We start from the raw sequence: 57,671 nt of genomic DNA, 5'->3' as shown, positions 1-57,671 counted from the left end.
GTTGGATTTATTCATGGCGTGATGAATACCGACAACATGGCCATTTGTGGCGAAACTATAGATTATGGGCCATGTGCATTTATGGATACCTACGACCCCGCAACTGTTTTTAGTTCGATTGATCAACATGGCAGATACGCTTTTGGTAACCAGCCACATATTGCGCAATGGAATCTTGCGAGATTTGCTGAAACGTTGCTTCCACTTTTACATCAGGACTTAAATCAGTCAATCCAGATTGCAAATGATGCTATCCAAACTTTCCCGATAAAATTTAAGCAATACTGGTTGTCTGACATGCGTAAAAAATTAGGTTTATTCACAGAACAGCCTGATGACCTTTCATTGGTAGAGGAGCTTCTATTATGCATGGAAAAATACAGCATGGACTATACCAATACTTTTCGCGACTTAGCCTCAGATTTGAATATACATGAGCACATGTTAGATGAACCCGACTTCATCACATGGCATAGTCATTGGCAAAAAAGGATATTAAATCAGAATGAAACTTTAGATAACGCCATTCAATTAATGTTAAAGAGCAACCCTGCAGTTATTCCACGTAATCATAACGTTGAAGCCGCTTTAAGCGCAGCTGAAGAAGGCAATTTCAATGAATTAGCAAAGCTACTTGAAGTATTATCGGAACCTTTTAAGGAAGGTCCTACATCTCGCTATTATCGTACGCCACCTGCTCCATCAAAAACGCCATATAAAACATACTGCGGGACTTAGAGCATATTCTTAGCGTGCGAATACATAACAATAAGTTTACTAAACCCATCTATTTACCGCCCGTTGCACTTAATTGTCAGCGGGCTTTTTACGTCTATCAAAGGAGGATTTCATGAAGATCATAATTGAATTACAAGGCAATACGCTGGAGTATCTAAACGATACTGTAACTATTACCATTCATCCACGTCTCTTATTTCATAAGCTTCACGCAATTTAGCATTGACCTCGTCAATATCATGGTCAACTGGTTGATTATGAGCAGTCAATTTTGTAGCGGCCTTCGACGTGGTTTTAGCGTCAGTTGTCGTATGTGGAACATTTGTAAACCACTTTTCAAACGGTGCTGATTCGACTCCTTGCGGCACATACCATTGTTTTATTTCTGCGTTCCATCTTGCACCTAGCGCTTTGGCTTGGTCCTTTTCATTGAAAGGTACTTTGAGATTGATGATAGGTGTAGTCATGCTTATCCTGATGTTTTTTTGCTGTATTTATGATTATAGTATTTTATGTAGTGTATTTAAATTAGAACCCGTTCTGAAAAAATTTAAATATCAATATATTTGGACATCCCACCTCATGGTGGACACCCAATTTACTCGAATTCAATGGATATTTTATGGTGCATTAAAAGTCTTTGAATCTCTAACCTTGAGCTAAGGTTTATCACCTAACGCTAGGATTAAACTATAAAAATTGATACAATCCATTTCTCAGTTTTGTTGGTATTGGCGAGCCTAATACTAAAGGCCCTGCAGAGATGTAGGGCCTTTTCGTTGGTGCTGTAATTTTCTCTGTACAGGCTATTATGTTAGCGAATTTTATCAATACTTATCAACTATACGAGCAATCAGCCCTACCCTTTAGCTTTAACATAATTAAGAGGGATAACCATTTGCTCCTTAATTTCAGGATGATGGGCTTAATAAAAGTTACACTCTGAATTAAGTAATATAAACACGCTTGTTAACAGCACTAAATTGGGTGGATAAAATTGAAAGATTACTACGCTGTTTTAGGCATTGCAGCTAACGCGAGCCTAGCCGAAATAAAAACCACTTACCGCAAGTTGGCATCTCAATTCCATCCTGACAAAAACTCGGCAACTGATGCTCCTGCAAAGTTCAGGCAAGTGCAGGAAGCCTATGAAGTACTTTCCGATGTTGATAAAAGAAAGACGTATGACGAAAACCGCAGACGTAGTTTATTGGATAGTCCGATAGACACTGCACATGAAATTTGGCAGACCTACATAGATGGAATATTAAAACGATGAGAATATCGCGCTACTTTACTGACCTGATGGCTACCTACGTGGCCGATATTGATGATTTAAAAACAGATTCTGGCGGTGATGATGTGTTGACTGAACGACTTAAAGAAAAACGCTCACAGATACCAGACTTAATGCCTATGATTAAGACCAATCCTGAGATGATGGCGGTTATTTTTCATAAAAGTGTTGTGATTAAAAAACCGGAAATTATCATGAGTTATCTTGATAAAGAACCTGCTAAGTTTCCATCGTGGGACGCGATTTCTTCCAGTGTTCAGTTTCAACATTGGGCGAATGATTTCGTTGAAAAACTAAAAGCCGAAACAGGTGGTGAGCAGTTTTTATTAACCGCCGTAATGCTGGAGCATCTGTATGCACTGTATGAGGTGAGTGAAGATGCTATTGAAGAAATGGAAGCAGAAGAGTCAGATGACCTTGCTGAATCTGGCGGAGAGTGGCTATCTGAACATGGGTTCGACAGCCATTAGCCCTAGGAAAGACTCAATACCCATTAGTAGATTTTAGAGAATGAAATAGGATAAAAATGACACATTTAGTCGTTGTAGAAGCAAGAAACCTTATTCAGTCTGGCGACATAGTCAGAGCCGAGGCTTTACTGTCCGCCCTAGTTGAAACCGAAGGTGATTATGCGCTGGTAGAGGTTCTTGATGAGATGCCATCAAAAGATTTATTAGCGGTAATCCGTGAATATGACTCATCTAAACAGTCACTATTGAATTTATTGATTACCCCTGAACAATTTGCACGCGTGGTTGTTTTAGACCGACTCTATAAAGATATGTCCCATGAACATCTGCGCGGAATGATTAATTCGGTGATTTTTAGAGAGGATGCCGATGCTAACGAATTTATTGCGGCAATCGCCGAACTGGAATTCGGTTATGAGGCATTGGCCGATTACCTATCTGATCGCGCAGAAGAAGTGGCAGGAGAGACATTTGCGGCACTAGAAACAGAAGATATAACACGCGCAGAAATTAGCGATCATGACTGGAAAGAGCTTACTTGGTTACTACGCCATGAACATGCAGATATTTACAATATAGTACATGCTCTCTTAAAAGTTAAGCTTGAGGAAAAATCAATCCCTGAAGTTGTGCATATTACTGAAGGTGATGAAGAAGTAGTAGTGAATAACGACCCTGTAGAAAAAGTAACCCGGGGCGATGATGAGGACGAAGATTCTGCGATTTAAGTAATATCCTTTATACGCAGCCTTTTCATCATTTAACAGCCACCTATGACACCTGCTAAAAATACACAATCTGTTGCATCGTATGACAATGCACCTTTCTTTGAAAAAGCATTTAGACATGCGGTTCAGCACGGCCTCATTAATCAGGCACGGGTCGATGAGATTATCAATGATGCGGCCACAGGCTCTCTTCAAATTACTGAATATTTTGCTGAATCCACTCATCTCAGAAAAAACCTGGAAGCTTCAATGAAGCGTATGGTGAGTCTGGTCAGCTTATATCTTGAAGATACAACGGATGGCGAACTGGATAGAGCAGCACAACTTTTAAAAGAAAAACCGTTCCGGGCACTATCTCGCGGTGGATCGCAAATGCTGAAAGCGCTCTACAGCATGCCAGAAGATGATCACTTCGGTTCTCCCCGGCTTGATTCTGAGCGTGAATTCTTAAAAAAATGTTTAATCAAAGGGGTGCCTGTAGCAAAATTTAGGCAAACATTTATAGATTGTGAACGGTTCAAAAGAAATATCGATTTTGCCACTTTGCTAGCAAAGAAAATTGGAGCACCTATCAATCAACTGAATGAAATGCATGCATCGGCTGAACACGTCATTCGAACAGTATTGTTATCTTTGGCATATAGCACAAAGAAAGTCGCGAGCAATAAATCCGGCTTTCCTGATGAAGCAGGTTTGTTTGACATTTTCACCTCAATTCGCAAAGAGTATGGGTTTCTGGGTGATGTAACTTGTAGAACCAAATTTATAGATGACTTGCCTGCTGAATTTCAAGGCTATGCCAAAGCAGTTCTCACAAGCGTTAAAAATGATGATGTTCCTAAAGTAACCAATCAATCCGTAGCGCTAGAATCAGTGTTAAACGACCTCAAAGACCGCAAATACTTTTACTTGCATGATCAGCTAAATGATGTGAGTCGGTTCGATAAAATGCTTGCAGTAGACTGGTTTGCGCTAACAGGTGGTACGGAGGAGGATTCATTGCTTCTTACCTTATTCCTTTGTGCGGCGGCAGGGATAGATCAAAAGACTATGTTAAGAGTGAGTGAAGCAAAAAAAGCGGTGTTAAATATTCGTGAAAATGGACTTTTACAAAATGAAGTGCTCAATCTAATCAAGAAGGCGCCCCATGAAGAGATAGAGCAACTTCGGTCATTATGGGCTGACTTTATTGAAGAAGCTACGCCGTATCTGTTAGATCGTTCAGATGAGAAGTTAAATGAAGTCTTGATGTATTTATCTGAACGCTGCAATATCCAGAAAGCAAAATAATATGACTTTGGTCAAAAAAACAATGCTTAACTTCCTAACAACAAGCATAGCATTCTCCGTTGCTGTGTAGCTCATATAAACAACGTAAAATTGATACGTATTAAGCGTTCAATCAACATGGCGTTTACAAAAAACACTTAAACTTCAGAAAAATTCAGGCACTTCGCAACTATCTGGATTGAGAAATACGCATGATTACCACCTTATACAGATCACTTGTTAAACTTTTATTACAGAGCGACAACAAATCTCACTTGTAAAAATGCACATCTATGCTGTAAAGTCCTATCCGCACCTTTTTTGTGCAAAAACTAATAATTGATACTTAATTGCACTTTTTTTGTGCGAAATTCAATTATTGATACTTACTAGCACGTTTTTGTTCGTGGTTAATTGTTATACCTAACTAAAGATTCAAACCCCTGATGGATACGCGATATTTAATCCATCTATTGATTTTGACAATTTAAATTTGAAAAAGGAGCATCATGCCTTACGTAGCGGATACTATCGCCAAATTAAAGAAATCCAGCCCAGCCGAGCTGGAGTTTTATCAAGCTGTTGAAGAAGTCTTAGTTTCTTTACGCCCATTGCTGGATAAAAACCCAAAATACAGGCAACACGGCATTATTGAACGTATTGTAGAACCAGAACGCCAAATCTCTTTCCGCGTATCTTGGATTGATGATAAAGGTCACGTACAAGTCAATAAAGGTTATCGCGTACAATTCAATTCAGCTATTGGCCCATATAAAGGCGGCATCCGTTTTCACCCAACCGTGTATTCAGGCATTATCAAGTTTTTGGGGTTTGAACAAATTTTCAAAAACGCATTAACCGGCCTTGCCATTGGTGGTGGTAAAGGCGGCAGTGACTTTGACCCTAAAGGTAAATCTGATAATGAAATCATGCGTTTCTGCCAATCTTTCATGACAGAACTGTATCGTCATATTGGCGCTACTATCGACGTGCCTGCAGGTGACATCGGTGTAGGTGGTCGTGAAATCGGTTATATGTATGGTCAGTACAAACGTATAACAGGTAGCTATGAAGGCGTATTAACGGGTAAAAAACTTAATTGGGGCGGCTCATTAGCACGCACTGAAGCGACAGGTTACGGTGCGGTTTACTTTGCACAAAACATGCTTGAAGGTCGTGGCGATACTTTGGAGGGTAAAACCTGTGTCGTTTCTGGCGCAGGAAATGTGGCGATTTATACCATACAAAAACTGCACCAATTAGGTGCTAAAGCGGTAACTTGTAGTGACTCACGCGGCATGATTTACCATGAAAAAGGCATTGACTTAGCATTACTCAAACAACTGAAAGAAGTTGAAGGAGCATCACTAGAGAAATACCTGGAAACGCATAAAGACGCAAAATACACACCAGTAAGCGAATACCCGGCAGGTAGAAATGCTGTTTGGTCTGTTCCTTGCCAAGCGGCTTTCCCAAGTGCAACACAAAACGAGTTGAACGTAGAAGACGCTAAAGCGCTATTGAAAAATGGCTGTGTATGTATCTCTGAAGGTGCGAACATGCCTTCAACACCTGAAGCGGTTGAAGCTTTCCTGAAAGCTAAAATATGCTACGGCCCTGGTAAAGCAGCCAATGCTGGCGGCGTTGCAACCAGCCAGTTAGAAATGGCACAAAACGGCAGTATGCAACAATGGACGTTTGAAGAAGTGGATGCCAAGTTAAAGGTCATCATGAAAAATATCTATATTCGCGCAAGTGAGGCGGCTGCAGAGTTTGGCGAGCCAACTAACCTGGTATTGGGTGCCAATATTGCGGGCTTCCGTAAAGTGGCCGATGCGATGATTGATCAAGGTGTAGTTTAAGTAAAAGTTATAACGCTGCTTTAATTTAAAAACCGCTGCTGTAAAGTTGCGGTTTTTTTATTCCTTTTTTTATAATATCATTCAAAACTATAATTAAACCTCTAGCTTTTGTTTAAGCTGAAAGAACTGCAGAAAATCATAATGCCTCAAACTAGCACCTCGCAAAATCAGCACAATAATCCTTTGCATGGCATAACCTTAGAAACAGTTGTTAGGGCGTTAGAGGCTAAATTTGGCTGGGCTGAATTAGCTGCACGCATACCTGTGCGCTGCTTTAGCAATGACCCCAGCATTGCATCCAGTCTAAAATTTTTACGCAAAACACCGTGGGCTCGCGATAAAGTTGAGGCGCTTTATCTACTGACGCTGCAAGACACTTAATCTAGAAAAAACTAACCAAACCAAGCCTGATTGATACAAAGTTAATGTCACCACCAGACAATTACTTATAACAACCTTCAAAACATCAACAAGTTGTTCATACCGTTTATACTGACAATACCAAGGTCATCAAACTATTAAATAGGATTTAACGTGAACGAGCGTATTCAGCAATTACTTGACCAAATGAACGTGCTTGAAGATGAACTTCGCACCGCTCTAAGCGAACAGCCATCAACGATGTTTTTTCAAATTAAGGGCAAGCGTGTTGAATTTGAACAATCCATCAAAGAAACACACCGCAGACTCAAAAGAAATTTTTTTCGCTGGCTGATAACCGACCGACCACAGAACCTGATTACCGGGCCTATCATTTACGCGATGATTATTCCCTTACTGGTGACTGATCTGTTTGTGAGTTTTTATCAACTGACTTGTTTTCCGATTTATGGCATCAAGAAGGTTCGCCGGGCTGATTACATTATTTTTGACCGGCAAAACTTGAGTTATCTGAATTTTATTGAAAAATTTCACTGTACTTATTGTGCGTATGGCACGGGCATGATTGCTTACATTAGCGAAATTGTGGCAAGAACAGAGCAATACTTTTGCCCAATTAAACATGCTAGAAAAGTACTAAGCACGCATGCGCGCTATTCGCGCTTTTTGGATTTCGGTGAGGCGGAAAACTACGAAGCCAAACTTGAAGAATACCGTCAGGCTTTATCAGCAAATAATATAGATAAAAAATAATACCGTCTGGACTTACCACACTCTATTGATCGTGTTGTCACTACAGCATGATATTCTGTCACCCTTTTTACCAAGAGCCTTCCAAATGACTGCAAATTCAACCACAAACGAAACCTTTATACCGAGTAAAGATGCCTCTCTTGAATCATCCATTAGCACGCTGCAAGGCAAGCTAGAGGCTTTAGGTATTCATGTAATCGAGCAATCATGGTTGAATGAGATTGAAGGCATTTGGTCTGTGCATGTGATAGACCGCGACTGCACTCGCCTGTTTACCAACGGTAAGGGTGCATCACAACTTGCTGCCCGTGCCAGTGCGCTGGGGGAGTATTTTGAGCGTTTAAGCACCAATTACTTTTGGACGCATTTTTACTTAGGCGAAACCATCGCTAACAAAGATTTTGTGCATTATCCGAATGAGCAATGGTTCAAAATCAAGGGCAATAAATGGCCTAAAGAGCTGCTGACACCTGAGTTGCAAAAATTTTACAACCCTGAAGGCACAGCAGTTGCCAGCCAGCTCATTGATTTGAATTCAGGCAATAAAGAACGTGGTATTTGTGCGATTCCTTACACACGTTTGCGCGATGATAAAACCGTTTTATTCCCGGTAAACCTCATCGGCAATTTGTATGTAAGTAACGGTATGAGCGCTGGCAATACGTTGATGGAAGCCCGTACACAAGCACTTGCAGAGATTTTTGAACGCGACATCAAATACAAAATCATCCGCGAAGGCATTTGCCTGCCTGATGTGCCAGAAGAAGTGATTAACCGTTATCCGCGCATCGCCGCCGGCATTAAGGGTTTGCGCGATGCTGGTTACGGCATCTTGGTGAAGGATGCTTCACTCGGTGGTCAATATCCTGTGATGAACGTCACCCTACTCCATCCAGAAGACCAAGGTTGTTTTGCCAGCTTTGGCGCGCATCCACGCTTTGAAGTGGCTTTAGAGCGTGCACTGACAGAGTTATTACAAGGCCGAGCGCTTGGTAGCTTAAAAGGCTTTGTCGCCCCAGGTTTCGATATGGAAGAAATTGCCGATTCACAAAACTTAGAAATCCACTTTGTAGATTCCAGCGGTGTTATCAGTTGGAACTTCTTACGTAGCACTCCTGATTACGAATTTGTAGATTGGAACTTTGGCACCACAACTGAAGAAGATTACAACTGGTGTGTCAACACCATTCACAATAGCGGACATGATATGTACATTGCGGACTTCATCCACTTAGGCGTTTACGCTTGCCGCATCTTTGTACCAGGCATGTCAGAAATCTACCCGGTAGAAGAGTTAGAATGGGAAAACAACACCGTAGGCAATTTGGTGCGCCCTTTTGCCCTGAGATTACAAGAACTTAGCCAAGATGAATCTACCAAACTGCTAGAAACCTTATTAGATTTAGACTTGGCCGATGAACTACCTGTCACCACTTTAATCGGCCTATGTGCTGACCCTAACACCACTTGGGTGGATTTACGCGTTGGAGAACTTAAAGCCCTAGCCGCTTTAGCTGCTGGTGACACCGATTCTATCTTAGACGGCTGCGCCTGGATTGCTCAATTTAATGAACTCAAGCCAGAGCGCGCACGCGTGTATCGTTGTGTAAGTAACTTAGTACAAATAAAAGAAGAGCTTGCTGCAAATGAATTCGAAAGTGGCGACACAGGCCTATTCGAAGCTAACCTGCAACTCATGTATGGCACTGAAACCCTGCAGCAAGCACAACGCCTAATCAATCGAGAAGAACAGTATTTTGGCTTAGGTAATTTAGGTGTAAATATGGAAGGCAGTAAAATGCACCAACAATTATTAGCCGCTTACCGTAAAGTTTGGCAATAGTCGAGGGATATTCTCATGATTTTTGATACGATTGCAAACGCTGAGCGCTACGCCCGATTACACCCCATGTTTCCTCAAGTGTTTGAATATATAAAAAATACAGACTTACATTTGCTCGCGTCTGGGCGACACTCTATTGCAGGTGATGACTTGTTCGCCATTGTAGAGCGTGTTCCGGGACGTTCTCGCGAAGTCGCGCAATTAGAATGTCATCGCAAATACATCGACATACAGTTAGTGCTAGATGGAACAGATGAAATGGGCTGGAAATCGCTTTCAGATTGCCATCAGCCGGTAGATGTTTACAATGCCGCAAGTGATATTCAATTCTTTCACGACACCCCTGCCACCTGGTTGTCTACACCGCCAAATACTTTCTGCATATTTTTTCCTGAAGATACCCATGCACCACTAGTTGCTGCAGAGAATATTCACAAAGTCGTCTTTAAAATCGCGGTAAATGCGAGTGCCGAATAAACCTAAAAATTACATTGCAAAAGTAGAATGGCGAAATGGCCAGCCCTATGCCAGCGCATTTGATGATGTTTATTTTTCTACCGACAACGGTTTACTTGAAACTGATTATGTATTTTTGCAGGGCAATCATCTACAAAGCCGCTGGCAAAACTTAACTGCAAAAAACTTTACCATTGCCGAAACTGGCTTTGGTACAGGCTTAAATTTTTTATGCGCCGTTAAACTATGGCTAGAAACCACACCCCAGGATGCAGCTTTACATTTTATTAGCGTAGAGAAATATCCGCTAAACTTACCGGATATAACGGCAGCATTGACCATGTGGCCTCAATTACAAGGGTTTAGTGAGCCACTTTTAGCGCAGTATGTACAACTCATTAGCGGCGTAGAAACCATCACGCTGTTTAACAATCGTATCCGCTTAACAATTTTAATCGGCGACGCAACAGAGCGTTTAAGCCAGATAGAAAATAAAATTGATGCATGGTTTTTAGACGGCTTTGCACCAGTCAAAAACCCTGACATGTGGCAAGCTGTATTATTTGAAGAGATGGCTAGACTTTCATACCCAACCGCCACTTTTTCTACATTCACCAGCGCTGGAGAGGTGCGGCGAGCGTTAATCAAGGCTGGATTTTCAGTCAGCAAACAAACTGGTTTTGGTAAAAAACGTGAAATGCTGATTGGGTATTTTGTTGGGAATGTTCATGACGCATAAAACAGCGATTGTGATTGGCGGCGGTATCGCGGGGTGTAGCACTGCTTATGCATTGGCGACTCGTGGCATTCAAGTCACATTATTCGAACGCAATGATAAGATAGCCTGCGAAGCCTCTGGAAATCCACAAGCGATGCTTTACCCACGTTTAAGTGGCGATGATGATGCAAGCCTATTCGCGCTTGAAAGTTATTTGTATAGTTTAAATTTCTTTAAATCGCTCAATCTCAATCCTGCTGACATCAATATTTGCGGCATGCTACAACTGGGCTTCAACCCAAGAGAGTTAGCCCGCATTCAAAAAGTCGCCGCACAAAATCATGCCGAAGAGATTTTAAAATACCTCACAGCTACCGAAGCTAGCAGCATTGCTGGCATCACATTGAACCATGATGCGCTGTATTTTCCTGGCGCCGCCTGGGTAAATCCGCAACAACTTTGCAAGCGTTTAACCGAGCATGAAAATATCTCAGTAAAAACATTAAGTTTAGTTAATAATATATTGAAAAATAATAATTTATTTGAGATTTATTCTGCTGATAAAATAATTGAAAAAGCTGATTTACTCATCATTGCAAATGCCAACGAAGCACAAAATTTAGGCTTAAGCCTCCATTTAAAAACACAGGCAGTGCGTGGGCAAGTGAGCATTCTTGCAGCTACAGATACCAGCCAAAAGCTTAAATCAATAATATGTAGTGATGGTTACCTGAGCCCAGCGGTAAATAATCAGCATTGCCTGGGGGCAACATTCTCAACAGAAAACACTGATTTAGCGCTTGACGATTACGACCACCTTGCCAATTTGGCAAGGCTTAAAAGCTTTTCAATACCTCTATATGAAAATCTTAAACACAACATCACAAATGGCCGCGTTTCACTCAGATGCTCTACCTCCGATTACTTTCCATTACTGGGTGAGTTGTTAGATAACACCGCATTGAAATCTGCCCCACCCCGCCCAAATGCAAAACCAGAGACATTGCCGTGGATAAAAGGGCTTTATATCAATGTGGCGCATGGCAGTCGTGGCTTTACCAGCGCGCCCATGTGTGCGGAGCTTTTGGCATGCTTAATCTGCGATGAAAACCATCCTATGCCAGCAGGGTTAGCAGGTCTATTGAACCCGAACCGTTTTACACTGAAAAAATTAGGTTTAAAGAAATTGGCAAAAATGGTTGCAAGTTCCAACGTATCTGCAAGTTACAACTTGACTGTAAGTTCAAATCGCATTTCAGGTTAAAATTAGCGCATGCCTCAAGCTCACTATTTAACCGCACTGCAACATTATCGCAACAATCAGCTAGAGCAAGCTGAGTCGGTACTTCAACAAGCGCTTGCCCTGCAACCCAATCATGCGGACGCGTTGCACATGCTAGGCGTAATTTGCTACCAAACCAACCGAACATCACTGGCAGTGCAGCACATTGCCAAAGCCTTAAAAATCAGCCCGCGTAATCTTGATTACTTGAATAACTACGGGCTTGCATTGAGCGCAGACAACCAACTGGATGCCGCCGTCAAAAGCTTTCAGCAAGCGATACTGCTGCAACCTAAAGACTTAGATGTTCAACTAAACTTAGGCAATACTTTATTGACGCTGAATCGCTATGAAGAAGCTGCAGGTTATTATCGCCGGGTATTACGCGCATTGCCAAAACAGGATGATATAAGGGCTGCTCTTTGCCATTGCTTAACATCACTAGGAAACGAGGCACAGTCTATCGGCAACTACACACAAGCCGAAGCATGTTTTCAAGAGGCGTTACTTTTTAATGCACAAGACTCAGTCTTATACTACAACTTAGGCAATGCACAGCGAGAGCTTGGCAAATCGGCTGAAGCGGCAAAACAATATCAAAAAGCCACTCAACTATCGCCAAATGACGCTGATGCTTATAACAATCTGGGTAATGTTCAGCGTGAATTAGGCCAACTGGATTTGGCGATTGAAAGTTACAAACAAGCGTTAAGCATCAACCCCGCGCTATACCATGCCAAAGTGCATTTAGCACACCAAAAACAACACATCTGCGACTGGCAAGGCTTGCAAGAAGATATTGCCGAAATTCGCCATTGGGTGAAAAACCTGCCTCAAGCGCAAATATCCCCTTTTGCTTTTTTAGCGATGCCAACCACCACAGCGGAAGAACAAAAAACCTGTGCAAATAACTGGGTAAAGAATCGGTATGCAGCACTGATTAAACAAGGTGAACAGCTTAATTTCACCTACCTGCCGAATAACAATAAAAAAATCAGAATTGGTTATTTATCTGCAGATTTCAGATTACATCCACTTGCGTTTTTAGTGAGTGAACTCATAGAACTGCACGACCGCACAATATTCGAAATCGTGGCATTTTCCTATGGCGTAAATGACAAATCAAGTGCGAGAACCAGACTAGAAAAGGCGTTTGATCAATTTCATGACATTCGTCATTTATCAGAAATAGATGCCGCAAAAAAAATAAATGCCTGCAACATCGATATTTTGGTCGATTTAACCGGCTTCACGCAGACCAGCCGCAGTGGCATTGTCGCATTGCGTCCCGCGCCTATCAATGTCAACTGGCTTGGCTTTCCGGGCACGATGGGCGGCATTAATGAAAAACCGCTATACGATTATATTCTGAGTGACAGCTTCATTAGCCCCCCGGATTCTGCACATAATTATGCCGAAACATTAGCCTTGTTGCCGCATAGCTATCAACCGAACGACTGTAAACGCCCAATAGGTAAGCTGCCCAGTCGCGAAGCCTGCGGTCTGCAAGACAACGCCTTTGTATTTTGCTGCTTTAACCAAACTTTCAAAATTACGCCTGATATTTTTTCTATATGGATAAGCCTGCTCAAAGCATTGCCTAACAGCGTGCTTTGGCTACTGGACTGCAATACTTGGGCAAAACAAAATTTGATTCGCGAAGCCGCACTACAAGGCATCTATGAAGATCAGTTGATATTCGCACCGAGGGTTTCCATTGCCGATCATCTGGCACGTCATGTACATGCAGACTTATTTTTAGATACGCTTCCATACAATGCTCATACGACTTGTAGCGATGCATTATGGATGGGCCTGCCAGTATTAACTTGTGCTGGCGACACCTTTGCAGCACGCGTAGCGGCTAGCTTACTGAATGCTGCAGACATGACTGATCTTATTACATACTCACTGCAAGATTATGAAAATAAAGCGCTTTATCTGGCAAATAACCCTTCGAAACTGTTGGAACTCAAACAAAAATTGCTTGCGACTAAGATGACTTCTAATTTGTTTGATACAGATAAATTTTCCAAGTCACTTGAAGAGATTTATCAAAAAATTTACTCAGCTACTCCCCTCGCTCCCTGAGCCTGTCGTAGGGTCGCATACCCTTCGACAGGCTCAGGGAGCATAGTGAATACTTTTATGATAAAGTCACACAGATAGTTTTTTACTAAGATTTTTAAAAGAAATATAGGAATAAATCATGGCAGCAATCGACATCAGCCCCATCTTGAAATTCATGCTGGATAAAGGTGGTTCGGACCTTTTCTTTAGTACTGGCGCATCTATTCACATTGAGATTGAAGGTGACACATTGCCTATCAATGCTCAAGTCATGACGCCTGGCATGATTAAGGAAATTGCTTATTCGCTCATGAGTCCAGATCAAATCATGGAGTTTGAATCTATTTTAGAGTGCAATTTCGCTATTAGTAAAAAAGATGTCGGACGCTTCCGTGTCAACGTTTTTAGACAACGCGGCGAAGTTGGCATGGTTATTCGGCATATCAAAACGGATATCCCTTCAATTGATTCACTTGGCTTACCTGCTGTGTTGAAAGATTTAATATTACGTAAACGTGGCCTGATCTTAGTGGTTGGCGCTACCGGCTCAGGAAAAACCACCACCCTTGCCTCTATGATTGATCACCGCAATACAACAAGTAACGGGCATATTCTCACGCTTGAAGACCCCATTGAATTTATCCATCCGCATAAAAAATCAATCGTTGATCAACGTGAGGTGGGAATTGACACACTATCATTTGAAAACGGTCTTAAAAACGCCATGCGCCAGGCACCTGACGTAATTTTAATCGGTGAAGTGCGTGATATGGATGGCATGAAAAACGCCATGGCTTACGCAGAAACAGGTCATTTATGCCTTGCCACCCTGCACGCCAGCAATGCTAACCAAGCGCTTGAACGCATTATTTCCTTCTTCCCAGAAGATGCCAGAGCGGGTTTACTGCTGGGTTTATCAATGAACTTAGTAGCGATTGTTTCTCAGCGACTTATTCCGGGCACGCAAAGCAAACGTGTTGCTGCAACTGAAGTCATGATTAACACACCTTACATCGCCGAACTGATTCAAAAACAAAAAATGGGCGATATGAAAGACATTATGGCTGATAGCAATGATATTGGCATGAACACATTCGACCAATCATTATTCAGATTATTCAGCAATGGTAAAATTGATGACGAAAATGCGCTTGCAAATGCTGACTCACGCAATGACTTATCACTTAAAATGCGTTTTGCTGCTGAAGGTGCACGTAACAGTAGTTTCGGCAGTTAATCTGTATGGATTTAATCACCATGGTTAAATGCCGCAAATATTGCGGCAGCTATAATCAAACTGCCGCCTATCCATTCATTAATTGCCATCGTTTCATGCGCTAAATAATAGGATGCGATTGCGGCAACCACCAACTCAAACAAAAACAGCACTGAAGCACGTGTCGCAGGCATTCTTGTGACACCGTATTGCACTAACAACGTCGCCGCCATTAACAATATGGCAATTAAAATCATGACCAGCCAGTTAGATAAACTGAATACACTTGGTGCTGAAATAGCATTATTTGAAAATATTATAAACACCAGTGATACCGCCAACACACCCAGCCAGACCGCAAAAGATTTAGCCCGAATACTTAAATGGGTGGATTGCCGTGTAATTACGTTGGTAATCGAAAAGCCCATGCCAGATGACAAAGCCAGCCACTCTGCCGTGTTTTTAGGTAATGGCAAGCTGCTCACCTGTGGATCATATAACATGATAAATGCACCAATAAGCGAAACGGCAATGGCAATATAACCGACCAGTTGCGTCTTTTCCTTAAGCCAAAAGTGCGCCAGTATCAGCGTCCAAAGTGGTGATAAATAGAATAACAGCATCACACGCATGACTTCGCCATCAATCACAGCCAGCACGTAAGCCAGATTCGTCCAGCCTGCAACAATGCCTAGCCAGATAATACTAAACGGCAGATTAAAAATACCGCGCCAATATTTAGCGAAATAAATCCCTGCAATAACTGTTGCAATGCAATATGTGTAAAAACTTGACACCGCACCGGAAACGCCAGCCTCTGCCATGATACGGTACGGATACCAAATAATGCCCCAGCATAGCGCACCAAACAGTAATCCAAACACGACAAGGTAATGGCCTGATGCATGATGTTGTGGTTGATTGGCGTTATTCATATTGTCATTTTTATTCTTTAGCTCGATAGTTGCTAGTTTAATAGTTACTTCAAAAAAATTTGGCTCTAAATTTTGGTTAGTGCGTGCGCTATATTACAATACTGGCTATGAATCCAAACCTTAACCTACTGCAACCCTATCCTTTTCAACGCCTACGCGATTTATTTAAAGGAACAACGCCGAACGTTAACTATTCTGCGATTAATCTTTCAATTGGTGAGCCTAAGCATGCCACACCACATCTCATTAAAGACGCGCTGGTGAATAACTTATCAGGCTTAGCTAGCTATCCTACGACTATAGGTTCAATTGAACTACGCACAGCGATATCCAATTGGATTTCACGCCGCTACGGTATTCCAGCACCGAATCCTGATACGTCTATTTTACCAGTCACAGGTAGCCGCGAAGCACTTTTTGCATTTGCGCAAGTCGTCATTGACAGTTCAAAGACTAAACCAATTGTCATTTCACCTAATCCCTTCTATCAAATTTACGAGGGTGCCGCATTTTTGGCAGGCGCAGAACCTTATTTTTTAAATACATTACCCGAGAATCAACATGCAATGGATTTTGAAAGTGTACCTGTTGATGTTCTTAATCGTACTCAACTTGTGTATATATGCAGTCCTGGCAACCCATCAGGCAAAGTAATGAGCCTGGATCAATGGAAAACCATTTTTGAATTATCTGACAAATACGGCTTTATCATCGCTGCAGATGAGTGCTATTCCGAGATTTATTTTGATGAAGCAACACCTCCGCTAGGCGCACTTCAAGCAGCTCACAAACTTGGTAGAGATTACAATAATCTCATTATTTTCAGCTCGCTGTCTAAACGTTCAAACGTACCAGGTATGCGCTCAGGTTTTGTGGCTGGCGATGTAAGAATTATTGAGAAGTTTGCGCTCTACCGCACTTATCATGGTTGCGCTATGAACCCTGCGGTGCAGGCCGCCAGCATGACTGCCTGGAATGACGAAGCCCACGTGATTGAAAACCGCAGACTTTATGCAGAAAAATTTAAAACAGTTACCCCGCTTTTAAAAGGCGCTTTAGCGGTTGAAATGCCAGATGCTGCGTTTTATTTGTGGGCCAAAATAAATCAAGCAAATGGCCGTAACTTATCAGACACCGAGTTTGCACTAAGATTGTATCGCGAGTTTAACGTCACGGTGTTGCCAGGCAGCTATTTGGCGCGTGAGGCGCACGGCATAAATCCAGGGCAAAATTTTGTGCGTTTAGCTTTAGTAGCAAACTTAAATGAATGTGTTGAAGCCGCTAATCGTATTCAAAAAATGTGTGATTTATAATTAATCCAATACATTAATATTAAATGTTAATGTATTGATTTATTTTATTAAATACAAATTCATTCAGGTTTACATCTAAGCAATCCAACTGCACAATATCATCCATACCGCGTAACCATGTCAGCTGACGTTTTGCCAACTGCCGCGTGGCAAAAATGCCTCTATCGCGGAATTCAGCCACATCATAATCACCTTTTAAATACTCTAAAGCCTGCCGATAGCCGACACATCGCATCGAAGTAGATTCTGGCGTTAGTGTCGGGTATTTCGCAATCAACGTCCTGACTTCATCCACAAAACCAGCAGCCAACATTTGGTTGAATCTAAGCGCGATGCGCTCATGCAGCACTTTGCGGTCGCTTGGTACTAAGGCAATTTTAAGTAAATTGTACGGTAAAACCTCAGCCGTTTGTTTGGCATAAAGGGCAGACATCGCCTCGCCCGTAATTTCAAATACTTCTAAAGCACGTTGAATACGTTGCGTATCGTTAGACTCTAGTCGCGTGGCGGTGATTGGGTCTATCAGTGCCAGTTTTTCATGCATAGCTGGCCAACCAATCAATGCAGCGCGCGCATCAAGCCTAGCTCTTATAGCTGGATTTGCCTCAGGCAAACCACTTAAACCCTCTTGCAAAGCTTTAAAGTACAGCATCGTACCGCCCACTAATAACGGAATTTTTCCGCGTGCTGTAATGTTAGCCATCAACCGCAAAGCATCACTTCTAAAGTTCGCCGCAGAATATGCGCTAGTAGGCTCAATAATATCAATCAAATGATGCGGCGCTTTAGCCAATGTTTCTGCATCAGGTTTGGCCGTGCCAATGTTCATGTCGTTAAACACCAAAGCAGAATCAACGCTGATGATTTCAACAGGCAATTTTGAAATAAGCTCAACCGCCGCGCCAGTTTTACCGCTGGCAGTTGGGCCCATTAAGAATATGGCTGGGGGTAAGGTTGTTAAATTCATCTGACTTATTTATCAATAAACCTAGTACGTATAGGTGAAGTAAAACTTAAGGCTTGTATAATACCTGTTCTTAAGCAACTATTATGTTAGGGTCTCTCTATAAATATAAGTTTCCAACCGTAAAGGTCATCACCACCAATCTAAGCCGCTAAAGCGACAAGATTGGTGCGATAAATTAGACAAGGCGCGAACAAAAAATAACGACGCGGTATACAGTTGATATATAAGAAGTTATTTTTTGTGAGCAACGCCGTATAATAACGAAAGTTGTATTTATAGAGGCATCCATTATTCATTAAACACTCTATGTAGCGGACTTAACTCATGAATTTAGAAAAAGTAGTTTTTGGATTTTTTATCGTATTGGCGATGACGCTGAATTTTGGTTTTTTTATCGGGGATATAGACAACCCCAGCCATCACCATGTTTATGAGCTTTATGCCGCCATAGTTGTCAGCCTGATTGCCACAGTACTTAAATTTGGCGACCGTACGCATGTTGGTGCAATTTTGCTATCAACTAGTCTGGCAGCTGACTTACAACTCATTACAGCCGCGATTTTATGGGCGGCGCTTGATGGAAAGATGGACGAAGCCAGCCTAACGGTCTATATCGTTTCTCTTTCTGGTGGCGCACTGATGGCAAACTTTATTTCGGTTATTCTGCTTATTGCTGAAACCATTAGTCAACGACGTTAACCGTTAAATTACTCTAACGCTACTACGGTAATCACTCCGACATGGATAGCATTCTTTTTCTGATATTACGTCGTTTACGGCGACCCCTGATTTTTATTATCGTAAGCTTTGGGATTGCAATTATTGGTCTCACGCTCATGCCAGGCACTGACGACAAAGGTCATCCATGGCACATGAGTGTATTTCAAGCGTTATACGTCATCAGCTATACTGCTACCACCATTGGTTTTGGTGAAGTACCCTACCCATTTAGCCAGGCGCAGCGAATGTGGATGACTTTTTCGATATATTTAACGGTCATTCCATGGTTTTACGCTATCGGTAAAATCATCACTTTATTACAAGATCCAAGCCTGCGCCTGGCAATGTCCACCGAGCGTTTTGCCCGCAGTGTGCGGCAACTACAAGAGCCTTTTTATATTTTATGTAGTTATGGGGAATCAGCAAGTGTATTAGCAAAAGCCCTGGATGAAAAAGGTATGCGCGTTGTGGTGATTGAACCACAACAAGAACGCTTAACTGAATTAGAGCTAAGCGACACGAGAAGCGTCATTCCCTATATTTGCGCAGATGCAAAGCTACCAGAAAATCTCATCCGAGCGGGTGTTCATCACCCTTTATGTAGTGGTGTAGTCACGCTAACCGACAACGATGAAGTTAATCTGGCCGTAGCAGTAGCCGTCAAATTGATGAATCCTGATTTACCAGTGCTGGCACGCGCTGAACGCGACGACATTGCCGCTAATATGGCCTCTTTTGGCACAGACCATATCATTAATCCTTACACTTTATTTGGCGATCAATTAGCGATACGTGTGCATGCGATTGGAACCTATATTCTGCATGAATGGCTCACAGACATTCCTGGTGATACGATTCCGCCACCTGAAACGCCACCTAGAGGGCAGTGGGTCGTGTGCGGTTATGGTCGCTTTGGAAAGTCTGTTATAAAAAACCTGGAGCGAGAGCATATCAGCGCAACGATTGTGGAAGCCATGCCGCAATTAACGGGTTGCGAACAATATATTCTTGGCAGCGGCACTGAAGCTAAAACACTGATTGAAGCTGGCATAGAAAGCGCCGTGGGCATTGTGGCTGGCACAGACAATGACATTAACAATTTATCAATTGTAATGACCGCTTATGAACTTAATCCAAAACTTTTCGTGGTGATACGTAAAAATAAACGGCACAACGATACATTATTCAAACAGTTCAATGCTGACATCACCATGCAGCCTACAGACATTATCGCGCATGAATGTTTAGCGCATATGATTTCACCTATGCTGGCGCAATTTCTTGCACTTGCGCGAAATCAAAGTAATTCATGGTCAAACCAACTCATCAGTAAACTGGTTGGCAAAGTGGGCGAACTAGTACCCGAAACTTGGGCGGTTACCATTGACCAACAAGGCGCGCCTGCAGTGGCAGCGTTTTTAAGCAAAGGGCATCCCGTATCACTCTACAATCTCACACAAGACCCGACAGACCGCGAACAACAGCTGGATTTAGTCCCACTCATGCTATTGCGTGACAACATGCCTATACTCGTACCAGACACCTTTACCACGCTTGCAATCGGCGACCGTATACTGTTCTGTGGTCGCCCTGCCGCAAAAGCCACATTACCCATATTGCTTGATCATGTAAAAACATTAGCCTACATTTTGGATGGTGTAGAGGTACCAGACAGCATTGTTTGGAGGTGGCTGAAAACTAAATTGCAAGCCAATTGCGCATCTCATACATAATAATGGAACTTTAGGTGTGTCATTCAATATGACTCTGCATCAATAAACAGCCAGAGGTAAAACTATCATTGTTACATTCCGCATACCGATATTGACTCAACTTACCATCAATCACACAAATTGAATTACTGACTTAGCACGCGAAAATAGCAATAGTTAAATTGCTGCACATTACCACCTGGCGTGTGATGCTGCACTTCTTCATGCGCAATCAGTGTAAATGATTCACCCAACGCTTCATGCAAGCTATTGGCGCTGTAGCCCACCGTATCTAAGCCGCTACACTTCATCGGACCATCCTCGGCAAATGTGGCGATAATAACATGACCATTAGGTTTAACCGCATGCAGCATATTTTGAATATAGGCTTGCCTATCGTCCGCCGAGGTTAAAAAGTGAAACACTGCGCGGTCGTGCCACACATCGACACTGTGCGCGGGTAATGTGGCTTTTGTAATATCAGCCATCAGCCAATTCACTTGATTGGCGCGTGATTCTAAGCGATTTTTAGTGGCTAATAATGCTTTTTCTGAAATATCTAATACAGATACATTGCTGTGTCCGCTTAACAATAAATCATCAACCAATGTTGAAGCGCCACCGCCCACATCAATAATTGCTGCCAATTGATTGACACCAGTTTTTTGCAGAAAACGCAACGAATCTTCTGCATGCGGCTGAAACCAACTCACTGTATCAACGGCTTTTGTTGCATACACTTGATTCCAGTGCATTTTTGGTTCTATCGCATTTTGGTCTGCCATGTTATTTGCCCCGCATAAACATTTTATCCAAGTCACTCATACTTACCTGAAACCATGTTGGGCGACCATGATTGCATTGTCCAGAACGTTCAGTGGCCTCCATATCGCGCAGTAAAGCATTCATTTCAGGAATAGTGAGACTTCGATTGGCGCGCACGGCAGCATGGCAAGCCATAGTACCAAGCAATTCATTTCTGCGTTCTGTAAGTGCTCGGCTCGCGCCAAATTCACGTAAATCACGCAGCACATCTCGTGCAAGTGTTACGGCATCTACATCTTGCAGCATGCTAGGTACTGCGCGCACTGCAAGTGTGGTAGGCGACAGAATAGCAATATCAAACCCTAGTTGTTGCAAGCTACCCTGCCCGCTACTAAGTTCCTCTTGAACCGTGGCAACTTCTAATCTGTCTGCATTGAAACTAACTGGTAATAGCAATGGCTGCATGGCTACCGTTTTTGTGTCTAGCGCATTTTTCAATTGCTCGTACATTATACGTTCATGTGCGGCGTGCATATCCACTACCACCAAACCTTGCACGTTTTGCGCCAACACATAAACACCGTGAATTTGTGCTACAGCAAACCCAAGCGGAAAGTCATTTTCAGCATGATTTTCACTAAAACTCTGTGCAAAACTGGCATCGCCAGCAGATTCGTCCCTATTGGTCTGCAAGGCAGTGTTGATTGACTGGCTGTTTGAATAGTTTTGCGCGCTATTTTTGTGACCGCCAAATAAAGTCTGATAAAAACTATTTGGCTCATTAGCACTTAAATTGATTTGTGACTGGTATGTCGGATACCCTTCGACAAGGCCTGTCCTGAGCTTGTCGATGGACTCAGGGCGAACGAGGTTTGCGCTACCAAACGGATTAAACGCAGCCTGATTCGCTGTTGCTCCGCTCGAAATACCCGTTGGCGTAGCGAGTGCTTTATGCAGAGAATGAAAAATAAAGCGATGAATGGCTTGCCCATCCCTAAACCTAACCTCGGTTTTACTTGGATGCACATTCACATCCACCAAAGTTGGATCTAGCTCTATAAAAAGTACATACGCCGGATGACGGTCATGATGCAGAACATCTTGATAGGCTTGGCGAATAGCGTGAGAAATAAGCTTATCTCGCACAAAGCGGCCGTTCACATAGACATATTGCGTGTCACTTTTATTGCGATTAAATGTCGGCTTAGCAGCCACACCCCATAACCGTAAACCAGCTGCGGATTCATCCACACTAATCGTTTCTGAGGAAAATTCTGATCCTAATACCTCGCCAAAACGTTTTTCTGGTGTGCTAATGGCGTAGCGGCTAAGTGCTCTGCCATTATGTTGCAGCATAAAGGCCACATCTGGACGCGAGAGCGCTACGCGTTCAAAAGCTGCTTCACAATGACCAAACTCGGTGCCCTCAGTCTTTAAAAACTTGCGCCGCGCTGGCGTGTTAAAATACAAATCGTTTACTTCAATGATGGTGCCAGCATCAAGTGCAGCAGGCTCAAGAGGTGTTATTTCACCGCCTTCCGAAGCTATGCTCCAAGCATGTTTGGCCTGAGCATAACGACTGCTAATCTGCGTGCGTGATACTGATGCGATACTCGCTAATGCCTCACCGCGAAAACCCAAGCTGGCGACTGCTTCTAAATCCTCTAACGAGGCAATTTTGCTGGTAGCATGTCGTGTAAGCGCCATCGCCAAATCATCTTGTGCAATGCCTGCACCGTTATCCGCCACGCGCAATTGCTTAACACCGCCTTGCACCAGTGACACCTGAATATCAGTGCTGCCAGCATCCAGGCTATTTTCCAGCAACTCCTTCAAGGCAGAAGCTGGGCGTTCCACCACCTCGCCCGCAGCGATTTGGCTAATCAGTTGGTCTGGTAATAGTTGTATGTGCATAAACTTTTCTGTTGATATATCTTTACTCAGATACATTGGTATTTTACCTGTTTTAAGATAAATTCTTGAAAGTATGAAATCAATCCCACTAAACTTAACTCAAAACAGCTTTGTTGAAAGCTTCACTCTGGCACGCTTACTTAAAAGGCACCATCACTTTTACTTAGGACCTACCAATTCAGGCAAAACGCATCATGCCTTAATCGCGCTGCAAAATGCCGAGTCTGGTGTTTATCTGGCACCGTTGCGCTTGCTTGCCATGGAGATTCGCGACAGACTGGTGGCTACGGGTGTGCCATGCAACCTCATTACAGGTGAAGAACGCGTAATGATGAATGGTGCCCAGCATACGGCTTCTACGATAGAAATGATGAACCCGGGTAAATCAGTCGAAGTCGCGATTATTGATGAAATTCAAATGTTACAAGATCCGGAACGTGGCAGCGCATGGACAGCCGCGTTGATTGGTGTCCCGGCTAAATTCATATTTGTATGCGGCTCAAACGCAGTTACAGCACCTTGCATAGCCGCAATTGAAGCGATGAATGAAACACATGAAATCACTTATTTAGCGCGCATGACGCCGTTAGTGCTGGAAAATGAAAGTATTTGTGGATCGCGCTACAGCCGCCAAAAACTAAAACCTAAACTACAAAAAGGTGATGCAGTCATCGCCTTTAGCCGCAAAGATGTCCTGACTTTTAGCGCACGCTTCCGTCAATGGGGATTTACCGTAGCAAGTATATATGGTGCGCTTTCTCCAGAAGTCCGACGCACAGAATCGACGCGCTTTTGCACTGGTGAAGCCGATATTTTAGTAGCAACGGATGCCATTGGTATGGGTTTAAATTTGCCAATACGCCGCGTAATTTTCTCTAATATTCACAAGTTTGATGGTGTAGCTTCTCGCCACTTAAACGCAACCGAAGTGCGCCAGATTGCTGGGCGTGCAGGACGTTTTGGTATTTACCCTACAGGTTATGTCAGTGTGCTTGAAAATGATGAGCTTATTCATATTGAGCACATGTTAAATACGGATGATACTTCTGAATTAACTAAACTGCCCATTAATATTAGCTTTAAACAAATTGGTGATATTTCTGAAAAACTTCACACACGAAAAATTGCAGAAGTGCTAGATTTCCATCAGATGAGAACTAAATTCAACTCCGAACTGTTCGCACAAACCTCGCTGAGTAATCAGATTTCACAGGCAGTCTTGGTAGATAATCACGCACCTGATATGTCATTGAAAGATAAATATATATTTGTTTGCGCGCCCATCTCGCTCAATGTGGCATTTGAAAAAGACTATTACTTGTTGTGTTTGCAGAGCGTTGCGCAGTCACAAAAACGTCACCTGCCAACCCCGCCAGTTTGGCTAGAATCAGTTAGCCCTAAATATTTGGAAGCCGCAGAATTGCTCAGCCATAACCTAAGCTTATATGCATGGCTGAGTTTTAAGTTTCCGGAGATTTTTGTAGATGGTGAACAGGTTAAAACCTTGCGACAACGCGTAAGTCGCTACATAGAAAACGCTCTGCTCACCCAGGCAGGCTTTGGCGACACCACCAAAGAAACTGATTACTCGCTGAGAAAAAGAAAATATTAGGTCAGCGTAACAGTTTCAAGATAATCAGGCACAATAACCTGCCAATGAAGCTGCTCCTCAATGTGTAAGCGCATTGCGTCCGCTGCAACCGGCTCACCGTGTGTAATAAAGGTCTTCTTTGGCTTTGATTCAAAACCACCCAGCCAGGCAATAATCTCAGCATAATCTGCGTGTGCAGATAAGTTAGAAACAAGCTCCACATCGGCGCGCAGAGGCACATATTCACCATGGATTTTAATGCTGTCAACCCTATCCAGCATAGCCGCACCGCGCGTTCCTGCAGCCTGAAAGCCAACAAATAGAATGGTATTTTTTGGGTCTGGTGCAAATGCTTTTAAATGATGCACTACACGTCCACCGGTAGCCATGCCGCTTGCCGATAGAATAATCATCGGCCCTGCAGTTTCATTCAGCCGCTTAGACTGTTCTACGCTGTTAACCATATGCGCTGTACGGTTTAGCGCACTACATTGTTCAGGTGTTAATCGATGTTCGCCACTATGGTGAGTGAAGATCTCCGTCGCATCTACCGCCATAGGGCTATTCAGGTATACGGGAATATCATTAGAGATAGCGCCTGACGACTTAAGCAAATGAATGTAATAAAGCAGCTCTTGCGCCCGACCAACAGCAAACACAGGAATAATCACAACGCCTTTGCGCTTTACCGTTTTGTTAATGACTGCAGCTAACTTAATTTGCGGATCTTCTCGATCATGCAAACGATTGCCATAGGTAGATTCAAGCACCAGATAATCCGCCTGTTTTATGCGTACGGGCGGCCTCATCAATATATCATTGGGTCGACCAATATCACCCGAGAAAACAATCGATGTTTTTTTATTGCTGATTTTCACAAATGCAGAGCCTAGAATATGTCCATTAGGCGAAAACCTGAGCGTCAGATCATCTCCTAAATCGACATCTTGCTCAAAATCAACTGCTGTCAGCAGTTCAAGCGCATTTTTAGCATCTTCTTTTGTATAAAGCGGCAATGCAGGATTATGCTTTGAAAATCCGCGTTTATTGGCGTACTCAGCTTCTTCTTCTTGCAGATGAGCAGAATCAGGTAACAAAATCTCGCATAAATCACGTGTTGCATCGCTACAATAAACCTTGCCGGAGAACCCATTCTTAACAAAAAGCGGAAGATAACCACTATGATCGATATGGGCGTGCGTTAACACAACAACATCAACATCGCGAGGATTGACTGGCAACGTAGCCCAGTTTTTAAGGCGTAACTGCTTAAGCCCCTGAAATAATCCGCAATCAATCAAAATACGCTTAGAAACACCTGCGTCAGTTTGGCAGCTAAGCAGATATTTTGAACCTGTTACAGTGCCTGTTGCACCGAGAAATGTTAATTCCATATCTGATTACCCCTAATGATTGGTTTTCATAATTGGAGAAATTATTATCACTCCAATGCAACCCTGGTCTTTGTCAACGCAGGATTCGTTGAAAAGTACTTTTTAACACCCGTTAAAATAGACATCACTAATTTATCCTGATAAGCATCATCATTCAGCTTTCGCTCTTCTTCAGGATTGCTGATAAACGCCGTTTCAATCAGTATTGAAGGAATATCAGGTGATTTTAGTACCGCAAATGAAGCCTGCTCCACTCGCTTTGCATGTAACGTATTAATATTGCCAATCTGTCCAAGTACCGCTTTTCCCAACTTTAAACTATCGTTGATCGTTGCGGTTTGCGATAGGTCAAGCAATGTTCTGGCCAATAGCGGATCTTTACCGTTCAAACTTACTCCACCAATCAAGTCGGATTCATTCTCCTTTTTAGCTAGATAACGCGCGCTGGCACTGGTGGCGCCACGTTCGGACAATACAAACACCGAAGAGCCACGTGCCGCCGGATTAGTAAAGGCATCGGCATGTATAGAAATAAACAAATCAGCTTGCAACTTGCGTGCCTTTAACACGCGTCCATGTAGCGGAATAAAGTAATCGCCATCACGCGTTAACACAGCACGCATACCAGGCTCATTATCAATTTTAGCTTTAAGCTTTTTAGCAATCATCAAAGTAATATTTTTTTCATAGCTACCCGTTGCCCCGACTGCACCAGGGTCTTCACCACCATGTCCGGGGTCAAGGGCTATCACTATTTGACGGCCAAACCTATTGATGCCGGGATTATTAAAACCGCTCTCCTTATCCCTATTTTGAGTAAGCACATGAACGGTATTTTGCGAAGTTTCCTGATTTTTAATTTCAGGCTTATCACCAGCTGTTTCGATGGGTTTCGTTGCTTCAATTGGCGCGGTAGTCTTTGTGGACTTAATCTCTTCATTTGGAATATTCGGTACTGGCGCCACACTTTGTGGCGACGATTCCGCAATGATTTGTGGCGGGCTGCTGGTCGTAGAATCAATTGCGACATTAGTTTGACTCTTTGACTCTTGCACTGAAACTGAAGCCGTACTACTTGCACTCACATTAGAAGTCGAATCACGTTCTGCCAACATTGCCATGAGAGGATCAATGAGCGGATAAACATCTAACACCAATCTGTGCTTGTATTCTCCCGTGGGCGTTAACGTAAATGCACTGGGCTTAACTTCAGTTTTTAAATCAACGACGATACGCACTATCCCTTGCTGAAACTGCGCAACACGAACCTGCTTAATATAAGGGTCACTTGCCAGAATTTTATCCGATAACGATTTAACCGCTTGGTTTAAATCAATATTTTCAATATCCATCACAATGCGATCAGGATTTTGAATCATCGACATCTTATATACAAACGGTTGGTTAGACTCCAGTGTAATGCGTGTGTAGTCTTGTGCAGGCCAAACACGAGTAGCGGTGACTATATTAGCCGCTTGCACCGTGGCTGTAAGTCCAATGCCTATAATAAACATCAGGCTTAAACTAGCCTTGTTTAGCGAAAATAAAACTTCCCGGAGCTTCTTAAACATAATCATCTTATTTTTGTTGATATTACCTGTAGACATTGTTGCCCCAATATTGAATATGCTGACACTTTGACGCTACGTCCTAGGCATTTTCCTATATTTTTAATATCAAAGGCAATATTAAGGTCGGGGGATGGCAATACATTCTGCGCTTTTTCAGGCCACTCGATGACACACACGCTTTCAGCATTAAAGTAATCTCTAAACCCTGCAGCCTCCCACTCTTCATCATCATTAAAACGATATAAGTCAAAATGATACAGCATTAAATTAGAAAGAATTTTAGATTGAATGGATTTAATCTCATAAGATTCCACCAAGGTATAGGTCGGGCTTTTTACCTTACCCACATAACCCAGCGCGTGCAGCAAACCTCGGACTAAGGTGGTTTTGCCTGCACCTAAATCACCATGCAAATAAATTGTTAAATTGGGTTGTATGGCCTTTGCCAAAACAGCGCCAAATTGCAAGGTAGCCGCTTCGTCAGCCAAATCAAGTGTAAAATTATTATCCATGAAAAATCCCAGCGAATTCAGCCAGACTAAATTTACAAAATTGAGCGATGATATTAAGCAATGGGGCTTGGCACTCGGTTTTAACCAAGTAGGGATTACTGATACGAATTTGCATGCTGCCGAAGCCGAACATCAAGCGTGGATTGCTAAAGGTTTTCATGGTGAGATGGATTATATGGCAAAACACGGGGTCAAGAGAACCCGTCCTGCAGAATTAGTGCCGAATACCTTACGCGTGATTTCAGCACGGTTAGATTACTTTCCTGTCAACACCGCTGATAGCGCAAGCGTATTACAAGATGGTTCAAAAGCCTTTATTTCACGTTACGCACTTGGGCGCGACTACCACAGAGTCATGCGCAACAAACTGCAAAAGCTTTGTGAAAAAATCCAATCCGAAATTACACAATATCAGGTAGATGACTTCAGCTATCGTGTGTTCACAGATAGTGCGCCGGTGCTAGAGGTAGCTTTAGCGGAAAAGGCCAGTTTAGGATGGCGCGGTAAACATACGCTACTTATCAATAAAGACCGCGGCTCATGGTTCTTTTTAGGTGAAATTTATACCAACTTACCATTGACGACAGACCAGCCCGCAAGCAACCACTGCGGCACTTGCACCAACTGCATGGATGTATGCCCAACCCAAGCAATTACAGCCCCTTACGAGGTCGATGCAAGGCGTTGCATCTCATACTTAACAATTGAGCTTAAAGGCAGCATTCCGCTTGAATTAAGACCACTCATTGGCAACCGCGTATATGGTTGTGATGATTGCCAAATTTTTTGTCCCTGGAATAAATTTGCCGAAACTACAGACGAGCCCGATTTTGCTGTCAGAAATGGTTTGGACAACATTAGCTTAGTACAATGTTTTGCCTGGACAGAATCAGACTTCAAAAAGAATATGGCAGGTAGTGCCATCTACCGCATTGGTTATGAGCAGTGGCTGCGAAATATTGCCGTAGGCTTAGGTAATGCCCAGACTACAACAGAAATTGTTTCGGCACTGCAAAGCCGCATTCACGATTCATCCATTTTATTGCGTGAGCATATTGATTGGGCGTTAGCCCGACATTTAACACAGCATCACAAATGAATCAGATACCTAGTGAGGCAGATACCTAGTGGAGTAAATATTAAGCAAAGCAGATATTTAGTTAAACAGATTTTAACTCTGCGTTGAACTGTTCAATAGGTACTGGCCGGCCAAACAAATAGCCTTGATAAGTATCGCAACCACAGCTTGTCAGCAACTCTCGTTGTACTGTTGACTCTACGCCTTCAGCAATAACCTCTAAATTCAATGTTTCTGCCATCGCAATAATGGTGCGTACAATAGCTTGGTCGCTGGCATCAGTGGCAATATCGCTGACAAATGATTGGTCAATTTTCAATTGATAAAGCGGCAATAATTTAAGATATTGCAAGGATGAATAGCCCGTACCAAAGTCATCTAATGAGAAGTGAACACCAATATTTCTTAGCTCATTCATCTTCATAATAGTGTCGTCAATATGCTCAAGCAAGATACTTTCTGTTAATTCTAATTTGAGCTGTTTTGGATTAACGTTGAAATGTTTAACAGCAGTTTTAACCTGTGATGCAAAATTACTCTGATAAAACTGCTTAGGGCTAACGTTAATCGATAAGGTGAGATTACGCGTCGCTGGCGCTTGTTGCCATGCCTGAAGCTGGGCGCAGGCACTTTCCAACACCCATTGCCCAATCGGTAAAATCAGCCCTGTTTCTTCAGCTAGCGGAATAAAATTATAGGGTGAAACTAAACCGCGTTCTGGGTGCGGCCAGCGAATTAAAGCCTCCGCACCCAAAGGCTGGCCCAATATATTGACTTGAACTTGATAATAAAGCTCAAATTGCTGATTGTCTATGGCATTGCGCAAATCTATTTCTAATGCGGCGCGAGTGTTAATCGCCACCTGCATATCGGGGTCGAAGAAACACAAGGTATTGCGGCCGGCTTTTTTAGCCTGATACATGGCGATATCGGCATGCTTTAAAAGTGTTTCCTGAGAGTGCTCGTTATCGCTAAACAGCACGACACCAATACTGGCAGTTGATTGGTATATTTTTTTAGAAAGATAAAACGGCTGGCTGATGGTAGCCAGGATTTTATTTGCGATGATTTTTGCTTGTGCTGCTGCTTCAATGGGTTGTTTGCTAAGATCTTCCAACATCACCACAAACTCGTCCCCACCCAGTCGCGCCACCGTATCGCCTTCACGGACACAAGCAGTCAGACGCTCAGCGACTTGACGCAATAGCAAGTCACCAACATCATGACCGAGCGTATCATTGAGCGTTTTAAAATGGTCGAGGTCGAGAAATAGCAGTGCTCCACCCCAGCCTAAGCGGGCGCCAGCAGATAATGCGTGATTGAGACGGTCAATTAAAAGTCGTCTGTTTGGCAAACGGGTAAGCACATCATAAAACGCTAAATGGTTAATCTCAGCTTCGGCAGCATTGCGCAATGTCACATCAGTGAATGAGGCGACGTAATTCGTCACTGCGTCCTCACTATCTTTCACTGCGGTAATGGTAAGGTGCTGCGGGTAAACCTCACCATTTTTGCGGCGGTTCCAAACTTCGCCTTCCCAGCCGCCATTTATAGCAATTTTATCCCACATTAATTCATAAAAATCCGCATGATGATGGCCAGAACTTACCAAGCGCGGTGTTTGACCAACCGCTTCTTCAGCACTGTAGCCAGAAATTTTAGTGAAAGCCTTGTTCACTTTAAGGATAGTCTTATTGGCATCAGTGACCATCATACCTTCCTGCGATTCAAATGCAGTGGCAGAGATACGCACCTCTAATTCAGCTAGCTTACGCTCAGTAATATCTCGAGTGACTCCAAGCAGCACTTTTTGGCCTTTGTCCAACATTGGTACGGCATGCGTTTCTAGCCAGCGACGCCCACCCCTGAGGCCAATCACTTCAAATTCCAATTGCTTTGTTTCACCCGCTATTACATGCTTATGCAAATCTTTAAATGCTTTATGATATTTTGGAGCGATAAAGTCAAGCAATGGCTTATTTGATATTTGATCGAGGTTATCTGCCTCAAGCATTGCCAGTCCCGCTGGATTCATTTCCTTTAGACACCCTTGCGCATCGACTATCTTGATGCATTCTGGCTCAACATCAATAATAGTTCGCAAGTGCAGTTCGCTCGACTGCAACGCCGCCTCTACCTGCTTACGCTCGGTGATATCACGTGACAAAACAATAAAATGCGGGTTATCATCATGGTTATTACCAGATTTTTTCGAAATAGAAAGTTCGAACCATCGCTTGCCTTGAGGCAGTTGCAGTTCATATTGCCTACCTTGAGATCGGCCATCTTCATCAGCCTCATTAATTGCAGACATCGCTATGGAAGCAGCCTCTGGCGGAAGCACTTCATGCACAGTTTTTCCGATTAACTCTTCTGGCGGCAAAACCAATAGCTGATTACTTGTTGAATGAACAGCATAATATCGGCCATTAAGATCTACTTCAAACATTAAATCAGGAATCGCATCAATGGTCGCCTGTAACCTCAGGTCAGTCTGCTGTCGTGCTTCTTCAGCTTGTTTAAGCTGTGTAACGTCTATCATGGCGACGCGCAATATAGGCTGCTCACCTTCATCATCCATGCGCAGACAATTGAGATTAGCCGTAAGTTTGGTCCCATTCTCATGGGTAAATTTCATGTCAAAATTCAGCTCTTCACCACCATCAAGGTCTAGCATACTTAAAAACAATTGTTGCCAGCGCTGTTTTTCTTCATTATCAACAAACTGCATAAAAGGATGGTCGTTAAGCTGGTTTCGTTTCAAACCAAACATCGAGGTCACTTTCCAATTAACCTCAGCAATTACGCCCTGTTTACTGATAGACAAATAACCCACTGGTGCAAATTCATAAAGATCCGCATAGCGGTCACGTGATTCTGCCAATGAAGCCTGTGCTAACAACAATTTATTTTGAGATGACTGACGCTGCTTTTCGCGCTCAAAATTATCCAGCGCAAAACTAATATCCATTGCCATTTCTCTAAGCAAATCAATCATTTCTTTATCAAAAGCATCTATATGATTGTCGTAGATAGAGAAGACAGCAAACGGCTTGCCATTGCGAGTTATAGGAAAAGATCCGGAAGCGCCCCATCCGTATCGTTTAGCCTGCTCATGCCAAGGGCGGGTAATTTCGTTTTCTTGAAAATTACTGATAATAATCGCACGGTTTTCACGAAAGGCAATACTAGTAGGGCCGCAGCCTTCAGGCACATCGGCGCTAGTAGAAATTTTCAAACCTTCCAGACAAGTCAGCCCGTTGCCGTAACTGGCTACTGGTAAGATAAATGCACCAGATTCGTCTGCTTGACCTATCCAGGCCATTTTCATACCACCAAACTTCACCGCACACTTGCACACTAAGGGAAATAAATCAGTCTCGTTTGCCATGCGCACAATGGCCTGGTTAATTTCACTAAGTGCCTGATAAAGGTTCTTTAATCGCTGAATGCTCTGTTCAGCTTTATTCCGCTCTGTCAGGTCGCGCAAAATGCCAAAGTAACTGTTGCTATCCAGCCTCCGAGCATGCACCTCCAACATCACCTCGGTGCCGTCTTTACGCACATGCACCCATTCTCCTGAATGCGGAGTACCTGCCATCATGCTTTCTACCACAGGACTTAATCTTTCTACCTCATTTTTCGCTAGCAGGCTTGGCAAATTCAGCTTCAGCAACTCTTCCCGCGTATAACCAAACAAGGCCAGCGCCGCTGGATTTGCCTCAATTAAACGATGGTCGCGGCTAAGCATCAATACACCCTCACCTGCTTGCTCAAAAAGCAGTTGATAGCGAATTTTGGCAATTTGACGACCTCTGGCAAGCAACCATGCAAGTAAAGCAAGTAATGATGTAAGCACCACACTCGACCAAGCGATAATTGCTGGTTGATGCGGATTAGAAACGCGAGCCTCAAAAGCTGGTGTCGTATTTACGAGCAATGTCCAGCTGCGGCCACCAAAATCAAGTTGGCGTTTTGTTTGAAGCACCCCTTCAGCCAGCCTCGATTTAGAGGATTTATTGTCTGAGTGATACATGATTGATAGTTCTGAAGGTGAATTTCCGTTAAGGATTGCAAGTCCATCATGAATTTCTATATCAATATCTTTTGCAAATTCACCATATAACCCAGCCATGAGATCATTCATGCGAAAAGGTACATCTACCCAACCTTTGATGGCTGAGCGTCGGGCAACTATCGTGTCGTGCTGCATACCTTGCTGAAAAATAGGCAGGTACATGACAAAAGAAAACGTGTTGGGCTTACCGATATCCTGCACTAATGTAAAATGTGATGTGATTGAAACTTCATCTAAATCACGAGACCGCTCCATCGCCGCACGCGCAGCAGGTATCGTTAGCACATCTAAACCCAGCGCTTTTAAATTGTCGCTATTCATAGGCTCCATGCGAATAATAGGTGCGTAAATATCGCGCTCGCCTTCAGGCTTGATTCTGTAATTTTGCAACCCTAGTTGACGAATATCCTTAAGATGCTTGTCTTTATCAGTATTCTGCACAAGTATCACCAAGCCTACTCCCTGCACCCCAGACTTTTTCTCCTGTATCTGCAGCGCTTGAATATAATTACGAAACTCTTCGATAGTAACCTCTATAGAAGCATCCATATGGCCCTTGACGCCACGCATCACCGTTTCGTATGAGTCTAATCTACGAAGGATATTGTTTGCCGCCTGGTCTGCAGAAAACTCAAGCTCTGTGCGGATTTTTTCAGCCTGATGTTGTTGCGCATTACGCCATAGAGTAGTACTGACGATAAATCCAAACAGCAAGACCAAAGCAGAAATTAGCCATGGCACAAGCTGTGGTTTTACCAAACCCATTAATCGTTTTTTGAGACCTGAAATCATACTTTTTATTCTTAATTTATCCCTAATTCCAAAATTTCCCAAAAACTAATTTAATGATAGCTTTTGCTGTGTCATATTTTTTGCCAGGCTAACATGGCAGCGCCAATCATGCCAGCCTGATCGCCCATATCAGAAATGCTCACGTTAACTTTGCCCCGTAAAGCTGGAATCAAGTCTTCATTTAATTGCTGTGTAAAAGACGGTTCCATTAACGACCAGCCTGCGCTCATGCCACCACCAATGACTACATTTGCGACATCAATCACTTTTAAAATATGTGCTAATGCTTGGGCAAGCGTTATACCCGCTAAGCTATACGCAGCAATAGCATTTGCATCACCTTTATAGGCGCGGTTGGCAATTTCATGCGCATTGCAATGCTCACCACTTGCCTCAAAATAGCTGATTACAACGCCGCTGGCTGATGCGTATTGTTCCATGCAGCCACGATTACCACATCCACACAATCTGCCATTCGGCTTAACCGCAATATGCCCGACTTCCATCGCCACACCATGCTGGCCTTGAAACGGCTGACCATTTATAATCAAACCGCCGCCCACACCTGTGCCTAGCCCCAGATAAATCAAGCTGTTTGCCTGACTACTGGTTTGACCATTTGTTTGGCTGAGGTGCATGACATATTCACCATACGCCGCTGCCAACGCGTCATTCTCAGTAATGACAGGCAACTCAATCATTCGGCTTAAATCAACACTTAAATCAACATTGCTTAAACCTGGCAAATTTGGGGATTGTGAGATTTTTTGACTCTTTGGGTCTATAAACCCAGGGAAACCGATGCCCACTGCCGATACTTTAGGATACTTAACTTGTACACTTTCAATCGCTGCGGCGGTTGTATTTAATATTGTTTGCCAGGCTTGCTCTGGATTACCTTGATGAGATTTGCAAAGATTTGAAAAATCAGCATGAAAACGTTTTTCTTCTATCAATCGTGGCTGGGCGTTATAAATAGCTTCATCATACTCAACCACACCTAGACGTAGGTTAGTGCCGCCGACATCAATGCCAATCAACATCGCCATAATGACACCACCATAATATTTAGTGCCGCCCTGTCCGCGCAATCACTTTTGCAATACACTTAGCTTGAGATGCAGATAACTGAAGCCAGTTAAAACGCCAATGCCAATTACCCGTGCAAGTACCTGGTGTATTCATGCGGTGAGTAGAATCCAGCGCCAATAGATCCTGCATAGGGATAATGGCTAACTGTGCGTTAGATTCAAAAACCATATCAATCAAATCTGCTGGCATACTGGGTTCATGCTGTTCTGAATGAGAGGAGCGTATATACGCATCCACCAATTCACGTTGTTGCTCATCTAAAGCGTTATACCAGCCCAGCGTCGTGTCATTATCATGGGTACCTGTGTACGCCACACTATTCACTTCAATATTGTGCGGTAAATACGGGTTATCTTCTTGACCACTAAATGCAAATTGCAAAATCTTCATGCCAGGCAAATTGTATTGATGCCTTAATGCATCGACTTCTGCCGTAATAATGCCTAAGTCCTCTGCAACCAGGCATATTTTCGGCAAGGCATTTTTAATAGCTGCAAGCAATGCATCACCTGGAGCCAACACCCACTGACCATTAATTGCAGTATCTTCACTTGCGGGAATTTCCCATGCGGCCTCCAAACCTCTGAAATGGTCGATGCGAACAATATCAAACAGCGCATTTTGCGTTGCCATGCGAGATACCCACCAGCTAAAACCATCAGCAGCCATCGAATCCCAGTTATAGTGCGGGTTGCCCCAACGCTGCCCTGTTTCCGAAAAATAATCTGGTGGCACACCTGCTACTACTTCCATGTTTTTATGGGCATCCAGCTTAAATAAATGAGGTTGCGCCCATACATCAGCGCTGTCATAGGCCACAAAAATAGGAATGTCGCCAAAGAAATAAACATTTTTTGAAGCGGCATAAGCTTTAAGCGCCAGCCACTGTGTAAAAAATATAAACTGCGTAAATTGAATCACGGCAATTTCATGCGCCAGTTCTTTACGTGCTTGCTTAAGGGTTTTTACATCACGATTTTTGTATGCTTCTGGCCAATAACTCCATCCAGAATGATTAAACTTGTTTCGTAGCGCTAAAAAAAGTGCAAAATCATCTAGCCAGTGTGCCTGTTTTTTACAAAACTTTTTAAAGGTTAGTTGCTCTTGCTTTTCTACTCTTATTTTAAATGCCTCATAGACGTTTGCTAATAACTGCGTTTTGCTGGTAATGAAGCCATCGGTATCTGCTTTTCTTAGCAAGAGACCCTGTGCCTGCAAAGCATCTAAGCTAATAAAGTCAGGATTGCCGGCAAAAGCCGATAAGCATTGATACGGTGAGTTGTCTGCATGTGGCATATTGATTGGCAATGTTTGCCAAATGCTGACGCCTATCGAATTTAAGAAATCGACAAAACGATAAGCTTCTGCACCCAAATCACCGACGTAATTTGCGCTCGGTAGAGAGCTGATATGCAACAACACGCCTGCACGGCGCTGGGCCAAAAGTGATAAATTAGTGCGTTTCATTATTACCTATATATTAAAAGTATGCTTCCTAGAAGCCAGTAAACACTAATTCGATCTTTAAGTGAGTTTAAGCTTGCCCTCTTCGCATTGTTCCTGCATTGTCTGCATTACCGCCGCCAGCGCTAATGGTTTTATGCAATACCGCAGGCACTGGCTGCTGTAACAAAGCGTATAAGTTAATCAGGTTGCGACGGTAAAGTTGGTCAAAACTCGCCACACTGTCCGACGAATTATAATCGCCGAACCACCAAAACCAATCAGAACCTTCACAAATTGCTAATTGACGTTCGCAAGCCTTCAGTTGATTGGCATTTAAACCATTTTTCAATAAAACACTGTCGTAAGTTTTTTTAGCTGCGCAGAGTAAATCCCATGCTAAATTTTTGTCTTTACTGCCTATCCAGGTACTGAAAGTACCATACACCCAACTGCCAGCAGCTATTTGCGGCAACACGGGGGCGGATATTCCCTTAGTTTTGTAATCGGTTGATTGATATAAATCAACCATATCGCTAAAAGTGGTCATTTCAATATCAGGGTGATTTGCCAAGGCCGCATACAACTCACTTAAAAAGTAGTAACCATTGTAGGGGTAATATTCCCAGGCATTTTCGCCATCTAAAATAACACTGACCACCTTGTGTTTGCCGCTAGTAGCAGTTTCATGTGAAGTGGCATGATGAATATGTTCAAGTGATTGAATGAAGTCTCTGACGGCATCGGGTGAGTGCATTTTTGCATACTCAAAACCGATTTTATCAGACAGCTGATCATCTCTAAAAAAGCATAAAATATCTTGTTTGCCATTGGTTACCCGATATGGCTGATAAAGATATTCAAATTTATCTGATGCACTCAATTGCGATTTCACCAGACTATTTGCCAACACGCCCTGCCCCGTAGCCGCCCACTCCACGCCTTGTTCAGCCATCAGTGACAGCGCTGCGCTTGATACACCACCTTCTGCAGGCCACATACCGCGAGGCTCTGCACCGAAATATTCAGCATGGGACTTTTTGGCAGAAACAACATGCGCAACAGCACGGGCTTGGCCGCCACTATATTTAGGATTGACTGGCAAAGGTGCAAACGGCATTGCGTCCAGAGCCGATTTAAAGTCGAGTAGCAACGGTAAAATCGGGTGATAGTAAGGCGTTGTAGAAATTTCAATTTGCTTAGACTGCATGAGTGCTTTATAGCGCGGAATCAAGCCTGAGATAGTTTCGCCAATCACTTTGAATAATTGTTGCCTTTCTTCCAGCGTAAATAACAAACCTTTAGTCATTAGCGCCTGTATCACTTTATTATTACGGCGCAGACTCTCACCGCACCAAGCCAAGTGATACCATACTAGCAAGTCCGCTTTATACTGCGCTGACAAGTAGTGAAATTCATCATTACACTCAATTGGCTCAACAAGCTGATAAAGGTGTAATAAACGCTGATAATGTGGAAACGGGCTAAGCATTTTCTCATGATGACTCTTGAAGCAACTAGTCACAATCAAATGGCATTGCTCACAGTTGATGTTATCTAAGTCAGGCTCAACAAGTAAACCCAATAACGGATCACGAATGCGATTCTGCTTAAATTGAACCGTGTAATCTTCAAGCTGTTCCAACAAAATCGGTACAAAGTTAAATGTAACACGCGCTTTGGGGTTCTCTTCAAGATGAAACGCCATATCACTGTAATCTTTGATGGCGTGCAAATATGTCCACGGCAACACATACTCGTTCGTCACAATGTCACGATAATCAGGCTGATGCATATGCCAATAGAGATTTAAATATAGCTTTGGACGATTAGACTTCACTTGAATTTACAACCTTAATAATTAACATAAACTAAACGGTTCAACTTTTGATTTAATATAAAAATATTTATATTAAATCACTCTATACAGGTCTTGCCCCAGCATATCGGGAGTCACCAGCGTGATGCCTTTCTCGGACACATAAAAACGCTTCGCATCCAAAGCTAAATCCACACCAATTTGCATCCCTTCCGGGATACTGCAACCGCGGTCTAATACCACGTTTTTAAGCACAACATTACGATTGACCGTGACTTTAGGCAAAATAACAGCCCCTTCAATATCACAATAGCTATGCACACGTACATCTGAAAATAGAACAGAGCTCGTGACACTTGAACCGCTGATTAAGCATCCACCAGATACCAAAGAATCAGTTGCTTGACCTGTTCTACCCTCATCATTAAATACAAACTTAGCTGGAGGCAATTGCTCCTGCGATGTCCAGATCGGCCATTCCCTATCATACAAATTAAGTTCAGGAATCACTCTGGTTAGCTCCATATTCGCCTCCCAATAAGCATCAATCGTACCGACGTCACGCCAGTAGTAATTGCCATTTTTTGCGCCTACGCAGCTTTCAGTAAAGCGGTGTGCTTGTATTTTATATTTTTTAATAATGTACGGAATGATATCGCCACCAAAGTCATGAGTTGATTTTGGGTCGCCAGCATCGCGAATTAATTGCTCATATAAAAACTTAGCGTTGAATACATAGATTCCCATGCTGGCAAAAGCCTTACTGGTATCGCCAGGCATGTGTTTAGGCTTTTCTGGTTTTTCAGCAAACTCTATGACTCTGTCTGTGTTATCTACCGCAAGCACACCAAACCCTTTAGCATCTTCCAAAGGCACATTGATACAAGCAACCGTCATATCGGCATTACTTCTCACATGTGTCGCCAACATCTTGCCGTAATCCATTTTGTAAATATGATCACCGGCCAATATTAAAATATACTCGCCACCGCCCTCACGCAGTAAATCCAGGTTTTGATATACCGCATCTGCGGTACCTTTGTACCAATCTTCTGAAATGCGTTGCTGTGCAGGAATGATATTGACGTATTCATTAAACTCGCCACGTAAAAATCCCCAGCCGCGCTGAAGATGCTGAATCAAACTTTGTGCTTTGTATTGAGTAGCGACGTTGATACGGCGTATGCCAGAGTTAATGCAATTTGACAGTGGAAAATCAATGATACGGAATTTACCGCCAAACTGAACAGCGGGCTTGGCACGCCAATCAGTCAGGTTCTTTAAGCGGCTTCCCCGACCGCCTGCAAGAATAATAGCAGCGGTGTTTTTGGTTAATGTACTAATAAAACGGTCTGAATGCTGATCCATTTGTTGGCTCTTCGGCATGATGCCCTCCTGAAGTTTAATTAATCATTTTTAGAACTAGCTGGGCTAACTAGCTTAATTTTATATTTTCACTGTATCTGTTTACATTATAATCAGCTTAAAGCACTATAATCTAGTTAAAACACCACTAAACTAGCAAATAATGCTAAAAAAGTTAAAAAATATTTCTTAGGAAATTGAGGGGGAATGTATCTTGGACAAATCTAAAGCGACTACTGCAAAAACGAAAGCCGAAACAGTTGGAAAACCCAGTGTAAAAACGAAGTCAGCATCCAATGGAACGGCAGACTCATTAAAACTGATTTTGAAAGCCAGGCACCACGACCCTTTTAGCTTTTTAGGTCAACATAAAGTAGATGACAGTTATGTTTATCGCACATTTTTGCCTAACGCTTCTACCGTGTGGGTGAAGACTGCTAAAACTTGGACGAAACTTGATAAAACACATGCTGACGGATTGTTTGAAGTCACAAACAAAACCGCCCTTAAAACACCGTGCTTACTTAAAATTGAGTTAGGTGAAAATACTTATGAAGCTTATGACGCTTACACCTTCTCTTCCAGCATCACACAAGATGAGCTTTATTTATTTGGCGAAGGCCGCTTAAAGCAAGCCTACAAAACCTTAGGCGCACAATGCATCACACAAGATGACATTGCAGGCGTTCGCTTTGCAGTATGGGCTCCTAACGCAGAGCGCGTAAGTGTGACTGGTAGCTTTAACAATTGGGATGGGCGCGTTCATCCGATGCGCGCACATGGCTCAAGTGGTGTTTGGGATATTTTTATTCCTAACTTAACCACGCATGACACTTATAAATTTGAAATTCGTAATCGCCACACAGGCGGCATTTTAGTCAAAACAGACCCCTATGGCTTTGAGTTTGAACAACGCCCAGGCACAGCCGCTAAAATCAGCACCTCTCATCATCAATGGGAAGATAAACAATGGCTAGAATCACGTAAAAAACGTGATTGGCTGCACGCGCCATTTAACTGCTATGAAGTACATTTAGGCTCATGGCAACGTAATGATCAAGGCCACTTTTTAACCTATCGCGAGTTGGCAAAAACGCTAGTGCCTTATGTAGCAGAGATGGGCTATACACACGTTGAATTTATGCCTATTTCCGAGCATCCACTCGCAGAATCCTGGGGTTACCAAACAACTGGTTATTTTGGCGTCACGAATAGATTTGGTCCGCCAGACGATTTACGCTTTTTAATTGATGCATTTCACCAAGCCAATATCGGCGTAATTCTAGATTGGGTTCCGGGGCACTTTCCAAAAGATGACTGGGCGCTAGCACGTTTTGACGGTACGGCCCTGTATGAACATGAAGACCCTAGACTGGGTGAGCACCAAGACTGGGGCACGTATATTTTCAATTATGGTCGCAATGAGGTTCGTAATTTCCTAATTGCAAATGCCAATTTCTGGCTACAAGAGTTTCATATCGACGGATTGCGTGTAGATGCCGTGGCTTCGATGATTTATCTGGATTATTCCCGTAAAGCTGGAGAATGGCTACCAAACAAATTTGGTGGGCGAGAAAATCTAGAAGTTATCGATTTCTTAAAACAACTCAACGTGATGGTGGGTGAGGACTTTCCAGGCGTATTGACGATTGCTGAGGAATCTACTGCATGGCCTATGGTGTCACGCCCAGTTTATTTAGGCGGCTTAGGCTTTAGCATGAAATGGAACATGGGCTGGATGAACGACACCCTAGCCTACATTGAGCACAACCCTGTTCATAGACGTTATTACCATGACATGCTGACTTTTGGTCAGCTTTATGCCTATTCTGAAAACTTTGTATTGCCGTTTTCGCATGATGAAGTCGTACATGGCAAACATTCACTACTCGACAAAATGCCTGGTGATGCATGGCAAAAATTTGCAAATTTGCGCCTTCTTTTGACTTATCAAATGACTGCACCTGGCAAAAAACTTAATTTCATGGGCAATGAGTTTGGCCAAGGGCGTGAGTGGAACGTGAACAGCAGTCTTGATTGGCATTTACTAGGCAATGAATATGAAGGTCATCAATGGCATCAGGGCATTAAACTGGCCACTGCCGACTTAAACAAGCTATATAAAGAACTTAATGCACTCTACGCGCTGGATTTTGACGTTCATGGCTTTGAGTGGGTTGATTGTCATGACTCCGATCAATCTATTATTAGCTACGTTCGACGCGGGTTGGACAATAGTTTTGTTATAATAGTGTTGAATTTCACGCCTGTGTTACGTAAGGAATATCGCATTGGTGTTCCGCAGGCGGGCAGTTATCAAGAAGTGTTTAACAGCGATGCTGGCTGCTACGGTGGTAGCAACCAAGGTAACGGTTCTGGACTGCACACGGAAAATATTGCTTGGATGAATCATAACCAATCGCTTGTAATAACACTGCCGCCTTTGGCTGGCATCGTTTTACAATTAAAATAATTTAATCACTTACACATCAACCTAAAGTAAAGTACTCCTACTCAAATGGCTGCTCTAACAACACTACCAGTATGGCAAAAACTTTGCCAACATCAGCAAGCAATTGTATCAACACATATGCGAGATTTATTTGCAAACGACCCGAATCGTTTTGATAAATACAGCCTTAAATTTACCGACATATTGTTTGATTACTCCAAACATCGTATTAACGACGAAACGCTACCTTTACTGATGCAATTAGCGCGTGAAGCTAATGTTGAAGATTGGCGCGACCGCATGTTTGCGGGTGAAAAAATCAATATCACTGAAAATCGCGCGGTGTTGCATACCGCGCTTCGCAATCGCTCTAATACGCCAGTGATAGTAGATGACCATGATGTGATGCCAGAAGTTAACGCAGTGCTTGCACAAATGCGCCAATTTTCGGAAAAAGTGCGCAGCGGCTCATGGCTAGGTTACACAGGCAAACGTATTACCGATGTGGTTAATATTGGGATTGGCGGCTCAGATCTTGGTCCAGTAATGGTGTGTGATGCACTAAAGCCGTATGCCAGCCCCAATTTACAAGTACACTTTGTGTCTAATATTGATGGCGCCCATTTGATGCGTGCCCTAGAAAAATGTAACCCTGAAACTACGCTGTTTATTGTAGCTTCAAAAACATTTACTACTCAAGAAACCATGACTAATGCCATGTCTGCGCGCACCTGGTTTCTGGCTGCCGCACAAGATAATGCGCATGTTGCTAAACACTTTGTTGCCCTTTCTACCAACGCTAAAGCCGTGCAGGACTTTGGCATAGATACAGAAAATATGTTTGCCTTCTGGGACTGGGTAGGTGGTCGCTATTCACTCTGGTCTGCCATCGGTTTATCTATTGCATTATATGTAGGTATGGATAATTTCGAAGCGCTGCTCACAGGTGCCCATGAGATGGACAATCATTTCAGGACAGCTCCGTTAGAGAAAAATATACCCGTCATCATGGCGCTAATTGGTATTTGGTATAACAATTTTTTTCATGTCGACACCAGTGCAATTCTACCTTACGACCAAGGCATGGCACGCTTCCCTGCTTATCTGCAACAAGCAGATATGGAAAGTAATGGTAAATTTATTTGCCGTGACGGTAAACGTATTCAATACAAAACGGGCCCTGTGATTTGGGGTGAAGCTGGTACTAATGGTCAACATGCTTTTTACCAACTGATTCATCAAGGCACACAAATTGTGCCGGCTGACTTTTTAATGCCCGTGCACAGTCATTATGCCATTGGTAAACATGGCTATGCCCATCACAAAATTTTGCTGGCTAATTTTTTTGCACAAACGCAATCCTTAATGCTTGGTAAAACTAAAGAACAAGCCCGTATTGAATTAGAAAGCCAAGGCATGAATGGTGAAGCACTAGAAAAACTGCTTCCACACAAAGTATTTGAAGGTAACCGCCCTACCACGTCGATTTTGTTCGACAAACTAACACCAAATACATTAGGAAAACTTATCGCACTGTATGAACATAAAATTTTCGTACAAGGCATCATTTGGGACATCAACAGCTACGATCAATGGGGCGTTGAATATGGCAAGCAGATTGCCCAGCAAATTCTACCGCTATTAACCAATGATGAAGTGATTAAAGACTTTGACAGCTCTACAAATGGCTTAATGAATTATACAAAAGCACACAAATAAGCTGCCAACCATGACAAACCTTAATAAATATCGTGTTGATGATAAAAAATTCTCGCTCAAAGAATTTAAATCTAACGATAAAAGTGAGCGAACTGATAGTAAAGAGCAAGACTCAATTGAGTTAACAAAACTTGCTGCTGAAATTAATACACTGCAAGATATTTTGCATGCCGAAGGTAAGCGCAAGTTACTACTCGTCCTACAGGGCATGGATGCCAGCGGCAAAGATGGTACAGTGCGTCATGTTTTTAGTGAATGTGACCCGCTTGGCATACGTTTGGCAAGCTTTAAAGCACCTACTAGCGAAGAACTCGCACACGATTATTTATGGCGTGTTCATCAACAAGTGCCTAAGGCAGGTGAATTGGTAATCTTCAATCGTAGCCACTATGAAGATGTGTTAATCGTCAAAGTACACGATTGGATTGACGATGCTGAATGTCAGCGCCGTTATGCCCAAATCAATGATTTTGAGCGTTTACTTACAGAAACAGGCACAACTATTATTAAGTGTTTTTTGCATATTTCCAAAGAAGAGCAAAAAGTGCGTATGCAGGAGCGATTAGACGACCCGACCAAATCCTGGAAATTTAATTCGAATGACTTGAAAGAGCGTGCACTTTGGCCGCAATATATACAAGCCTACGAACAGGCGATTCAGGCCACATCAACTGAACACGCACCTTGGTATGTTGTACCAGCGGACTCTAAAACCAATCGAAATCTTCTAATTTCCAGACTTTTACTAGACACACTTAAAAGCCTTAAGTTGAAATATCCACCAGTTCCAACCGACTACAAGTCAATAATAATCGCAGATTAGCTGCTAATGCAGCTTCACCTCACCCGCCTTAACTATTTGCTTGGCTAACATTTCACCAAAGCTGGCACTGGCACTTGCGCCAATACGTTTAGCTAGGCGACTGGCAAAATCTTCTTGCGTTGTAAAATCAACAATTTTTTCCTGTTTAATGACTTCACGCGCTACATAATCCGCACTTCCAATAGCATCAGCTAGCCCCATTTTAATACTTTGCTCTCCACTCCAGAATAAGCCGCTAAAAGTCTCAGGCGTTTCTTTTAGGCGCGTAGTACGGCCTTGGCGTACGACTGTTTTGAATTGCTCATGGATTTCATTAAGCATGGTTTGTGCCAAAGCTTGATGCTTAGGGTTCACTGGTGAAAATGGATCCAGCATCGCTTTGTTTTCACCAGCCGTCATCAAGCGTCGTTCGACACCGACCTTTTTCATGACTTCAGTAAAACCATAGCCATCCATCAACACGCCAATTGAGCCAACTATACTGGCTTTATCTACGTAGATTTTATCTGCTGCTACTGCGATGTAATAGCCGCCAGAGGCACAAATATCTTCAACTACTGCATATACAGGTATTTTAGGGTGCAGTTTCTTTTGACGTTTAATTTCATCGTTAATAATGCCAGCTTGCACCGGGCTGCCACCTGGACTATTAATACGTAAAATAATACCTTTGGTGCCTTTGTCTTTGTAAGCATCGTGAAGACTTTCCATAAATGAATCAGCATTCACATCACCGCCAGCCTGAATAACGCCAGACACTTCAATGAGTGCGGTATGAGCTCCTATATTTTTAGCTCCACCCCCTAGCCAACCTAGCGCAAAGAATAAAATGATAAAAAGATATGCAAAGGTGAGTCCTTTAAAAAAAACGCTCCAGCGACGCGAGGTTTTTTGCTCAGTGAGTGCAGAGCTGGCTAGCTTTTCAATCGCATCACGCTGCCATTTTGTATCTTGCGACTGTGTGCTTGGGATTGAAGGTTGTTGAGTATCTTCTGACATTTATTTGAGCTTTCCTTGATTATTTATTGGAATATTATTTGTTAAGTTAGTATTGATTATAATTTCTTGATTTTGTTCAGTCACGCTAATAGGTTTTAGACTTTTACCTTTACATGGCCCCATTACACAAAAACCATTATCAGGACGGTAATGTGCTCCATGAGTTGAGCAAATTAAATAATCTTTTTGTACTGTGAAAAAATCACCTTCGTTCCAATCCAGCTCTACTGGTACATGCGCGCACTGGTTAACATAAGCGTAAGGTTTGCCATGAAAACGCACCACAAATCCGGTCACAAACTCACCCAAAGCGGGTAATGCAAAGCGCAAACCCTTAGCTCCGTCTTGAAGTTCTTCACTTTTAAAAACAATCGTATTATTACTCATATTAATTCTCTTAAGCGTGCTCAAGCAGCCATTGGCTTAAACTAGTAAAGTCGTCAAACTGCTGAATCGGATTAAGATGCTGCCATTGCTCAGCCTGTTGTGCACCAAAGGTTACACCCACTGCACTAACACCAGCATTTTGTGCCATATGTAAATCATAACTGGTGTCACCTATCATTAATGTGCGTTCAGGCAACACCACTAAATATTCCATTAGCTCATCCAGCATTTGGGGATGCGGTTTTGAGAAACACTCATCTACAGTTCGCGTTGAATGAAAATATTTACCTAAGCCACTGTGTTCCAGTGCCAAATTAAGCCCACGACGGCCTTTGCCAGTAGCCACAGCCAACTTGAAGCCACGCTTATTTAATGTGGCCATCGTATCAGCCACGCCCTCAAATAAAGGTATTTCACGCTCACCAGCATAATAATTGGCTGTATATTGAGTAGCAAGCGCTTGCGCTTGTTCAACAGGTATTTCGCCGTACAAAGCCTCAATAGACTCACGCAAACCAAGCCCAATGATGTTACTTGCAGCTTGTGGAGTTAATACTGGCAAGCCTACTTGTTCAGCTGCTTTAAGGATTGCATTGGTAATCATGCCAGTAGAATCTGCTAGCGTACCATCCCAATCCCACACGATTAAATCAAACTGCTTACGCATTCTTTCTTACTCTTTCTCTTAGATCTTTAGGACTCTAATTTAACTAAAAATTTACTTAATTCTACTGGCATAGGGGCAATTAACTCAAGCTTGTCATTCGTCAATGGATGACGAATTTTTGTGATGGATGAATGCAAAAACATGCGCTTCAATCCACTTTTTATTAAAGCTTTATTCAACGCAAAATCACCATATTTATCATCACCGACTATCGCAAAACCCAAATGTGCCAACTGCACACGTAATTGATGTGTACGCCCTGTCACAAGTTGCGCCTCCAACAAACTAAATTTGCCTAATACCGGGTGATTAAAATTTTTCATCAGTCTGAACATGGTTTCAGATGTCTGGCGCTCATTATATTTATCTTTTGAAACGTCCGTGACTACATTCACTCTTCTCTCACCATTTGGTAAAAGGTATTTTTGTAGATCCAACACCACCCGTTTTTTTTGTTCCAGCCATTCACCCTGCACTAACATCACATAGCGCTTATCTGTTTGATTATTCCGAATAGCTTCATGCAAAGCTACTAAAGCGCTACGTTTTTTAGCCAACATCAATACGCCTGAAGTTTCCCGATCAAGACGATGTACCAGCTCTAAGAACTTGGCCTTGGGGCGCTCCAAGCGCATCTGTTCTATCACGCCTCGACTAATGCCACTGCCCCCATGCACGGCAAAACCTGCTGGCTTATCAATCACCAGCACTGCATCATCTTCAAAAATAATAGTATTTTCAAATCTGGGGGCTACAGGTATTTTTTGCTCAGGTTTATCTGCAATGGTAGATCGTGTTGGCGGAATTCTAACTACATCACCCAGACTTAAGCGAAAATCTGCATCGATGCGTTTTTTATTAACGCGCACTTCACCACTGCGTAATATTCTGTAAACATGACTTTTAGGCACGCCTTTTAGGGTTTTTGTCAGAAAATTATCGACACGTTGCCCTTCACTTGCCTCATCAACAGTTAAAAATGCAGCTGCCAATTCACTTACCTTTGTTGCGCTATGATGCTGATCTTGTGTGGTTATATTGTTCATACTTTGCTTAAATGTTTGTAGTAGCCTATACTAGCGCGAGTATCAATTAACTTAAGAATTAATTGATACTCGAGAATACACTTAAATATCTACAATTGCGCTTTATAAATACGCAACTATCTATGTAATTTAAGCTGTAATTAAAGTAAAAACAGATACTTGGTTAACGCCGCTCACCATATTATAAAAGTAGCAGCAAGTAAAATTAGCGCTCAAGCCGCCGCAGACAAATAAACATAAAGCGCGACTTAAGGGAAAAGTAAAATTTAGCATATTGCTGAATTAGCATTTACTGAAGATAGAATTTTAACGAATTTAAGCCACAACTGGCGTAAATTTAATAATTAGTTTAATTTAACGCACAATAAACAAGTTTCAAATTGAAGTTTTCAATTGAAACAATTAATTAAAAGACAAGATTAACTCTGCTGGTTTGCCATTGTAAACATGCACACTTAATCGTTCTTTAAGAGAGTTTTTAAGAACAAAGCGACCTTCGTTACATGTTCTTAATTGAAAGAGTCGTTAGATTTCACACGTGCGCGCACTTCGCGCCTTCAGTATCTTAGCCTAAATATTTGGCACTTTCACCTTAATACGCCTTCAATATCAATTGCTTACTTATCAAGCATTGAGTCTGCCACCTGAGCCTAACAGGAGCAAACAATGAAACGCATGTTATTTAATGCAACGCAATCTGAAGAGTTACGCGTTGCGATTGTAGATGGTCAAAAACTCATCGATTTAGATATTGAACACGCTGGTAAAGAACAACGTAAAAGCAATATTTACAAGGGTGTCATCACCCGTATAGAACCCTCACTAGAAGCAGCTTTTGTCGACTACGGCATGGATAGACACGGTTTCTTGCCATTTAAAGAAGTCGCGCGTAGCTACTACAAAGAAGGTGCAGACGGCAAATCCCGTATTCAGGATGCCTTAAAAGAAGGTCAGGAATTGATTGTGCAGGTAGATAAAGACGAGCGCGGCAACAAAGGTGCTGCGTTGACAACCTTTATCTCACTCGCTGGTCGTTATTTAGTTTTAATGCCAAACAACCCACGCGGCGGCGGTGTTTCACGTCGTATTGAAGGTGAGGATCGCGACGAATTACGTGATGTATTAGCACAACTTGAAGTACCAAAAGGCATGAGCATAATCGCTCGTACCGCAGGGATTGGCCGCAATGCTGAAGAATTACAGTGGGACTTAAATTACCTCACACAGTTGTGGACAGCTATTGATGGCGCTTCAGCAATGCAGGCTGGCGCGTATTTAATCTATCAAGAAGGCAGCTTAGTCATTCGCGCAATTCGCGATTACTTTAGCTCTGATATCGGCGAGATTTTAATTGATACCCCTGATATTCACGAACAAGCAGTACAGTTTATGAATCACGTGATGCCAGGCAATGTGTCACGCGTTAAGCTATATCAAGATGAAATCCCACTTTTTACACGCTTTCAAATCGAGCATCAAATTGAGTCTGCCTTTGCGCGTGAAGTGCGCTTGCCTTCCGGCGGTGCGATTGTCATTGACCACACTGAAGCTTTGGTTTCAGTTGACGTTAACTCGGGCCGTGCAACACGTGGTAGTGACATTGAACATACAGCATTCAACACCAACATAGAAGCGGCTGAAGAAGTCGCACGCCAATTACGCCTGCGCGACTTAGGCGGATTGGTTGTCATCGACTTCATTGACATGGAAAGCCAGCGCAACCAACGTGAAGTGGAAAATGCTTTACGTGACGCATTACATCTAGACCGCGCGCGCGTTCAAACTGGCAAGATTTCACGTTTTGGCTTACTGGAATTATCACGTCAACGCCTGCGCCCAAGCTTAGGCGAAACCAATCATATTCCATGCCCGCGCTGTAGCGGTACAGGCCATATTCGCGGCATTGAATCAACTGCACTACACATTTTGCGCATCACACAAGAAGATGCAATGAAAGAAAACAGCGCAATTATTCAAGTGCAGTTACCAGTTGAAGTGGCTACATTCTTGCTTAATGAAAAACGTGCTGACATTCATAAAATTGAACAACGCATGGGCGTAGAGGTTGTATTGATTCCAAATATTCACCTTGAAACACCAAACTACAATATTGTGCGCGTTAAACACGATGATGTGACTGAAGAAACCAGCCGTGCAAGCTACAAATTAGTAGAAATGCCAACTGAAACCTCTTACATTCCAAATGCAGAAGAAGTAGCAAAAGCAGTAAGGCCAGTTGCTGCAGTTAAAGGTATTACGCCAGCAGCACCTGCGCCGATTGTAGCTGAGAAAACAGAGACTGAAGCTTTTGCAGCGCCTAAAGTATCCTTCTTTGCACGCATTAAACGTTTCTTTGGTGCTTCACCTTCAACTGTAGAAACACCCAAAACTGAAGCTGAAAAAGCGGACGAAACGCGTCGTGAAAATAACCGTAATAATCGTAACCGCAATAATCGCAATCGTAACGAGCGTAATCGCAGCGGTAGTGAACGTACGGATAAAGACATAAATCAGCAGAACCGCCCTAATCGCAACAATGAAGTTAAGGGGCAAGAAACACGTCCTGCTGATGCAAAAGCTCTAGAGCCACGTCAACCAAAACATCAACAACAAGCTCGGGGCGAAAAACCGCGAAACGAGCAACCACGTCAACAAGCAAATGCAGCGCCGTTAAATACTGGTGCTGAAGTTGCAGTAATTGAAGCAGGTACCGAGAAAACTGCAGAACGCAGCGGAAGCCGTCGCAATCGTAACAACCGTCGTGGTCGTCGTGATCGTGATGATTCAGCTGTTCGCGATGCAAATCGTCCGTTTGTTCCAAATGATGAAATCATTGCAACACAACCAAACACGACAGCCGATGCAGCTATCATTTCTTCTGGCAATGTGACTGAACTTCCAATACCAACTGTGCAAGAAGTAACTGCAATAGCTGAAAATCAACCAAACATAGTTGATACTCAGCCTAGCGAAAAGCCTAAGGCTAAAGCAGATAACAGAAAACCTAAAGCAGCTAAAGTGCCTGTCGCTGAAGCTGAGGGCGTAGCTACAAATGATACTGCGACACAAGCACCTGCTATTACGGCTGAAGATGCCTCTGCAAAAGCTAGCAATAAGCGTCCTGCCCGTCCACGTAAGCCAAAAGTAGAAGCTAAACCCGTTGATTTAGCGGCAGCAGGGTTACAACTGGTTGAAACAAAAGCAGACGCACCAAAAGCTGTTGTACTCGCTGAGGCAGAGAAACCCAAGGCACCTCGCAAAGCAGCAGCCTGGAAGAAAAATGCTATTGAAGATACCAATGCAGAACCTTTAGTCATGGTAGAAACACAAAATAAATAGCACTATATGACAGTGTAGAATTGCTAGAAATTTAGTGATAAAAAGCCCCGTGTAGGAATTACTCGGGGCTTTTTTATTGCCATTTTACCCAGCAAAAAAACACTTCTCGCGAGATTGAAATTAACTTTTACTTTGGTTTAATCTGCCCTGCTTCAGCATTAAACTTTATATAAAACAATGATTGGTTTTCTGCCGCCAGCAACGCTAACAACTGATTGATGGTTTCATCACTAGCAAAAAACTCAAGTACGATAGGCAACTCACCTGCCAACTCAAAAAAATGTTGTTCATGCAGGCGTCCATCACGGCCGAAGCTAGCCAAGGCACGCACTGCTGATCCGCCAGGAATCCCAATGGCCTCGGCTTGTTTTAATACCCACTCATATAGCAGATTACCATGCAGGCGTAATTGCTCAGGAACAAACAGCTTCAGGTAAATACCTTGTGTCATATTAACCTCGTATTAAATGTACAGTAAGTAAGCCCATGCCTGTCATCGCCAATGATCCCAATACATGAACCAATATATGCGTTGCGGCCCAACCATACTGCCCTCTTGTGAATAAATTCACAGCTTCAGCAGAAAATGTAGAAAATGTAGTCAATCCGCCGAGTAATCCAGTGACTGCGAAAAGCCTAATTTCTGGAGCAACCGTAGTAGTTAGTGCAAAAAAACCCATGAACAAGCCTATAAAATAGCCACCCACCAAATTAGCCACAAGCGTGCCCAATGGCAGTGCCGGTAAGGTGGCATTTAGTGCCAAGCCTAATCCCCAACGCATCCAGGCGCCTATTACGGCGCCAGCGCCAACGGCTAAAAACCCGTTAAATCCCATGCCCACTCCCGAAAACAATGTTATAGCAAACTAATTTATACAATATAATAATGCATCAACGTCATTATGAAGAAAGTATATTTTGCGCGTTCTATTTGCTACGTCTGAAGTTTTTCCACTCATTAAAACTGGCGGGTTGGCCGATGTAAGCGGATCGCTACCTACTGCTTTGCAGAATTTAGGAGTTGATATCCGCATCCTGGTACCTGGTTATCCATCTGTGTTAAAGCAACTCGTTAACCTTCGGCATGTCGCCTCACTGAGCAACTTACCTGTTATTGAACATGCCGAACTCATGATAGGTATGATTTCAGAAACTAAAGTCAATGTTTTAGTCATCAAAGCTGCAGGGCTCTATGAGCGAGATGGCGGACCTTATGTTGACGTAAACGGACAGGAATGGTTAGATAATCCGGTGCGCTTTGGTATACTTTCAAAAGTTGCTGCAATTATAAGTGGACCAAACTCACCTATTCCTAACTGGCAACCGGATATTGTACATTGCAACGACTGGCAAACTGGATTAGCACCTGCCTACATGAAACTGGTAGAACATACTCAGGCTAAATCCGTCATTAGCTTACATAATATGGCGTTTCAAGGTTGTTATGCACCAGGGTGGCTATCGACTTTAGCCTTACCACACACAAACTTTGCAGTAGAAGGCTTTGAATATCACGGTCAATTATCTTTTCTGAAAGCTGGCATTTTTTATGCAGATGCCATCACCACGGTAAGCCCAAGCTATGCGAAAGAAATTCAAACTGCAGAATTTGGCTTTGGCTTAGAAGGCTTGCTAAGTAAACGCGGCAATGAATTAAAAGGTATTCTGAACGGGATTGAAACCGATGAATGGAATCCGGAGTTTGATCCCCATCTTATTAAAACCTATAGCGCGAATAAATTAGCAGGAAAAAAACTGGTTAAAAGCGCTTTACAGGAAAGATTAGGGCTTCAAATTGATGCAAGCGCACCATTATTAGGCGTAGTGAGTCGCCTGACGCATCAAAAAGGCTTGGATATGCTAGTGCCTATCACGCAAGAGTTAGTTGACTCAGGCTGCCAATTAGCACTGCTGGGAAGCGGTGAAAGTACATTAGAAAATGCCTTTAGACAACTTGCCAATAGCAGCCCCAATAAAGTCAGCGTCACTATTGGTTACAACGAACCGCTATCTCACCAAATCATGGCGGGGTGTGACATGTTCATCATGCCTTCACGTTTTGAACCTTGTGGCCTGAATCAATTATACGGCCTAGCCTATGGCACCCCCCCCATAGTCAACGCCACTGGCGGGCTTGCTGACTCAGTAGTTGATACCAACATCGTTACCTTTAAAAACAAAACTGCAAACGGCTTTGTCATGAGCGAGGCTAGCCCGGCAAGCTTGCTAAGCTGCATTAAGCAGGCATTAAATGTATTTAATAACGATGAAAGTGCATGGCGCCAAATCCAAAAAAATGGCATGTTGCAGAATTTAAGCTGGGATAAAAGCGCGTTGGAATATCTAGCTGAATATAAAAAACTGATGCAATAAGTGATAAATTAGATGTAGCAGAAAAGTTGGCACAGGAAATGCTTTATAAATACTAAGCTTCTCCAAAGCTAGTTTCTCCTCCCTCTAGGGCGTCTTGTTAGACGCCCACTTTTTTTCCTAAACTACACCAGAACTTTGATTAGCAATAGCTTACTTAACAATAAAGTGCTCGCGATAATATTTAAGCTCATCGATAGACTCATAAATGTCTGCCAAAGCCTCGTGTTTACTGGCTTTCTTGAAACCAGAGTAAATTTCCGGCTTCCAGCGTCTTGCAAGCTCTTTGAATACACTGACATCTAAATTGCGGTAGTGAAAATAACTTTCTAAATCTGGCATATAGCGTGCCATAAATCGTCTGTCCTGACAGATTGAATTTCCGCACATGGGTGATTTACCTGCAGGTACATATTGTTTTAAAAAGGCAATCATTTGCGCTGTTGCTTCAGCTTCATCCAATGTTGACGCTTTTACTTTCTCAATTAAGCCAGAACGGCCATGTGCGCCTTTATTCCATGCATCCATAGCATCTAATACCGCATCACTCTGATGAATCACCAACACTGGTGATTCACCCAGCACATTCAATTCAGCATCGGTGACCACTGCAGCAAGCTCAAGAATACGGTCAGAGTCTGGCAACAAGCCGCTCATTTCCATATCCAACCAGATTAAATTATTTTGATTTGTACTGTTATTGCTATCAGTGCTTGTAGTTACCATCATGATTTCCATTAAAATATTGAGTTATAAGCAAACTTGATGAACTATCACCAACAAAATGCTTCACAATACTATATTAACTTAATTAACATATTGAACCATAAAGTAGAGCTATAAAAACATGTCTTCTGTACTCACCTTTACCTTCATTTTTTTGCTTATCACTACTACTTTGATACGCTTGTGGCTGGGTCGCAGGCACATTTCTTATGTGCAAACACATCGCAAGCAAGTGCCAGCAGCTTTTGAAAATAACATTACGTTAGATGCGCACCAGAAAGCCGCAGATTATGCATCAGCTAAAACAAGATTAGTCATCATTGAAGCTGTAGTGGCGGCCTTATTGCTTGCCGCATTAACGCTCGGCGGTGGATTGCAGCTAATTGACGATATTTGGCGTAACTTACTGCCAACTCAAGAGATTATTCGTGGAGCCCTAGTTATTTGCAGTGCATTATTAGTCAGCAGTTTCATTGACTTACCATTCGAATATTACAAAACCTTTGTCATTGACGAAAAATTCGGCTTTAACAAAATGACCCCTGCAATGTTCTTGAGTGACCTTGTAAAACATAGCTTGGTAGGGCTTGCCTTAGGTGCGCCTATTTTGTTTGCCGCCTTATGGCTCATGCAAGGTGCTGGGCAATACTGGTGGCTGTATTTATGGCTAGTGTGGAGTGTTTTCAATCTCATCATGTTAGCTGTATATCCGACATTTATTGCACCTTTATTTAATAAATTCTCTCCGCTAAAAGATGAGAATCTAAAGCAGCGCATTGAAACATTATTGACAAAATGTGGTTTTAAATCACAAGGTCTTTTTGTGATGGACGGTTCTGCTCGAAGCAGCCACGGCAATGCCTATTTCACTGGATTTGGGTCATCGAAACGTGTTGTGTTCTTTGACACTTTGCTTGAAAGATTAAACGTAGATGAGATAGAAGCAGTTTTAGCACACGAACTAGGACATTTTAAACATCACCATGTCATTAAACGCATCGTACTGATGTTCTTGGTAAGCTTTTTAGGTTTGGCATTGCTCGGATGGCTAATCAATCAACCTTGGTTTTACACAGGACTAGGCGTTACACAAAAAAGCGACTATATGGCTTTGGTCTTGTTTTTAATGGTGTCACCTGTGTTCTTATTTTTGCTTCGCCCTATCATGGCCAGTTATTCACGTAAAAATGAATTTGAGGCAGATGACTATGCGGCCAATCACGCAAGCGCTAAAGAACTGGTTAAGGCGCTGGTTAAACTATACCGTGATAATGCATCCACGCTGACGCCAGACCCCTTACATTCGGCATTTTATGACTCTCATCCGCCTGCGAGCATTAGGATTTCTAAATTAGCAGCGTATACTAGCTGAAAACTCAAGCGGAGCTATCACGATGAAATCCGTACTTTTAGCATGCTTATTAATGTTAAGCAACCTTACATTTGCTGAGCCTTATACTGGAGCTGATGCAACCGCAGGCAAAGCGCTCGTATCTAAGAACTGCATCAGCTGTCATGCCCAAAGTTTTGGTGGAGACGGCTCTGAGATATACATGCGTAAAGATCGCAAGGTAAAAACTTCAAAAGGCTTAGTTGCACAAGTACGTAATTGCAATACTAACTTAGGCTTAAAATGGTTTGAAGACGAAGAGCTTAACGTGGCCAAATATCTCAACCAAACTTATTACAAATTCACAGAATAATTTGACTACTCAAACTGCTGTAACATCAAGTTTTATACCTCCTTTGCAAGGCACCGTTGTTGCAGCTTATGGCAAGCGTTTTCAGGTTGAGTTAACTGATGGCAAAAAACGTATCAGCTGTGTCACGCGTGGGAAAAAAACTGATTTAGCCTGTGGCGATATTGTCACCATCAAACTCACAGACAAGCACGAAGGTGTAGTAGAAACCACCCTGCCACGTAAAACCTTACTGTACCGTAGCAATGCATTTAAAAGCAAAATGCTGGCGGCTAATGTGACGCAAATCATCATCGTACTTGCCACGCAGCCTAGCTTTTATGAAGCCCTGCTCAATCGCTGCTTAATAGCCGCAGAAGCCGCGAATATCAAGGCACTTATTGTACTGAATAAGTGTGACCTAGCCGATAATGATGATGCTAAACAGAAGCTTGCGCTATATACCGCACTAGGTTATCAGGTAATATCACTCTCAGCTAAAGAGGACATTTCCTCACTTAGGCCTTATCTGCAAGATGAGGCAAGTATTTTGGTGGGTCAGTCTGGCATGGGTAAATCCACCATCATCAATGCACTGCTGCCGAATGAAGCTGTACGGACGCGAGAAGTAAGCCATGTGCTGGACAGCGGCAAACACACGACTACTGCGGCGCATTTATATCACCTTGATGAATATAGCCAACTGATAGACTCGCCAGGATTACAAGAGTTTGGCTTACATCATCTCAGTACAGATGAACTTGAACATGCATTTGTAGAATTCAGGCCGTTTTTAGGTAAATGCAGATTTAACAACTGTAAACATTTACAAGAGCCAGATTGCGCAATCACTGAGGCCGTAGCAGCCAACAAAATAACAGCTGAAAGATTGGCTATTTATAAAATGTTACGTTTGGAAATAAAGCATTAAAGCTTATCAGTAAACCTAAAAAACTGCTGTAATCATAGTCTTAATCAATGCTTTAAAAAATCAACTCCCAAGTAAACTTAAAAGCTCCTAGGTAAACAAGTGTAAATGCTTTAAAAAAAGTATTGCCCTACAATATAATCATGCGTATGAAAGTAATCATTTTAATAAAATCGTTCAAGGGTCATGTTGAGTGAGTGACATTCGTCGAGAAAAAACCCCGGTATCCCAACTAGACGTTGGCATGTATGTCTCTGAGCTTGATAGGCCATGGCTAGATACGCCATTTATGCTTGAAGGTCTGCTCATTGAAGATAATGAGCAAATCGAGACAATTACAGGCATATGTGAATTTGTGTATATTGATAGAACCTTATCTGCTGGCAGGCACT

General features: G+C 42.7%; 48 protein-coding genes (2 of these 48 only partly in view). 28 read left to right on the top strand and 20 right to left on the bottom strand.

Annotation, left to right across the window (positions count from 1 at the left end; all coding sequences use genetic code 11):
* Nucleotides 1-738, top strand: partial view of a YdiU family protein gene (locus Q8J82_RS11280; RefSeq protein ID WP_304891540.1) — the end only. The gene continues 741 nt to the left of window position 1, outside the view; only the last 738 of its 1,479 coding nucleotides appear in the window; its start codon lies beyond the left edge, outside the window; the stop codon is at nucleotides 736-738.
* A 173-nt stretch (nucleotides 739-911) separates the two neighbouring features.
* Here Q8J82_RS11280 and Q8J82_RS11275 read toward each other — a convergent pair whose 3' ends face one another.
* Nucleotides 912-1,205, bottom strand: coding sequence for a DUF5710 domain-containing protein (locus tag Q8J82_RS11275; protein ID WP_304891541.1), 294 nt, complete (start codon nucleotides 1,203-1,205; stop codon nucleotides 912-914).
* 530 nt (nucleotides 1,206-1,735) lie between these two features.
* On the opposite strand from Q8J82_RS11275, the gene Q8J82_RS11270 reads away from it, so the two are divergent.
* The 13 genes from Q8J82_RS11270 (at nucleotide 1,736) to Q8J82_RS11210 (ending at nucleotide 15,104) form a co-directional block, all read left to right on the top strand.
* The gene (locus tag Q8J82_RS11270; RefSeq protein ID WP_304891542.1) at nucleotides 1,736-2,017 is read left to right on the top strand and encodes a DnaJ domain-containing protein; all 282 of its coding nucleotides are present in this window, start codon (nucleotides 1,736-1,738) and stop codon (nucleotides 2,015-2,017) included.
* Nucleotides 2,014-2,505 (top strand): hypothetical protein, encoded by a 492-nt coding sequence (locus Q8J82_RS11265; protein ID WP_304891543.1) that lies wholly within the window; start codon nucleotides 2,014-2,016, stop codon nucleotides 2,503-2,505. The genes Q8J82_RS11270 and Q8J82_RS11265 overlap by 4 nt, the downstream gene beginning before the upstream one ends.
* A gap of 56 nt (nucleotides 2,506-2,561) precedes the next feature.
* Nucleotides 2,562-3,233 (top strand): hypothetical protein, encoded by a 672-nt coding sequence (locus tag Q8J82_RS11260; protein ID WP_304908274.1) that lies wholly within the window; start codon nucleotides 2,562-2,564, stop codon nucleotides 3,231-3,233.
* 45 nt (nucleotides 3,234-3,278) lie between these two features.
* Nucleotides 3,279-4,523, top strand: coding sequence for a hypothetical protein (locus tag Q8J82_RS11255; RefSeq protein ID WP_304891545.1), 1,245 nt, complete (start codon nucleotides 3,279-3,281; stop codon nucleotides 4,521-4,523).
* A 488-nt stretch (nucleotides 4,524-5,011) separates the two neighbouring features.
* The gene (gene gdhA, locus Q8J82_RS11250) at nucleotides 5,012-6,364 is read left to right on the top strand and encodes an NADP-specific glutamate dehydrogenase (RefSeq protein ID WP_304908276.1); all 1,353 of its coding nucleotides are present in this window, start codon (nucleotides 5,012-5,014) and stop codon (nucleotides 6,362-6,364) included.
* Nucleotides 6,365-6,505: 141 nt separating this feature from the next.
* Nucleotides 6,506-6,745: a VF530 family protein gene (locus Q8J82_RS11245; RefSeq protein WP_304891547.1), complete on the top strand. Its 240-nt coding sequence runs from the start codon at nucleotides 6,506-6,508 to the stop codon at nucleotides 6,743-6,745.
* Between the two features lie 153 nt (nucleotides 6,746-6,898).
* Nucleotides 6,899-7,498, top strand: a complete 600-nt coding sequence (locus Q8J82_RS11240; protein WP_305327029.1) for a hypothetical protein — start codon at nucleotides 6,899-6,901, stop codon at nucleotides 7,496-7,498.
* 85 nt (nucleotides 7,499-7,583) lie between these two features.
* Nucleotides 7,584-9,341, top strand: a complete 1,758-nt coding sequence (ycaO, locus tag Q8J82_RS11235; protein WP_304891549.1) for a 30S ribosomal protein S12 methylthiotransferase accessory factor YcaO — start codon at nucleotides 7,584-7,586, stop codon at nucleotides 9,339-9,341.
* Nucleotides 9,342-9,356: 15 nt separating this feature from the next.
* Nucleotides 9,357-9,818, top strand: a complete 462-nt coding sequence (locus Q8J82_RS11230) for a YhcH/YjgK/YiaL family protein (RefSeq protein ID WP_304908278.1) — start codon at nucleotides 9,357-9,359, stop codon at nucleotides 9,816-9,818.
* Nucleotides 9,802-10,536: a tRNA (5-methylaminomethyl-2-thiouridine)(34)-methyltransferase MnmD gene (gene mnmD / locus Q8J82_RS11225; RefSeq protein WP_305328321.1), complete on the top strand. Its 735-nt coding sequence runs from the start codon at nucleotides 9,802-9,804 to the stop codon at nucleotides 10,534-10,536. Before Q8J82_RS11230 ends, mnmD begins: the two co-directional genes overlap by 17 nt.
* The gene (gene mnmC / locus Q8J82_RS11220; RefSeq protein WP_305328320.1) at nucleotides 10,526-11,779 is read left to right on the top strand and encodes an FAD-dependent 5-carboxymethylaminomethyl-2-thiouridine(34) oxidoreductase MnmC; all 1,254 of its coding nucleotides are present in this window, start codon (nucleotides 10,526-10,528) and stop codon (nucleotides 11,777-11,779) included. Before mnmD ends, mnmC begins: the two co-directional genes overlap by 11 nt.
* Nucleotides 11,780-11,788: 9 nt before the next feature.
* Nucleotides 11,789-13,888, top strand: a complete 2,100-nt coding sequence (locus tag Q8J82_RS11215; protein ID WP_305328319.1) for a tetratricopeptide repeat protein — start codon at nucleotides 11,789-11,791, stop codon at nucleotides 13,886-13,888.
* A gap of 118 nt (nucleotides 13,889-14,006) precedes the next feature.
* A complete protein-coding gene (locus Q8J82_RS11210; RefSeq protein ID WP_305328318.1) occupies nucleotides 14,007-15,104 on the top strand; it encodes a PilT/PilU family type 4a pilus ATPase in 1,098 nt (365 codons plus the stop codon).
* Nucleotides 15,105-15,115: 11 nt separating this feature from the next.
* Here the strand turns inward: Q8J82_RS11210 and Q8J82_RS11205 are convergent, their stop codons facing one another.
* Entirely contained in the window at nucleotides 15,116-16,018 is a 903-nt protein-coding gene (locus tag Q8J82_RS11205) for a DMT family transporter (RefSeq protein ID WP_305327367.1), read from the bottom strand.
* Between the two features lie 107 nt (nucleotides 16,019-16,125).
* On the opposite strand from Q8J82_RS11205, the gene dapC reads away from it, so the two are divergent.
* The gene (dapC, locus tag Q8J82_RS11200; protein WP_304890447.1) at nucleotides 16,126-17,331 is read left to right on the top strand and encodes a succinyldiaminopimelate transaminase; all 1,206 of its coding nucleotides are present in this window, start codon (nucleotides 16,126-16,128) and stop codon (nucleotides 17,329-17,331) included.
* 19 nt (nucleotides 17,332-17,350) lie between these two features.
* Here dapC and miaA read toward each other — a convergent pair whose 3' ends face one another.
* On the bottom strand, nucleotides 17,351-18,298 hold the full coding sequence (gene miaA, locus Q8J82_RS11195) for a tRNA (adenosine(37)-N6)-dimethylallyltransferase MiaA (protein WP_305252114.1): 948 nt from the start codon (nucleotides 18,296-18,298) through the stop codon (nucleotides 17,351-17,353).
* 324 nt (nucleotides 18,299-18,622) lie between these two features.
* On the opposite strand from miaA, the gene Q8J82_RS11190 reads away from it, so the two are divergent.
* Together Q8J82_RS11190 and Q8J82_RS11185 are read left to right on the top strand one after the other, a co-directional pair.
* On the top strand, nucleotides 18,623-18,997 hold the full coding sequence (locus Q8J82_RS11190; RefSeq protein ID WP_304908284.1) for a DUF6394 family protein: 375 nt from the start codon (nucleotides 18,623-18,625) through the stop codon (nucleotides 18,995-18,997).
* Nucleotides 18,998-19,038: 41 nt separating this feature from the next.
* Entirely contained in the window at nucleotides 19,039-20,751 is a 1,713-nt protein-coding gene (locus Q8J82_RS11185; RefSeq protein ID WP_304891701.1) for a TrkA family potassium uptake protein, read from the top strand.
* Nucleotides 20,752-20,876: 125 nt separating this feature from the next.
* Here Q8J82_RS11185 and Q8J82_RS11180 read toward each other — a convergent pair whose 3' ends face one another.
* Both Q8J82_RS11180 and mutL read right to left on the bottom strand, forming a co-directional pair.
* A complete protein-coding gene (locus Q8J82_RS11180; protein ID WP_304891702.1) occupies nucleotides 20,877-21,515 on the bottom strand; it encodes a class I SAM-dependent methyltransferase in 639 nt (212 codons plus the stop codon).
* Between the two features lies 1 nt (nucleotide 21,516).
* Entirely contained in the window at nucleotides 21,517-23,409 is a 1,893-nt protein-coding gene (gene mutL, locus Q8J82_RS11175) for a DNA mismatch repair endonuclease MutL (protein ID WP_305328317.1), read from the bottom strand.
* Between the two features lie 73 nt (nucleotides 23,410-23,482).
* On the opposite strand from mutL, the gene Q8J82_RS11170 reads away from it, so the two are divergent.
* A complete protein-coding gene (locus Q8J82_RS11170; RefSeq protein WP_305327370.1) occupies nucleotides 23,483-25,021 on the top strand; it encodes a helicase-related protein in 1,539 nt (512 codons plus the stop codon).
* Here Q8J82_RS11170 and Q8J82_RS11165 read toward each other — a convergent pair.
* Genes Q8J82_RS11165 through tsaE form a run of 3 tightly spaced genes read right to left on the bottom strand, consistent with a single transcriptional unit; the run spans nucleotide 25,018 to nucleotide 28,477 of the window.
* Nucleotides 25,018-26,394, bottom strand: a complete 1,377-nt coding sequence (locus Q8J82_RS11165) for an MBL fold metallo-hydrolase RNA specificity domain-containing protein (protein WP_305328316.1) — start codon at nucleotides 26,392-26,394, stop codon at nucleotides 25,018-25,020. The genes Q8J82_RS11170 and Q8J82_RS11165 overlap by 4 nt on opposite strands.
* A 47-nt stretch (nucleotides 26,395-26,441) precedes the next feature.
* Complete coding sequence (locus tag Q8J82_RS11160) at nucleotides 26,442-27,908, bottom strand: N-acetylmuramoyl-L-alanine amidase (RefSeq protein WP_305328329.1); 1,467 nt, start codon at nucleotides 27,906-27,908, stop codon at nucleotides 26,442-26,444.
* A gap of 59 nt (nucleotides 27,909-27,967) precedes the next feature.
* Nucleotides 27,968-28,477 carry a tRNA (adenosine(37)-N6)-threonylcarbamoyltransferase complex ATPase subunit type 1 TsaE gene (gene tsaE / locus Q8J82_RS11155; RefSeq protein WP_304891706.1) on the bottom strand — a complete coding sequence of 170 codons (510 nt, stop codon included), beginning with the start codon at nucleotides 28,475-28,477 and terminating at the stop codon, nucleotides 27,968-27,970.
* On the opposite strand from tsaE, the gene queG reads away from it, so the two are divergent.
* Nucleotides 28,476-29,576 (top strand): tRNA epoxyqueuosine(34) reductase QueG, encoded by a 1,101-nt coding sequence (gene queG / locus Q8J82_RS11150; RefSeq protein WP_305252111.1) that lies wholly within the window; start codon nucleotides 28,476-28,478, stop codon nucleotides 29,574-29,576. The two genes, tsaE and queG, sit on opposite strands and share 2 nt — an antisense overlap.
* Before the next feature lie 61 nt (nucleotides 29,577-29,637).
* Here the strand turns inward: queG and Q8J82_RS11145 are convergent, their stop codons facing one another.
* The 5 genes from Q8J82_RS11145 to glgC all read right to left on the bottom strand — a co-directional run bounded on the left by Q8J82_RS11145 (nucleotide 29,638) and on the right by glgC (nucleotide 40,165).
* Nucleotides 29,638-34,425 carry a PAS domain S-box protein gene (locus tag Q8J82_RS11145; RefSeq protein WP_305328315.1) on the bottom strand — a complete coding sequence of 1,596 codons (4,788 nt, stop codon included), beginning with the start codon at nucleotides 34,423-34,425 and terminating at the stop codon, nucleotides 29,638-29,640.
* Nucleotides 34,426-34,496: 71 nt separating this feature from the next.
* Nucleotides 34,497-35,474, bottom strand: a complete 978-nt coding sequence (locus Q8J82_RS11140) for an ROK family protein (protein ID WP_305327406.1) — start codon at nucleotides 35,472-35,474, stop codon at nucleotides 34,497-34,499.
* Nucleotides 35,475-35,493: 19 nt separating this feature from the next.
* The gene (malQ, locus tag Q8J82_RS11135; protein WP_305327374.1) at nucleotides 35,494-36,984 is read right to left on the bottom strand and encodes a 4-alpha-glucanotransferase; all 1,491 of its coding nucleotides are present in this window, start codon (nucleotides 36,982-36,984) and stop codon (nucleotides 35,494-35,496) included.
* A 67-nt stretch (nucleotides 36,985-37,051) separates the two neighbouring features.
* Nucleotides 37,052-38,800, bottom strand: coding sequence for a glycoside hydrolase family 57 protein (locus Q8J82_RS11130; protein ID WP_305328314.1), 1,749 nt, complete (start codon nucleotides 38,798-38,800; stop codon nucleotides 37,052-37,054).
* Nucleotides 38,801-38,872: 72 nt separating this feature from the next.
* Nucleotides 38,873-40,165, bottom strand: coding sequence for a glucose-1-phosphate adenylyltransferase (gene glgC, locus Q8J82_RS11125; RefSeq protein WP_305327376.1), 1,293 nt, complete (start codon nucleotides 40,163-40,165; stop codon nucleotides 38,873-38,875).
* Between the two features lie 298 nt (nucleotides 40,166-40,463).
* Between glgC and glgB the strand changes: the two genes are divergently transcribed.
* From glgB to Q8J82_RS11110, 3 genes are read left to right on the top strand one after another with little or no spacing between them, the layout of a single operon-like run.
* Nucleotides 40,464-42,617, top strand: a complete 2,154-nt coding sequence (gene glgB, locus Q8J82_RS11120; RefSeq protein ID WP_305328328.1) for a 1,4-alpha-glucan branching protein GlgB — start codon at nucleotides 40,464-40,466, stop codon at nucleotides 42,615-42,617.
* 45 nt (nucleotides 42,618-42,662) lie between these two features.
* Nucleotides 42,663-44,315: a glucose-6-phosphate isomerase gene (pgi, locus tag Q8J82_RS11115; protein WP_305328313.1), complete on the top strand. Its 1,653-nt coding sequence runs from the start codon at nucleotides 42,663-42,665 to the stop codon at nucleotides 44,313-44,315.
* A gap of 10 nt (nucleotides 44,316-44,325) precedes the next feature.
* Nucleotides 44,326-45,138 (top strand): polyphosphate kinase 2 family protein, encoded by an 813-nt coding sequence (locus tag Q8J82_RS11110; RefSeq protein WP_304890681.1) that lies wholly within the window; start codon nucleotides 44,326-44,328, stop codon nucleotides 45,136-45,138.
* Between the two features lie 3 nt (nucleotides 45,139-45,141).
* Here the strand turns inward: Q8J82_RS11110 and Q8J82_RS11105 are convergent, their stop codons facing one another.
* From Q8J82_RS11105 to Q8J82_RS11090, 4 genes are read right to left on the bottom strand one after another with little or no spacing between them, the layout of a single operon-like run.
* A complete protein-coding gene (locus tag Q8J82_RS11105; protein ID WP_305328312.1) occupies nucleotides 45,142-46,137 on the bottom strand; it encodes a S49 family peptidase in 996 nt (331 codons plus the stop codon).
* The gene (locus Q8J82_RS11100; protein ID WP_305328311.1) at nucleotides 46,138-46,524 is read right to left on the bottom strand and encodes a Rieske 2Fe-2S domain-containing protein; all 387 of its coding nucleotides are present in this window, start codon (nucleotides 46,522-46,524) and stop codon (nucleotides 46,138-46,140) included.
* 10 nt (nucleotides 46,525-46,534) lie between these two features.
* Nucleotides 46,535-47,191, bottom strand: a complete 657-nt coding sequence (locus tag Q8J82_RS11095) for an HAD-IA family hydrolase (protein WP_304908294.1) — start codon at nucleotides 47,189-47,191, stop codon at nucleotides 46,535-46,537.
* Nucleotides 47,192-47,217: 26 nt separating this feature from the next.
* Nucleotides 47,218-48,237: an RluA family pseudouridine synthase gene (locus tag Q8J82_RS11090; protein ID WP_305328310.1), complete on the bottom strand. Its 1,020-nt coding sequence runs from the start codon at nucleotides 48,235-48,237 to the stop codon at nucleotides 47,218-47,220.
* 666 nt (nucleotides 48,238-48,903) lie between these two features.
* Here Q8J82_RS11090 and Q8J82_RS11085 point away from each other — a divergent pair.
* Complete coding sequence (locus tag Q8J82_RS11085; RefSeq protein ID WP_305328309.1) at nucleotides 48,904-51,576, top strand: Rne/Rng family ribonuclease; 2,673 nt, start codon at nucleotides 48,904-48,906, stop codon at nucleotides 51,574-51,576.
* A gap of 127 nt (nucleotides 51,577-51,703) precedes the next feature.
* Here Q8J82_RS11085 and Q8J82_RS11080 read toward each other — a convergent pair whose 3' ends face one another.
* A complete protein-coding gene (locus tag Q8J82_RS11080) occupies nucleotides 51,704-52,027 on the bottom strand; it encodes a DUF190 domain-containing protein (RefSeq protein WP_305327379.1) in 324 nt (107 codons plus the stop codon).
* Between the two features lies 1 nt (nucleotide 52,028).
* Nucleotides 52,029-52,412, bottom strand: a complete 384-nt coding sequence (crcB, locus tag Q8J82_RS11075) for a fluoride efflux transporter CrcB (protein ID WP_305328308.1) — start codon at nucleotides 52,410-52,412, stop codon at nucleotides 52,029-52,031.
* Between the two features lie 82 nt (nucleotides 52,413-52,494).
* Between crcB and glgA the strand changes: the two genes are divergently transcribed.
* Entirely contained in the window at nucleotides 52,495-53,949 is a 1,455-nt protein-coding gene (gene glgA / locus Q8J82_RS11070; RefSeq protein ID WP_305328307.1) for a glycogen synthase GlgA, read from the top strand.
* A gap of 150 nt (nucleotides 53,950-54,099) precedes the next feature.
* Here glgA and orn read toward each other — a convergent pair whose 3' ends face one another.
* The gene (gene orn, locus Q8J82_RS11065) at nucleotides 54,100-54,684 is read right to left on the bottom strand and encodes an oligoribonuclease (RefSeq protein WP_304890602.1); all 585 of its coding nucleotides are present in this window, start codon (nucleotides 54,682-54,684) and stop codon (nucleotides 54,100-54,102) included.
* Nucleotides 54,685-54,793: 109 nt separating this feature from the next.
* Between orn and Q8J82_RS11060 the strand changes: the two genes are divergently transcribed.
* From Q8J82_RS11060 to Q8J82_RS11045, 4 genes are all read left to right on the top strand, one after another.
* The gene (locus Q8J82_RS11060) at nucleotides 54,794-56,044 is read left to right on the top strand and encodes a M48 family metallopeptidase (RefSeq protein ID WP_304890601.1); all 1,251 of its coding nucleotides are present in this window, start codon (nucleotides 54,794-54,796) and stop codon (nucleotides 56,042-56,044) included.
* A 52-nt stretch (nucleotides 56,045-56,096) separates the two neighbouring features.
* Nucleotides 56,097-56,375 carry a cytochrome c gene (locus Q8J82_RS11055; RefSeq protein ID WP_304908299.1) on the top strand — a complete coding sequence of 93 codons (279 nt, stop codon included), beginning with the start codon at nucleotides 56,097-56,099 and terminating at the stop codon, nucleotides 56,373-56,375.
* 1 nt (nucleotide 56,376) lies between these two features.
* Nucleotides 56,377-57,282: a ribosome small subunit-dependent GTPase A gene (gene rsgA / locus Q8J82_RS11050; protein WP_304908300.1), complete on the top strand. Its 906-nt coding sequence runs from the start codon at nucleotides 56,377-56,379 to the stop codon at nucleotides 57,280-57,282.
* Between the two features lie 190 nt (nucleotides 57,283-57,472).
* Nucleotides 57,473-57,671 carry the beginning of an HD-GYP domain-containing protein gene (locus Q8J82_RS11045; RefSeq protein ID WP_304908301.1) on the top strand. It continues 1,415 nt past the right edge of the window, so 199 of the gene's 1,614 nt are visible here — the first part of the coding sequence; the start codon lies at nucleotides 57,473-57,475; its stop codon lies off the right edge, out of view.

The organism is Methylotenera sp. (assembly GCF_030684185.1).
Lineage (GTDB): Bacteria > Pseudomonadota > Gammaproteobacteria > Burkholderiales > Methylophilaceae > Methylotenera.
Note: the sequence above shows the minus strand (reverse complement) of the source record. Positions and strands in the feature narration are given on the sequence as shown.

Bases quoted from the DNA above. Each gene is read 5' to 3' on its own strand.
- Q8J82_RS11275 (WP_304891541.1), bottom strand. From the start codon at position 1,205: ATGACTACACCTATCATCAATCTCAAAGTACCTTTCAATGAAAAGGAC.
- Q8J82_RS11265 (WP_304891543.1), top strand. From the start codon at position 2,014: ATGAGAATATCGCGCTACTTTACTGACCTGATGGCTACCTACGTGGCC.
- Q8J82_RS11260 (WP_304908274.1), top strand. From the start codon at position 2,562: ATGACACATTTAGTCGTTGTAGAAGCAAGAAACCTTATTCAGTCTGGC.
- Q8J82_RS11255 (WP_304891545.1), top strand. From the start codon at position 3,279: ATGACACCTGCTAAAAATACACAATCTGTTGCATCGTATGACAATGCA.
- gdhA (WP_304908276.1), top strand. From the start codon at position 5,012: ATGCCTTACGTAGCGGATACTATCGCCAAATTAAAGAAATCCAGCCCA.
- Q8J82_RS11245 (WP_304891547.1), top strand. From the start codon at position 6,506: ATGCCTCAAACTAGCACCTCGCAAAATCAGCACAATAATCCTTTGCAT.
- ycaO (WP_304891549.1), top strand. From the start codon at position 7,584: ATGACTGCAAATTCAACCACAAACGAAACCTTTATACCGAGTAAAGAT.
- Q8J82_RS11230 (WP_304908278.1), top strand. From the start codon at position 9,357: ATGATTTTTGATACGATTGCAAACGCTGAGCGCTACGCCCGATTACAC.
- mnmD (WP_305328321.1), top strand. From the start codon at position 9,802: ATGCGAGTGCCGAATAAACCTAAAAATTACATTGCAAAAGTAGAATGG.
- mnmC (WP_305328320.1), top strand. From the start codon at position 10,526: ATGACGCATAAAACAGCGATTGTGATTGGCGGCGGTATCGCGGGGTGT.
- Q8J82_RS11215 (WP_305328319.1), top strand. From the start codon at position 11,789: ATGCCTCAAGCTCACTATTTAACCGCACTGCAACATTATCGCAACAAT.
- Q8J82_RS11210 (WP_305328318.1), top strand. From the start codon at position 14,007: ATGGCAGCAATCGACATCAGCCCCATCTTGAAATTCATGCTGGATAAA.
- Q8J82_RS11205 (WP_305327367.1), bottom strand. From the start codon at position 16,018: ATGAATAACGCCAATCAACCACAACATCATGCATCAGGCCATTACCTT.
- dapC (WP_304890447.1), top strand. From the start codon at position 16,126: ATGAATCCAAACCTTAACCTACTGCAACCCTATCCTTTTCAACGCCTA.
- miaA (WP_305252114.1), bottom strand. From the start codon at position 18,298: ATGAATTTAACAACCTTACCCCCAGCCATATTCTTAATGGGCCCAACT.
- Q8J82_RS11190 (WP_304908284.1), top strand. From the start codon at position 18,623: ATGAATTTAGAAAAAGTAGTTTTTGGATTTTTTATCGTATTGGCGATG.
- Q8J82_RS11185 (WP_304891701.1), top strand. From the start codon at position 19,039: ATGGATAGCATTCTTTTTCTGATATTACGTCGTTTACGGCGACCCCTG.
- Q8J82_RS11180 (WP_304891702.1), bottom strand. From the start codon at position 21,515: ATGGCAGACCAAAATGCGATAGAACCAAAAATGCACTGGAATCAAGTG.
- mutL (WP_305328317.1), bottom strand. From the start codon at position 23,409: ATGCACATACAACTATTACCAGACCAACTGATTAGCCAAATCGCTGCG.
- Q8J82_RS11170 (WP_305327370.1), top strand. From the start codon at position 23,483: ATGAAATCAATCCCACTAAACTTAACTCAAAACAGCTTTGTTGAAAGC.
- Q8J82_RS11165 (WP_305328316.1), bottom strand. From the start codon at position 26,394: ATGGAATTAACATTTCTCGGTGCAACAGGCACTGTAACAGGTTCAAAA.
- Q8J82_RS11160 (WP_305328329.1), bottom strand. From the start codon at position 27,908: ATGTTTATTATAGGCATTGGACTTACAGCCACGGTGCAAGCGGCTAAT.
- queG (WP_305252111.1), top strand. From the start codon at position 28,476: ATGAAAAATCCCAGCGAATTCAGCCAGACTAAATTTACAAAATTGAGC.
- tsaE (WP_304891706.1), bottom strand. From the start codon at position 28,477: ATGGATAATAATTTTACACTTGATTTGGCTGACGAAGCGGCTACCTTG.
- Q8J82_RS11145 (WP_305328315.1), bottom strand. From the start codon at position 34,425: ATGATTTCAGGTCTCAAAAAACGATTAATGGGTTTGGTAAAACCACAG.
- Q8J82_RS11140 (WP_305327406.1), bottom strand. From the start codon at position 35,474: ATGGCGATGTTGATTGGCATTGATGTCGGCGGCACTAACCTACGTCTA.
- malQ (WP_305327374.1), bottom strand. From the start codon at position 36,984: ATGAAACGCACTAATTTATCACTTTTGGCCCAGCGCCGTGCAGGCGTG.
- glgC (WP_305327376.1), bottom strand. From the start codon at position 40,165: ATGCCGAAGAGCCAACAAATGGATCAGCATTCAGACCGTTTTATTAGT.
- pgi (WP_305328313.1), top strand. From the start codon at position 42,663: ATGGCTGCTCTAACAACACTACCAGTATGGCAAAAACTTTGCCAACAT.
- Q8J82_RS11110 (WP_304890681.1), top strand. From the start codon at position 44,326: ATGACAAACCTTAATAAATATCGTGTTGATGATAAAAAATTCTCGCTC.
- Q8J82_RS11105 (WP_305328312.1), bottom strand. From the start codon at position 46,137: ATGTCAGAAGATACTCAACAACCTTCAATCCCAAGCACACAGTCGCAA.
- Q8J82_RS11100 (WP_305328311.1), bottom strand. From the start codon at position 46,524: ATGAGTAATAATACGATTGTTTTTAAAAGTGAAGAACTTCAAGACGGA.
- Q8J82_RS11095 (WP_304908294.1), bottom strand. From the start codon at position 47,191: ATGCGTAAGCAGTTTGATTTAATCGTGTGGGATTGGGATGGTACGCTA.
- Q8J82_RS11090 (WP_305328310.1), bottom strand. From the start codon at position 48,237: ATGAACAATATAACCACACAAGATCAGCATCATAGCGCAACAAAGGTA.
- Q8J82_RS11085 (WP_305328309.1), top strand. From the start codon at position 48,904: ATGAAACGCATGTTATTTAATGCAACGCAATCTGAAGAGTTACGCGTT.
- Q8J82_RS11080 (WP_305327379.1), bottom strand. From the start codon at position 52,027: ATGACACAAGGTATTTACCTGAAGCTGTTTGTTCCTGAGCAATTACGC.
- crcB (WP_305328308.1), bottom strand. From the start codon at position 52,412: ATGGGATTTAACGGGTTTTTAGCCGTTGGCGCTGGCGCCGTAATAGGC.
- orn (WP_304890602.1), bottom strand. From the start codon at position 54,684: ATGGAAATCATGATGGTAACTACAAGCACTGATAGCAATAACAGTACA.
- Q8J82_RS11060 (WP_304890601.1), top strand. From the start codon at position 54,794: ATGTCTTCTGTACTCACCTTTACCTTCATTTTTTTGCTTATCACTACT.
- Q8J82_RS11055 (WP_304908299.1), top strand. From the start codon at position 56,097: ATGTTAAGCAACCTTACATTTGCTGAGCCTTATACTGGAGCTGATGCA.